Annotated in this window: 34 protein-coding genes; 16 read left to right on the forward strand and 18 right to left on the reverse strand. The window is 42.3% G+C overall.

Annotation, left to right across the window (positions count from 1 at the left end):
- Positions 1 to 197: 197 nt before the first annotated feature.
- Positions 198 to 716 (reverse strand): hypothetical protein, encoded by a 519-nt coding sequence (locus VQ048_RS10260; protein WP_327611598.1) that lies wholly within the window; start codon positions 714 to 716, stop codon positions 198 to 200.
- 11 nt (positions 717 to 727) lie between these two features.
- A complete protein-coding gene (locus VQ048_RS10265; protein ID WP_327611599.1) occupies positions 728 to 4402 on the reverse strand; it encodes an alpha-amylase family glycosyl hydrolase in 3675 nt (1224 codons plus the stop codon).
- A 352-nt stretch (positions 4403 to 4754) separates the two neighbouring features.
- Here VQ048_RS10265 and paR1 point away from each other — a divergent pair, with 352 nt between their 5' ends.
- The 4 genes from paR1 (at position 4755) to msrB (ending at position 12870) form a co-directional block, all read left to right on the forward strand.
- Complete coding sequence (gene paR1 / locus VQ048_RS10270) at positions 4755 to 7877, forward strand: T9SS-dependent surface protein PaR1 (protein WP_442872819.1); 3123 nt, start codon at positions 4755 to 4757, stop codon at positions 7875 to 7877.
- A 134-nt stretch (positions 7878 to 8011) separates the two neighbouring features.
- Positions 8012 to 8716, forward strand: coding sequence for a phage tail-like protein (locus VQ048_RS10275; RefSeq protein ID WP_327611600.1), 705 nt, complete (start codon positions 8012 to 8014; stop codon positions 8714 to 8716).
- A 13-nt stretch (positions 8717 to 8729) separates the two neighbouring features.
- Positions 8730 to 12314 (forward strand): VPS10 domain-containing protein, encoded by a 3585-nt coding sequence (locus VQ048_RS10280; RefSeq protein WP_327611601.1) that lies wholly within the window; start codon positions 8730 to 8732, stop codon positions 12312 to 12314.
- A gap of 40 nt (positions 12315 to 12354) precedes the next feature.
- Complete coding sequence (gene msrB / locus VQ048_RS10285) at positions 12355 to 12870, forward strand: peptide-methionine (R)-S-oxide reductase MsrB (RefSeq protein WP_327611630.1); 516 nt, start codon at positions 12355 to 12357, stop codon at positions 12868 to 12870.
- An 87-nt stretch (positions 12871 to 12957) separates the two neighbouring features.
- On the opposite strand, the gene VQ048_RS10290 is transcribed toward msrB, so the two are convergent.
- Positions 12958 to 13353, reverse strand: coding sequence for a hypothetical protein (locus VQ048_RS10290; protein ID WP_327611602.1), 396 nt, complete (start codon positions 13351 to 13353; stop codon positions 12958 to 12960).
- Positions 13354 to 13476: 123 nt separating this feature from the next.
- Here VQ048_RS10290 and VQ048_RS10295 point away from each other — a divergent pair, with 123 nt between their 5' ends.
- A complete protein-coding gene (locus VQ048_RS10295) occupies positions 13477 to 13845 on the forward strand; it encodes a helix-turn-helix domain-containing protein (RefSeq protein ID WP_327611604.1) in 369 nt (122 codons plus the stop codon).
- Positions 13846 to 13922: 77 nt separating this feature from the next.
- Here the strand turns inward: VQ048_RS10295 and VQ048_RS10300 are convergent, their stop codons facing one another.
- Complete coding sequence (locus VQ048_RS10300; RefSeq protein ID WP_327611605.1) at positions 13923 to 15254, reverse strand: alginate export family protein; 1332 nt, start codon at positions 15252 to 15254, stop codon at positions 13923 to 13925.
- 223 nt (positions 15255 to 15477) lie between these two features.
- Here VQ048_RS10300 and nrfH point away from each other — a divergent pair, with 223 nt between their 5' ends.
- From nrfH to ccsA, 4 genes are all read left to right on the forward strand, one after another.
- Positions 15478 to 16080 (forward strand): cytochrome c nitrite reductase small subunit, encoded by a 603-nt coding sequence (gene nrfH / locus VQ048_RS10305; RefSeq protein WP_327611631.1) that lies wholly within the window; start codon positions 15478 to 15480, stop codon positions 16078 to 16080.
- Positions 16081 to 16102: 22 nt separating this feature from the next.
- Positions 16103 to 17569 carry an ammonia-forming cytochrome c nitrite reductase gene (nrfA, locus tag VQ048_RS10310; RefSeq protein ID WP_327611606.1) on the forward strand — a complete coding sequence of 489 codons (1467 nt, stop codon included), beginning with the start codon at positions 16103 to 16105 and terminating at the stop codon, positions 17567 to 17569.
- Between the two features lie 85 nt (positions 17570 to 17654).
- Complete coding sequence (locus VQ048_RS10315) at positions 17655 to 18881, forward strand: cytochrome c biogenesis ResB family protein (RefSeq protein WP_327611607.1); 1227 nt, start codon at positions 17655 to 17657, stop codon at positions 18879 to 18881.
- Between the two features lie 2 nt (positions 18882 to 18883).
- Positions 18884 to 19678: a cytochrome c biogenesis protein CcsA gene (gene ccsA / locus VQ048_RS10320; protein WP_327611608.1), complete on the forward strand. Its 795-nt coding sequence runs from the start codon at positions 18884 to 18886 to the stop codon at positions 19676 to 19678.
- An 80-nt stretch (positions 19679 to 19758) separates the two neighbouring features.
- Here the strand turns inward: ccsA and prfA are convergent, their stop codons facing one another.
- The 4 genes from prfA to VQ048_RS10340 all read right to left on the reverse strand — a co-directional run bounded on the left by prfA (position 19759) and on the right by VQ048_RS10340 (position 25442).
- Entirely contained in the window at positions 19759 to 20844 is a 1086-nt protein-coding gene (gene prfA, locus VQ048_RS10325) for a peptide chain release factor 1 (RefSeq protein WP_327611609.1), read from the reverse strand.
- Positions 20845 to 21007: 163 nt separating this feature from the next.
- Positions 21008 to 23278, reverse strand: a complete 2271-nt coding sequence (locus VQ048_RS10330; protein WP_327611610.1) for an inorganic phosphate transporter — start codon at positions 23276 to 23278, stop codon at positions 21008 to 21010.
- Between the two features lie 172 nt (positions 23279 to 23450).
- Complete coding sequence (locus tag VQ048_RS10335) at positions 23451 to 23726, reverse strand: hypothetical protein (protein ID WP_327611611.1); 276 nt, start codon at positions 23724 to 23726, stop codon at positions 23451 to 23453.
- Between the two features lie 108 nt (positions 23727 to 23834).
- Positions 23835 to 25442, reverse strand: coding sequence for a fumarate hydratase (locus VQ048_RS10340; RefSeq protein ID WP_327611612.1), 1608 nt, complete (start codon positions 25440 to 25442; stop codon positions 23835 to 23837).
- A gap of 279 nt (positions 25443 to 25721) precedes the next feature.
- Here VQ048_RS10340 and VQ048_RS10345 point away from each other — a divergent pair, with 279 nt between their 5' ends.
- A complete protein-coding gene (locus VQ048_RS10345) occupies positions 25722 to 26813 on the forward strand; it encodes a DUF4407 domain-containing protein (RefSeq protein ID WP_327611613.1) in 1092 nt (363 codons plus the stop codon).
- A gap of 71 nt (positions 26814 to 26884) precedes the next feature.
- Here VQ048_RS10345 and VQ048_RS10350 read toward each other — a convergent pair whose 3' ends face one another.
- From VQ048_RS10350 to VQ048_RS10385, 8 genes are all read right to left on the reverse strand, one after another.
- Positions 26885 to 27316: a DUF6759 domain-containing protein gene (locus VQ048_RS10350; RefSeq protein ID WP_327611614.1), complete on the reverse strand. Its 432-nt coding sequence runs from the start codon at positions 27314 to 27316 to the stop codon at positions 26885 to 26887.
- 101 nt (positions 27317 to 27417) lie between these two features.
- Complete coding sequence (gene guaB, locus VQ048_RS10355) at positions 27418 to 28878, reverse strand: IMP dehydrogenase (RefSeq protein ID WP_327611615.1); 1461 nt, start codon at positions 28876 to 28878, stop codon at positions 27418 to 27420.
- Positions 28879 to 29042: 164 nt separating this feature from the next.
- On the reverse strand, positions 29043 to 29537 hold the full coding sequence (locus tag VQ048_RS10360) for a DUF4252 domain-containing protein (protein WP_327611616.1): 495 nt from the start codon (positions 29535 to 29537) through the stop codon (positions 29043 to 29045).
- 19 nt (positions 29538 to 29556) lie between these two features.
- Positions 29557 to 30807, reverse strand: a complete 1251-nt coding sequence (locus tag VQ048_RS10365; protein WP_327611617.1) for a DUF4252 domain-containing protein — start codon at positions 30805 to 30807, stop codon at positions 29557 to 29559.
- Positions 30808 to 30828: 21 nt separating this feature from the next.
- Positions 30829 to 31464, reverse strand: coding sequence for a hypothetical protein (locus VQ048_RS10370; RefSeq protein WP_327611618.1), 636 nt, complete (start codon positions 31462 to 31464; stop codon positions 30829 to 30831).
- Entirely contained in the window at positions 31439 to 31948 is a 510-nt protein-coding gene (locus VQ048_RS10375) for a GFO_1088 family ECF-type sigma factor (RefSeq protein ID WP_327611619.1), read from the reverse strand. The genes VQ048_RS10370 and VQ048_RS10375 overlap by 26 nt, the downstream gene beginning before the upstream one ends.
- Before the next feature lie 128 nt (positions 31949 to 32076).
- Positions 32077 to 33240, reverse strand: a complete 1164-nt coding sequence (locus VQ048_RS10380) for a GlmU family protein (RefSeq protein ID WP_327611632.1) — start codon at positions 33238 to 33240, stop codon at positions 32077 to 32079.
- A gap of 123 nt (positions 33241 to 33363) precedes the next feature.
- Positions 33364 to 33615: a type B 50S ribosomal protein L31 gene (locus VQ048_RS10385; RefSeq protein WP_327611620.1), complete on the reverse strand. Its 252-nt coding sequence runs from the start codon at positions 33613 to 33615 to the stop codon at positions 33364 to 33366.
- A gap of 182 nt (positions 33616 to 33797) precedes the next feature.
- Here VQ048_RS10385 and VQ048_RS10390 point away from each other — a divergent pair, with 182 nt between their 5' ends.
- Positions 33798 to 35150, forward strand: coding sequence for a hypothetical protein (locus tag VQ048_RS10390; RefSeq protein ID WP_327611621.1), 1353 nt, complete (start codon positions 33798 to 33800; stop codon positions 35148 to 35150).
- 60 nt (positions 35151 to 35210) lie between these two features.
- Here VQ048_RS10390 and VQ048_RS10395 read toward each other — a convergent pair whose 3' ends face one another.
- Together VQ048_RS10395 and VQ048_RS10400 are read right to left on the reverse strand one after the other, a co-directional pair.
- A complete protein-coding gene (locus VQ048_RS10395) occupies positions 35211 to 35795 on the reverse strand; it encodes a Uma2 family endonuclease (RefSeq protein WP_327611622.1) in 585 nt (194 codons plus the stop codon).
- Between the two features lie 144 nt (positions 35796 to 35939).
- Complete coding sequence (locus VQ048_RS10400) at positions 35940 to 36092, reverse strand: hypothetical protein (RefSeq protein ID WP_327611623.1); 153 nt, start codon at positions 36090 to 36092, stop codon at positions 35940 to 35942.
- Positions 36093 to 36184: 92 nt separating this feature from the next.
- Here VQ048_RS10400 and VQ048_RS10405 point away from each other — a divergent pair, with 92 nt between their 5' ends.
- The 5 genes from VQ048_RS10405 to VQ048_RS10425 all read left to right on the forward strand — a co-directional run bounded on the left by VQ048_RS10405 (position 36185) and on the right by VQ048_RS10425 (position 40543).
- Positions 36185 to 36544 carry a helix-turn-helix transcriptional regulator gene (locus tag VQ048_RS10405; protein WP_327611624.1) on the forward strand — a complete coding sequence of 120 codons (360 nt, stop codon included), beginning with the start codon at positions 36185 to 36187 and terminating at the stop codon, positions 36542 to 36544.
- 26 nt (positions 36545 to 36570) lie between these two features.
- Positions 36571 to 36897 (forward strand): nucleotide pyrophosphohydrolase, encoded by a 327-nt coding sequence (locus VQ048_RS10410; RefSeq protein WP_327611625.1) that lies wholly within the window; start codon positions 36571 to 36573, stop codon positions 36895 to 36897.
- Positions 36897 to 38117, forward strand: coding sequence for a 3-phosphoshikimate 1-carboxyvinyltransferase (locus VQ048_RS10415; protein WP_327611626.1), 1221 nt, complete (start codon positions 36897 to 36899; stop codon positions 38115 to 38117). The genes VQ048_RS10410 and VQ048_RS10415 overlap by 1 nt, the downstream gene beginning before the upstream one ends.
- Positions 38118 to 38139: 22 nt before the next feature.
- Positions 38140 to 38934: an SDR family oxidoreductase gene (locus tag VQ048_RS10420; RefSeq protein WP_327611627.1), complete on the forward strand. Its 795-nt coding sequence runs from the start codon at positions 38140 to 38142 to the stop codon at positions 38932 to 38934.
- Between the two features lie 73 nt (positions 38935 to 39007).
- Positions 39008 to 40543 carry a BamA/TamA family outer membrane protein gene (locus VQ048_RS10425; RefSeq protein WP_327611628.1) on the forward strand — a complete coding sequence of 512 codons (1536 nt, stop codon included), beginning with the start codon at positions 39008 to 39010 and terminating at the stop codon, positions 40541 to 40543.
- Positions 40544 to 40786: the final 243 nt, after the last annotated feature.

The following is a 40786-nucleotide window of genomic DNA, read 5'->3' on the forward strand; positions in this document are numbered from 1 at the left end:
TTACTCGAAAGCAAATGTGAGAAAAATTTTCATTTAACCCAAGGGAAGTTTCGACTTCCCTTTTTTATTTGCTCTCTCTAAAAAGTTACCTTTGTGAGTTGAATGTGCCTAATGTTTTTCCCGCCTGCAAAAATAACAATAAAAAAATAGGCCGCCCCACCAAAGAGACGGCACAACAAAATCATAAAAAACACCCCCTAAAGCCCCCAAAAAGTCCACTCCAAACCATTAAATACACACCACAAACGAAGAGCCTTATCATAAACCATTGTCCCCGGCTCCGGCTCACGAATCGAAAGCCAAGGTTTAGACTCTCTAGGCAGCACCAATGCTTTCCCCGGAGCATTGAGAGCCAAAACAGCTTGAGGCACATTAAGAGGCTCTCCAATGATTACGTCGCCACCGTTCATCGGCTCACTTTCTAAAAGTTCAGCCTCCTCCAACTCCCCAACCGTCCCTTCTCTCAGAGAAAGATCCTCCCAAGACTCACCATTGTACCACAACACTTTCTTGTGCTCTAAACTATACCCCAAAGTCCCCGCTGAATGCTCCACCACGTCCAACTTTACCAACCAAGGCAAAATAACTCCCTTGCCTGTGTCTTCAGGAAAATCTACAACAGCCGAACCTTCCACCTCAAGTTTCCCTCCAAACGCAACCTGAGCAGAAAAAAAATCAACAAATAATATTCCTAGTACTATCCAAAATCGATTCATCGCTTTTCTTATTAAAAATTTACCGGTATAGCCTTTTGACGGATGCACCCCCATTGCATCCCATCATACATCTTAATGCATTTCTCATTTTCATCATAAATCAACATCCCTTCAACAGGCTCTTTAATATAGTCCTTGATAGCTTCCCCAAAAGGAACCTTCCCAATATAAACTCCTTTTTCTTTCGACTCCAAAACCAAGATACCATTCTTTTTACGCATCAAACCATCTTTTCTCGTTAAAGAGGAAATAAGGACATCGCTATTCTTTGCTTCCCCAACCGAGCCAGGTTTATGACAATCTCCTCTGTAAAGTGTAAATCGTTGCTCCTGTCTCGTCTGATTTCCAAAGCTATCCGAAGCCTCCCATACAACCGTATTGTCTCCATTATTAGGTTGCCAGCCTTCCAGCGTCTTCAAATCAACCTTCGCCCCATTGAGCTCCACAACTTTCAGAAAAACTACTCCACTATTGTCCGCAACAGATCCTAAATCCGCTCTTCCCTTATCCCATTTCCCAACCAAAACATCATAAGACCCATCGGAAATACGGTATTGACAATAATCCGTCTCAATAGTCTTGTCTTCAATATTAAAAACAGGAGGAACAATATCCGCATTAGAAAGAATATACACCGGATCATGAGTGTATAAATGATACCCGTCCGACCTATCTGCCACAATATATGGAGAACCATCCACCTCCGGATTCCCATTATATTTATACCACATCCCCGTCGAAGAATATCCCGGATAAACACTATGAGAAGAATTCACATCAAAATTTCCTACAGCAATGACATGAACTTTACTCTCTGCATCATACAACGACATCGTCCTATGCCAGTCGTAAGGCACCGAATTATTCCTAAAATCAAAGGCATCATACAACCGATAACGGTTTCTAAACTTAAATACCGTTGAATAGAGTCGATATAACTCCATCCTTTCCGGACTGTTATCATAACCCAACTCCCAAGCTGATGCTTTTTTTCCCGTTCTTCCGTTTTCATTTATGGAAATATCATAGCCCAATTCCCCAAACTGCCACACCATCCTCGGCCCAGGCAAAAATAGATTAAACGCAGCCACAAGCTTAAGCCGATTGGAAAAATACCGCAGCGTTCCATCGTTATTAACCCCATAGTTCTTCACCTTATAACCAATGCGTTCCTCATCATGGCTCTCCATATAACTCATGTAATTGGCATAAGTAAAGCCCCTATACGAAAAATAACTGGAATTAAAACTCCGCGGCAAACTTCCTTCCGCCATATGCACCCAATCGTCCTGAGGCCCCGCACCCGACCACATCAAAATACCGTAATCTCCCAACACCTTATCTTCCTCATCCTGTGCCAAATGCTCAAAAATAGCATAGGTTCCAGGATGTTTGGCCCACATTTCATCCACCATCCTCTTAAGAATATTCACTCGGCACGCATCGTACGAACTCGCCCAAGGATCCATCGGATCTGGCGGGGATTGAGTAAACCCTTTCGTAAAATCAAAACGAAACCCATCAAATTTAAACTCCCTAATCCAATAATCCAGTATATCATCAACCAATGCCTTGGTATGATTGCTCGCATGATTAAAATCAGCCCCCCAATGCCCCGCTCCATCATACACCGCCTTATGTTCCGAGTTAAACCATGGATTATCTATCGCCGGTCGATTATTGACCGCATCCCAATACATCATCGCATGCGGATTAGAATAAAACGCATGATTAAGAACCATATCATTCACCACCGCTATCCCTCTCTTGTGCGCCTCATCGATAAATTTCTTCAAATCATTAGCCGTGCCGTACGCCTTGTCCAAAGCAAAATAATAATTAGGATTATATCCCCAGCTATCATTTCCCTCAAACTCCGAAACCGGCATCACATGAATAGTATTGATCCCCATCGCTTTAAGATAATCCAATTTCTCGGTAGCGGCCCTATAGGTTCCTTCCGGCGTAAAATCCCTAAAATGCAACTCATAAACATTGAGATTATTCCCTGATATTGTCCTTTTGAATTCAGGAATCGCCCATTCGTAAACCTCTTGTTTTAAATCCAAAACCGTGGCACGACCTTGCGTCTTACCCAAAGGATAGGCTATAAGATTAGGATAAACTGATGAATCGATATACCTATCATCCGGATCCGACACCCTACGCCCATAAGGATCTCCAATACGAACCGATCCATCAATAAAATACTGATAAACATATTCATCCCGAATGGGCAGACTAAAATCCCGTGTAGGTTCAAGCGTAATCCACCAATAATCGCCATCCCTTTTCATCTGATATTCGTCCCTTATTTGCCAATCGTTAAAGTCCCCCAACACAAATACCACTTTTTTTTCTTCCGTAGTGGAAGAGTAAAAACCTCCTCCACATCCCGTAAAATCATAGGACGTTGTAGTAGGCGTATGGAGAACCAACGTCACCTGACCTTCATTTGGAAAATTATAGTTAGCCCCATTTTTCGCACCCTTTGGCATGGCCTGAATTACAGAAGCCCCGTAAGGTTTTACTTTAAACATTTTATACTTTTCCTCTCCATTGTAAGATGCACTTAGTTTAAAGTAACGCATAGCCAAACCGGAAATACTATAGGCATACTGATAAACTTCCGAAATCTCTGAAGAATGGACTATTTCGTGTTGATTCCCCAGCGTATCCAGCTCAAAAAGAGTCCAATTTACACGCTCATTCGATACCGCACGAACAGAAAGGGTTTCCTCCATAGGAGCAACATACGGATCCACACTAGGAGATTCCAACAGGAAATAAAACCCCGGATTAACATTCACATGGTAATTGTTTCCATTTTGATCCTCTCGCAGAACGCCATCACTACTCCTGAAAAGAAAATTTATAGCAAAAACATCATCATTACTCGATAGCCCATAATAGCCATCTGTATTAGAAATCACAATCTCCCACTGATCGCCTCCTATTTTTTCCATTTTTCCAACGCCATCCTCCTCCCCCCAGTTTCCCACTACATTGGAAAAACCCTTACTTTCCGGATAGTCCACACCAACGCCAGAATGGAAATAAACCGCATCCAGACCCGACAGCGATGTACCCGAAGCATCCAGCGTAATCGTTATAGGCTCATTCCTTGAAGGATAATTTGGAGAAACAGTCACCCTTCCATTCAGCACCAACCTATCCGTCACTTTAAAAGTTGCCCTATAATAAAGCCCAGAACGATCGTCCTTTTTCAAACCTTCATTAGAATCCGCATCAAAATAAATATCTATAACATAATCCCCCACAGAAAGCCCATCCAAAAGACTAACCGAAACCTGATCATTTTTCCATAATTGATTATTGGGATTCCCATCCACATTATTACTATTCCATTGCAAAGTAATACTTTGAAACCCCGAAGCTTCTTCTCCCTTCCTATAAGTACGGTAGTAAAGATTCGCTCCAAAAACATCCCCAGATCCATCCTTCCAAGTCTTTACTTCTCCTCCTTTGAGCTTTAAAACACTCGCAGATGAAAACTCACCTAAATAAACTTCATTAAAATCCGGATTAGAAGTGGATGCCATGGCATCATAGGTCTGAACCCCACTACCGGATTCCAAAAAAACATAAGTCTGATAAATCCCCGTACCCGCTCGAAACCCTATAAAACAAAAGAAAAATACTACAAAAAATAGAATTCTGTTCATAGCTAAAAAATAAGAACATCAAAAATAATATCCCTTCCCAAATCAGCCAAATTAAACCTCATGAGAATATTCAGATTTGCTTGTTACTTTCAACGTCTTCTCAATAACCTTAACATCAAAAAAAACTACATTAAAAACAAAAAACCAAATTTAAAGTGCCTATTTCCCCCTTTCATCCAAAAAAACAACATGATATTTATCAACAAAAGAGCATCAATCAAAAACAAACCAAAATACTAATTACCAAACAATTACACAAATAATATCCATTTTTAAAAACCTATCCAACTAATTATCAACACCTTTTAAAAACAGAAAAACCGCATCAAATTCCTTAAATTTGCAAAAAATCATGAAAATGCATTATAAAAACTATTTTCTAATAGCAGGCCTTTGCACCGCTATGCTTTTCAAGTCCCAACAAGCTCAACCAGAGCTCTACGACCCTTACACACCAGAATATTTTTTGGTAAGTAAGGAAGATCCTGCATGGTTAAAACTTATTGTGGACAACCCAAGGGGTGTAAACTTCTTTGAGATGGAGAAAAAGTTTGGCGAGTGGTTAGAGAGCGACCCCGATGCCAGAAGAAAAACCCCAGAGAAAAAACCAGCCGTAAACTTCTACCGAAGATGGCAAAAAGCATACAGACCTTTTGTAAATGGCAATGGAGAAATTGTGCTTCCTACCAAAAAAGATTATTTTGCCCGATTAGACCAGCAAAACCAAAGAAGCAACCAGCTAATGGCTAAAAACCAGCAAGGTTTAGCCCTATTGGGAGCTAATTCTACTTCTGCAAATACAAAAAAATGGCGTAATATAGGACCGTTTACAACCTCCAGAAACACACCAAACCCCGATCCAAACGGGAATTATTATGTAGAATCTTATGACTCTCACGCCAATGTATTTAGGATAGATGTCTTTAAAAAAGACGCTAACATATTATACTCGGGAGCAGAAACCGGAGCGGTATTCAAAACCACAGATAAGGGGCAAAATTGGACGGCCTGTGCCCCCGATTACAACTTTGGTGAGAATATAACCGCTATCAGAATAGATCCCAACAACGCTAATACGGTATGGGTAGGCTCTACCTCAGGACTATTTGTAAGTAAAGATGGCGGTAATACTTTTAGCCGAATAACAGAAATTACCACTACCGTAAATAGCATAAGAGTAAGCGATGACAGCAAAATAATTACTGTTGCTACAGGAGAACAACATAAATTTGGAGGAAGTAACATCAACAGACAAAAAGATGGTTTTTACATTTCGGAAAACGGAGGTTCTACTTTCCGTAAAGTAATAAATGGTATCTTCTACGACCACGAACTAAAACCTAAAGACTCTAAAGTAGTCTATCTACTCGGACGAAAAAATTTCAGTTGGTATTCCACCCTCCACATCTCCTACGATGGTGGAAAAACCTTTAAGAAAGAAATAACCGTAATACCTTCCGCCAGAATAGGTCGTTTGGCTGTAAGCGATGCCCCAAACGGGGAAAGCTACCTCTATGCCTTGGTGAATGTGGAAAAATCGGGCTATGCTTACGGGCAACCTCATATTCTACAGAGTAAAGACAGCGGACTCAATTGGACCGACAAAACCACTATAACCAGTAATGTAAATGAACGCCAAAACACCTTTTGCTATGCAATCGACGGCAAAAACGGCGGACAGGGGTATTATGATATGATGATAGGCGTTTCGGGAAATAACCCTGAACACGTGATTTTTGGACTTTGTAGTGCCTACCGTTCATTAGAAGGAGGTTCTGGCGGTTATTGGGATAATACCATAGGAGGTTACTGCAATGGAAACTTTTCTATACACCCCGATATGCAGGACATCGCTATCGCAGGCGACGAAGTTTGGATTGCCAACGATGGAGGTATTAAATATTCTCCTAATTTCTTCAAGAATGAGAATGGAAAAATCACAGGAGAAAACCGTGTTAAAGGCATCTATGCCAGCGATTATTATGGGTTTGGACAAGGCTGGAACGAAGATGTGATGGCGGGCGGAAGATGGCACAACGGCGATGCAGTAATGATGAAAAGCTATGGGGAAGGCAAAGCCGTCTATGTAGGCGGCGTAGAACAAGCTACGGGCTATGTCATGCTAAGCAACCCTAAAAAAGTGTATTTTTCTGATGCCGGAATGTTCATTATGCCTGATAGGATTGATGGTAATGTAACCAGTCCTCCTTTTATTTCTGTTTTTAACAAACAGCCTTACGAAACGCTAAAATCTAATGGTTTCTTCGGAACGGATCCTCGTTATGCTCAAAGAATTTTGTATCACCCAAAAGAAAGATCAGGTGGTCCTACTATGCAAATTTGGGAAACCCCTGACGAAGGGCAGACTTTCAACTTATTATTTGATGCCAAAGATCAAATTTCTAATGTAGAATTTGCCCGTTCCAACCCTAATGTGATTTACGCTTGTGGGTGGTATTTTATCTACAAATCGGTTAATAACGGAAAAACTTGGGAAGAACTTAAAATTCCAGATGAATGGGGTGGCCCTATTCCTATCATTGCCGTAGATCCTAAAGATGAGAATAAAATATGGCTAACTCAACCTTTCAAGTCCGGTGGAGTAATATGCAGCACAGACGGAGGAAAAACTTGGCAGAATGTTTTAGAAAACAATTCTACAATGAAAAATATAGCCTTCCGATGGATAGTATTGGCAGGTGATGAACACAATGGAGTCTATTTAGGTACCGAAAATGGCTCTTATGTTTACTATAAAGATGACACTATGACGGAATGGATTGATTATTCCAATGGTTTACCTCCTGCAGCAAGGCTTACCCGCTTAGTACCTTTCTTTAAAGAAGGAAAACTAAGAGCAGCTACTAATCATGGGATATGGGAAATCCCTCTATACAGGGATAAATTTAAACCTATTGCGCAACCATTAGCCACCAACATCAGTGAAGCAAGATTGCCTAATGCCAATATGACTGTAGAATTTGAATCTTATTCCATTGTGAACCAAAATGGAGCTACTTGGGAATGGTCATTTAATCCTCAACCTCATTATGTGAGTGATAAAAATGCCAGAAACCCTAAAGTGATTTTCAAATATAACGGCGAGTATGATGTTACCCTAAAAGTAACCACTCCTGAAGGCACACACAGCAAAACCATCGAAAAAATGATTGTGGTAAACAATGGAGTTCTTGGGACTAACGAAACGCAAGAAGCAAGCAACCCTAAGAAAATCACAGTGTATCCTACCTTATTGAACCAAGGTGAGGCGCTTCGCGTTAAATTGGGCGAACCGAGAGAGAAAGCCCAATTCAAGATTTACAGTGCCAACGGTGCTTTGGTTAAAACGGTGGAAATAGATGCCAACGCTTCCAAGGAAATCACGGTTCCAACGCAAGGATTACAAAAGGGAGTTTACCTCTTCCAATATTCTACTTACAGCTACGTACAACGTGGGAAGTTTATAGTTAAGTAGAGCTATCTTTCTCCTCTTTCTATATGAAGCTATCCAGACAACGGATAGCTTCATATTTTATAGTTCTCTACAGCGCTCTTACTACGGCAGAAGCAAAATACTTAAATTTGCACCCCTTTTTTAAAAAACAATCTATGAAAAAATATGTATTTTCTTTATTCTTAATTTCAACATCTACAGTTGCGTTTTCTCAGGTAGGAATTAACACTGAAAATCCTAAAGCTACCTTAGATATTGTAACTAAAAATCCTGATGCGCCAGACTCTTCCGCTGGTATTCTAGTACCTAGAGTGTCCCAAAATCCAACTTCTGGAAATGAGAAAGGACAACTGATATTTAATACTCAAGAAAACGCATTCTTTTTTTGGAATGGAGCTTCTTGGGTGTCTATCAGTCAGGGAAATCCTACTGCTCAAAATTATGCCCATTTTAAGGATACCAGAAGTTCTAGTAGTATTTCTGTAACCCAAGGCTCTGTAGAGACTACTATACCTGACACTACTATACAATTTTCTCTAAATGAAAGTAGGCAAGTGCAGTTTAACGGAACTATAAACTTCAAAGGAAGAAGTTCAGCTTTTGCTCCGCTATTTAAGCTAAAACTTACCAACACATCAACTAATACAACAGAAATTATAGACAGAGCATCTAACACATTTTTATCTGATGGTATTACAGACTACTATGGCAATATGCAGCTATTAACCATAAAAGAGCTTCCAGCAGGTAACTACACTACAGAAATTATAGCCACTTATAATGATTGCTGCAATTTCAACTTCACTTATGATGTGGGTGGTAATGATACTCCCGTAAGTCTATTAATTCAATACAAATAAAAGATAAAGAAATATGTTCAGATATTTATTTTCTATCTTTCTATGTTTGGTAGGAATCTTAAAAGCACAAAATGATAAAACTCCTGCATTCTATAAAGAAATGCAGAAAAACAAACCTAATGTGTTCGTCGTAGATTCCTTATATGATATTTATAGAGCAAATACCTCTTTAGATTTTGATGCTGAGACCTTGGAAGAAATCAAAAAAATGAAAGCTTCCAATCCAAATAAAGTACAAAAATCACCTTGGTTATCTAACGCTAGACAAGAGAATAGTCCTATCAAAAAAGAATTTCGTAGTGAATATGAAAAAGAATACCTTGAGTGGCGTAGAGAGATACAACCTTATATAAATGGGAAGGGGTATATAGACTATCCTTCCACACAAGAGCTTAACCAAACTTTTTCCCAAAAACCTAAAGCACCTTTACTAAGAAGAGTTTTAAGGAGTTTAGGTGTAGCAACTAGCAGTACCTCATCTAATATTTATGACAGTTCTGAAATACCTTATCACGCCACTTTTTCAGGGTGGCATTATTATGGTCCCGTTCAGATGCTTTCTAATACGGGGCAGAATAATGTTACTAGCCAAGCTAATGTGAGAGCCTTTGCCCAATCGCCTACTAACCCTAATCATACCGTGTGTGCGGTGGAGAATGGAACCATTTATATCTCACACGATAAAGGCAAGATGTGGCATTTAGCAACAAAAGATTATGATATTAAAAATATTGCCGCACTAAGTTTTTCGGCTTCAGATGAAAATATAATTTATGCTGGAGCAGGGACGGGTCTCTATGTTTCTAGAGATGGTGGCATTACTTGGAAACTTCTCTCTGATTTTAATAATTTAAAAGAATATGCTAAAGTGGGTAATAATATTACCACTATCATAAGTGTTTCTACTGATGGTAGTGCAATGAACGACAATGTCTTAATGGCAACTAACCGAGGTATTGTTAAACTAAGACAAGTTGAAAGTGGTTCGTCTGTAAGCTATCAATATGAAGTTAAACTTTCTCTTTGTGTTACAGACATTGTCCAACGTCCTAATCATAACAATGAGTTTTATGCGGTGGCTTATGATGAAAACACCAAGTTCATGTATTTCTATAAGTCTGTAGACGGTGGCGAAACTTGGGAAAGAAAAGGCGTTAATGGTAAAGGTTGGCATGAGCCTGCGACAAGTATGGAACGCTCTTGGGGAGCGAGGCTTACTGTAACACCGGCTAATGATAAAGTGGTTTATGCTTATATTATTGCCAACGAAACCTCAAGAGATAATGGGCATTGGGGAGTGTATAGAAGCGATGATGCCGGAGAAACATGGCTACTTCCCAACCCTAACGGTCCTGGAGCGGGAGCTAACGGATATAATAGTTCAACTAATATCAATATAGCTACTTTTCCCTTTCAGCCAACGGGAAGCTATACACAAGGGTTTTATAATTGTGCCATCATTGCTTCACCTACTGATGCCAACACTTTCATAGTGGGTGGTCTTAACGCCTATATTTCAAGAGACGGTGGGCAAACTTTTCAATATTTTGGAGGTTATCGTGGTCCCAAGCAAATCCATGTGGATATGCAGACATTCTATCAGCAGACTAATGCCGACGGTAGCGTGGATACGTGGCTCACTACTGATGGAGGTATTAACTACTCTACTGATTTTTTTGATATAGTAAATGAAGTAAGAACTTTCGGACTTGGAGGTGATTATTGGGGCTTTGACCTTGGTGAATATAATACTAATATGGGTGGAGGTATGTATCATAATGGGGACAGCTACCATGTTTCTACCTATGGCACAGGTATTTTTAAACATTTAGGTGGTGGTGAGAGTTCTACAGGCTATATTCTTCCAGGTAGTGATGAAAGACATTTTGTATTCTCAGATTTTCAAGGTGTTATTGTTTCTCCTGACATTAACACTACTTATACTCCTGCATATAAATTAAACCCTATTCCTCTAGAACCCTATGCAGGAAGAGGGATACCTTATTACACCCAAAGGGATCATAACGGAAATATGTACTATTTTACGCAGACCAATGAAGAAAAAGCTTTAGGTAAATTTAATCTACAAGTTTATAATTATAAGGATAACAAAGTTTACTTATTGAAGGAGATGACTACCGTGCCTACCGCAGCTCCACAACAATATACGGTATCTTTCTCTAACCCTTTGTATCAGTATCTAATTGTAAATAACACCCTATATGCTTCCACAGATGGAGGGAAAAATTGGGAAGAAAAAACAACGCCTTTCGTTAATAATATGAATTTAGCGGTTTCGGATAGTGACCCTAAAACCATTTATGTATTAAGAAGCTATACTACAGGAAACGATATTTTAAAAATCAGTAGAGATGGTGGAAATACCTTTCAAAATATTAGTAATCCAAACACTAGCCGAAACTACAGGCATATCCTTAATGTGAGAGGGACTGATGTGATTTTCATTTTTGGAAATAACCAATCCAAAGTGTATTATTATATTGATGGGGCTTGGAAAGAATACAGCGAAGATTTACCATTTAATCTCAATATTCTAGAGCCTAAAATACAATACCGTACAGGCGAATTTTTCATGGCTACTAGCGGAAGTGGGATTTGGACGAGAAGACTTCCTGATGAGGTTTTGGCTAAAATGAATGTAGTTAAAATCAACATTGAAGCTCCTAAGAAAACAACCATTATTAAAGACTTTGTATTTCAACCTACTAATATTTCACTCTATTATGGCAAGAATATTGTGAAGAAGCAATGGGAGTTTCCTGGAGCTACACAAGTAAACAATGCAGATACTGATAAACCTTCTGTAGTGTATAATAAATACGGAAAATTTGGTGTAAAACTAACTCTGACCGATAGTGATGGTAAAACTTACAGCCAAACCTTCCCTAATTTTTTCACGGTGTATCCTTACTGTGCGTGTGATGCTCCGAATATCATGAAAAATTTGATAGGTAATACTTTAGTTTGGGTAGATGCTGGAAAAACAAACGAGCAAAACCAAACCGTAGTTGATAGAGTTACTAACGAATCTTATAGTTTAGTTAACGCTTCTAATAACATAACTTTAGAGCAAAATCCTAGCCTTTATAATGGTAAAAAAGTATTAAGCTTTAAATCTGGTGATAGCTATATAGACTTGGGTAAAACTTATGAAGGTAAAACCTTCTTTGTGGTTTCTAAAGTAAATCCTAATGCTAATAATAACTTTAATTTCTTATTAGGAGATAATAATTATGCTGACTTTCATAGTAATGGTAGATTTGGTAGTATCTTTAGTGCAAGATATATGTCAGATAACAAAAGATTTGATGTTTTACAAAGTGGTAAAACGATGATTAACGGCGTGGATAAAAACTATTTTATAACTAATTTTACAACTGATAACCTAGCCGTTTATGCTCTCCGTGTAGCTAATGACAACACCGTTGCACGAGTGCGTTATATCTCTAAAGACAGGGGGCAAACCAATCGCTCTTGGCGTGGAGAAATAGCAGAAGTTATTGTTTTTGATAAGCTATTAACTGACGAGGAAATGAAAGAAGTCAATACTTACCTCATGCAAAAATTTGGTTTGTAAAAACAGAATATATCATTAAAAAATCTCTACTTTTGTGATGATGAAATCAATAATTATCTCATTAGTAGGGATTTTTTCTTTACTACAATGTTTACCCAAAAACTCTAATATGGAAAAGCCTCAATCTACAGAAAAGAATCCTTATTACTCTCGTACAGATTCTACTCCAGTAAAGTTGTCCAATGAAGAATGGCATAAGGTCCTTCCACCAGAGCTTTATTCTATTGCTAGAGAAGCCGAAACGGAAAGACCTTTCACCGGCATATACAACGACTTTGATAAAAAAGGAAATTACTATTGCGCAGCTTGTGGCAACCATTTGTTTAAATCTGATTATAAGTTTGCTTCCTCTTGTGGTTGGCCAAGTTTTTTTGAAGTGAATAAAGAAGGTGTTATCTACAAGATAGATTCTTCTCACGGTATGGAGCGTACCGAAGTTTTATGCAAAAGATGCGAAGCTCATTTGGGGCATGTGTTTAATGATGGACCTCCACCTACGGGCATACGCTATTGTATGAATTCTATAAGTTTAGATTTTGTTCCTGAGGAGGAATAAAATAAAAATGTCTCTCTGCAATATGAAAAATGTTAGACTGTTTTTATAGTCTAACATTTTTCGTTTTATCAGAAAGTAAATTTAAAATTAGTACAAAATCTCCGAAGATTTAGTTTCTCCCTTTTTAAGAGTTATAGCTGTTTTACCAAGCAATTTTTCATTACCATCAAAAACAGCGAAATAAAAAGTGGTTTGAGTGTCAATGATATTCAAATCAAATGAATCAAGTAGCTCAAAGGTTGCAGTACCTCCTTTGTCAGTTACTACTTGTTTATCTGCGTGAAATGGTGTGAAAAAACTAGAATTTGGTCCTTTGCCTGTTTTAAACATATAAACCGTTGTAGTGGCTTGTAATACTCCGCTTTTCTTAACCGTAATCAAGGCTTTTGTTTCTGTTTTAGTTTCTTTATCGTCATCTCTATTGCACGAAAACAAACACATACTTACAGAACAAACAAGAATGAATAATAAAAATTTTTTCATAGTTTAAATTTTAAGTTAATATTATTTTAGAATTTATTTTCCACAAAGGTCAAAAAATTTATTTTGCTGAAATTTTTAAAATTGTATATTTGTATACGCTTTTTGGATATAAAAATGCATAATATGAATAAAATAGGAGTTAATATAAGAAGATTGAGAGAGAGAAAAGGGTTTTCTCAGGAGTATGTAGCACAAGAACTCAACATAAGTCAAGCGTCTTATGCGAGATTAGAAAATGAAAATACTAAGGTAACTGTAGAAAGATTATCCAAAATAGCAGAGATATTAGAAACAGATATTACAGAGTTCTTCAACGAAAACAGATTGAGTATTCAAACTCAAAATAACTATGAAGGCTCTTATGGTAATGGATATGTTCAAAATTTACATATAGAAAATAAAGAAACTATCCAAAAGTTGATAGAGTCTTACGAGGCTAGAATAAAAGAAAAAGATGATATAATAGCCCTTTTAGAAGAGCTTGTACACTAATTTCTACCGATTTGTTGCATTTTTTGGGCGACAAAATGCAAAATAAACCGCCCTCGGAGGGCGGTTTAAACAAAAAACTAAAATTTAGCCTTAAAAATCTGAGGATTAACATTCAAACTTAGCCAAGCCCAATCCTGATAAGTTCCCGCCGTAGTTTTATTCTTCAACGCCCGAAGCGTATCGGTCGTCAAAAAGAACGAGTAACCGCCTACCAACTGAGCGTAAGGCCCTATTTTATACCCAAAGGTAAAATCCCACTCGTTCCCCAAATAAGACGATCTTTTTCTATCGCCGTCATAAACCCCTGCTCCCGCATTGAACACATGAGCATGAGCCCCCAAATCCAAAGAAGAATTAACCTTGGCCGAAAGCTTTAGGTGGGTATCCAAAAGCCCCACGTTTTTATGAGCGTTTCCAACATAGAAATAATCCATAAACCCATAAAACTTATGATGCGTACCATAAAGCGGATCAAACACCCTCGACACTCCTCCCGAAGCATTCGTCCGATCCCCGGAAAGATAATCCACCCCGAAAGTCAAGTTAACGGGAGAGACAATCTTATACCCCAAAGATCCCGAAACCAAATAAGCCGACTTATCTACTCCCGACGCATTTTTACCCGTCTGGTAGTACGCAGACAAATGCCCATTCCACAAGCCCTGCTTCCCAAAATAGTTAACTCCGAACGTTTGCAGGTTCTGTGTTTTAGCCTCAGGCTGAAGCGCATCGTTCCTAAATCCTAAATTATTAACCAAAACCGAAACATAAGACTCCCGAGCCACAGCATACTTAAAGTGAATCATCTGCATATGCTGATAAGGCTGCGCATCCGAAGGTGAAAAAAACTGCCCCGACGGATTATTGACATTCGACGGTCCCTGAGTCGTTTTATAATTCTGATTAAAAGCCGCGTAAACATTCACAAGAGATTTATCCTGCTTCCATTCCAAACCAAGAGCATCATGACTACGCCCCGCAGGATGCCAATCCAACGCCCCGAAAATCCGTTCGTCATCCAAAGAAATCACCTGACGCCCCACTTTGGTTCGCAATCCCTCGGAAAGTTTCAAATCCGCATACGCTTCATAAACCGAAAGCCCGCCACTAGGATCCACCACCTGAACCTGATTCGCCTGCCCCCAAACATTCACGTTTTGCACCGAAAGCCGAACTTTAAGCATATCCTTATGCGCATAGTTCATTCCCAATCTCGTTCTGTTATGCGTCAAAAAAGCATTTTGTTCGCCTGTTTCCAAAGGCGTATAGGCCCCATTGCGATATTCCGTCCTAGGCCGAATCTGCAAAGACATATCAAACGTATTTTCCGCAACGTCCGATTCCTGAGCCCAAAGCAAGGACGAAGAAAATAAACAAGCTCCTAGTAAAGGCAAATAATAAGTTTTCATAGCATCACAATTGCATTATTGACAAACAAAATTAGTTATCATATTCATTCTTTTTCACCTCAAAAAACATGATATATATCAACACAACACCCTATTTACACTGAAAACCAAATACTTACGAGCCTTATTTTTGATAATATGATAATTATTAGGTGCTTCATTAGCATCATAATTCATAATTCTAACTAATTTTGATTGGTAATTAAAAAAACAAACCCTTATGATGGAGAAAGGCAATCATGCAGACAAACCTAAAGCGAGAGGTTCAAAAGCGAGATGGCTGTTTCCTGTTTTCTCAGGAGTCGCTTTGGGGTTATTTGCTTACGTGTTTTATATTTCCAAGGCTCATTCTTATCTTTCGGATGATCCCAAAGCGTGTGTCAATTGCCACATCATGGCTCCGGAGTATTCCACTTGGTTCCATTCGTCTCATGGTAGGGTGACCAATTGCAACGACTGCCACGTTCCACACGACAATGTCTTTAGAAAATACTATTTCAAAGCCATGGACGGAATGCGCCACGCCAGTATGTACTCCCTCCGCTTGGAGCCTCAGGTTATCAAAATAAGAAAACCCGGCGAAACCGTCGTTCAAGAAAATTGCATCCGCTGTCATAACGATTTAAACAGCATTGTAGGAACCGCCAAAGTTACGGCCTCTATGGCTCACGACAACGAAGGCAAACTTTGTTGGGAATGCCATAGGGATGTCCCACATGGCAACGTAAGAGGGCTAAATTCCGCACCGAACGCCCGAGTGCCTTTGGCCGAAACCCCGGTGCCCGAATGGTTGAACAAAATGACTGAAAACACTACCAACAAATAAAAAAATAATAATACATAAAGTTATGAAACGTAAGAATTGGTTAATCGTAGGACTTTTGGGAGCGGTGATTTTTGGCTTGGGGATGCTTGCTAATTCTATCATGCAAAGGAAAGCCGAGTCTATGCACCTTTCCAAAGCGAATAATAACATTAAGGATTTCGAGTCCAGAAACGAAATTTGGGGCGAAGCTTACCCCCGCGAATACGAATCTTGGGCTAAAACTGCCGATACGACTTTTCGTTCCAAACACATGAGCAGCAATGCAGACGATATGTTGGAAGAAAGACCCGAAATGGTCATTCTTTGGGCAGGATATGCTTTTTCCAAAGACTATAAGGCTCCAAGAGGACACTTCTATGCCGTAAAAGATGTGGTGAGCACTTTAAGAACCGGCTCGCCCGATGCCGACCATCCCGATGTGCAGCCCGGTACCTGCTGGACCTGTAAAAGCCCCGATGTTCCCAGAATGATGAACCAAGTGGGCGTAGAGAATTTCTACAAATCCAAATGGTCCCAATTTGGTAGCGACGTGGTAAACCCTATCGGTTGTGCCGATTGCCACGACCCCAAAACCATGAACCTTACCATTACCCGTCCGGCTCTGGTGGAAGCCTACCAAAGAATGGGAAAAGACATCAAAAAAGCATCCCATCAGGAAATGCGTTCTTTGGTTTGCGCTCAGTGTCACGTGGAATACTACTTCAAAGGTGACAACAAGTACCTTACTTTCCCTTGGGACAAAGGAATGTCTTTGGAAAACATGGAAGAATACTACGATAACGTAAAACACGTCGATTTTGTTCATAAACTCAGTAAAGCGCCTATCTTAAAGGCTCAACACCCGGATTTTGAAGTCTACAACTTGGGAATCCACGCTCAAAGAGGCGTTTCTTGTTCCGACTGTCATATGCCTTACAAATCCGAAGGCGGCGTGAAATACACCGATCACCATATTTCCAGCCCACTGGCCAACATCAACAATACCTGCCAGGTATGCCACCGGGAATCTGAAAGCACGCTTGCCCAAAACGTTTACGAACGGCAAGACATGGTATTCCAGTTAAGAAACCGATTGGAAAAGCAACTAACCAAAGCCCACCTAATGGCAAAATTCCTTTGGGACAACAACGCCTCCGAGCAAGAAATGAAACCCGTTCTGGAGTTGATAAGAAAATCTCAGTGGCGGTGGGACTTCATTACCGCTTCCCACGGAGCCGCTTTCCACGCGCCGCTGGAATCCCAAAGAATTTTAGGCGATGGTCTTTATCTAGCCGTTCAAGCCGAATCTAAGATGAATGACATTGCCAACAAAAAGAACCTGAGCGGAAAATTCGTTATGCCTGACGTAAGCACCAAGGATAAAGCCCAGAAATTCATCGGTCTGGACATCCGCCAAGAAGAAGCCAATAAGGCCCGATTTATGAAAACCGTTGTTCCCGAATGGCTTAAAAAAGCAAAAGACAAAGGGGTGCTAGTCTCCAAACAATAGGATGATTCTTTTTTTAGCTCCCACCATCTAAAGTAAGATTGTGGGAGTTTTTATATTTTTATACCTCCGTAAAAACAAAAACCGTATGAAGTTTGAAAATACCTTAAGCAGCAGAACCCAGTTCAGGGACGCCCTGATAATTAATTTGGCTCTGCTTGTACTGGGCTTTCCTCTCCAGTATTTCTTTGGAAACATCCCTAAAGAGTATGTTTCTTTCCCCTACAACATCGGAGCGGGCGTCGCTTTCGTGCTGTTATGGACCATGCTTTTTTACTTTTTTAAACAGAAAAAAATAATTGGTCTGCTGGACAGCTCGCCTTTTGCAATTGTTACAACGATTGTCATGGGGATTCTCAGCATCGGTCTGGGGGTTTTCAATATTAGTCCCGACTCCCCCAACTACACTCTTCTCACCCGATTAGGCATCAACCAAATCACCACCACTTGGTATTTCGCCCTGATTTTCTTTGCCCTTTTGGTGAATCTTTGGCTGAGCATCCTCAAACGGGCCTTGGTTTTCCAAACTAAAAACATCACGTTTCTCCTAAACCATTTTGGGCTTTGGCTGGCGTTGTTTGCCGGAGTCTTAGGGCAAGGCGACCTGACCAAACTCAAAATGACCCTTCAGGAAGGACAACCGGAATGGCGGGCAACCGACGAACACGGCCACGTCGTAGAACTGCCGTTGGCCCTCGAATTGAAAAAATTCCGGATGGACATCTATCCCAACAAACTATTCTTAATCGACGAAAAAGGCGAAACCGTACCCAAGGCCAAACCCGACGGTTTCATGTTGGAAAAAGCCGGCGCCAAACATTCGTTCGAAGACTGGGAAGTAACCCTTATCGAATACATCGAAAATGCTGTTATCGTAGAGGAAAACCGATACGGCAAAAACCCGATGTGGGGCGCCACCAACGCCGCTAAAGTCCTCATAAAAAATAAAAAAACCAAAGAACAAAAAGAAGAATGGATCTCCTGTGGCAACTTCATGTTTCCGCCCAAAGTTGTCAAATTGAGCGAGAAACGAACCCTCGTGATGGCACCGCCCGAAGCCAAAAAATACCAATCCGACGTTTTGGTTTACCAAAAAGACAACGATAAAATAGAAGAAGGAGAAATTTTAGTAAACCAGCCGCTGAAAATCAACGGATGGAAAATTTATCAAGTAAGCTACAACGAAAATTTGGGACGGTGGTCCGACATCAGCGTTTTGGAGCTGGTATTGGATCCTTGGTTGCCTTTGGTCTACATCGGCATCTTCATCCTCATGTTAGGAACCGTTAGTTTTTTATTTCAAAATCGTAAGTAATCATGTGGAGTATTTTTAGTTCTATCGTATTTGTTTTATTAGCCCTATGGCTAAGTTCTGCCGCCCTTTTATTTTCAAAGAAAAAGGCACTCGTGCGGCTCTCAGTCGGGCTTCACGGCTTAGGAAGTCTTTTGATGGGAGGCTTCATTGTCGGCTTATGGATCACTTTGGAGCGTCCACCGCTGCGGACTTTGGCCGAAACAAGGTTGTGGTATGCCTTTTTTATTTCGGTTATCGGCGGAGTGCTCTACCTCCTCTATAAACAAAAATGGATTCTGCATTATGCCATCGTGATGGCTGCCGTATTCACCCTAATCACCTACTTTAACCCCGACACCATTAACAAAACCTTAATGCCCGCCCTCCACAGCGTTTGGTTCGTGCCTCATGTCGTGGTCTATATTTTCGCGTACGCCATGTTTGGTATGGCCACCTTGGTCGCCCTAGCCGGCGTTTACCGCCACCACCGGAAACAATCCACCGACAAAACCATCCAGCTAATGAATCAGCTCGTTAACGTAGGTTACAGCTTCCTCACGTTGGGCCTATTATTCGGTGCCTTGTGGGCCAAAGAAGCCTGGGGCCATTATTGGACCTGGGACCCCAAAGAAACCTGGGCCTTCATCAGTTGGCTGGGGTATTTGGTCTACATCCATTACCGCTTCAAATTCAAAAATGAAGAAACCGCCACGCCATTCTACATCATCATCATCGCCTTCCTTCTCTTGCTAGTATGCTGGTTCGGGGTAAATTATCTGCCCACCGCTCAAAACAGCGTCCATACCTATACGGGATAAGACCTCCCGTGACTTATAAACTCACACGGGCGGCTCGGAAATTCCGAGCCGCCCGTGTGTTATTTCTCTCAAAAAAATGTTTAATAATTTTCTTCTTCCCCTTTCATCTTTTCTGCGTTTTCCGCCATAATCACCGCATCAATCATTTCTTGAATGTCGCCGTTCATATACCCGTCAAGATTATAAATCGATTTGTTGATTCGGTGGTCCGTCACCCTGCCTTGAGGGTAATTGTACGTCTTAATCTTAGCCGAACGGTCTCCCGTAGACACCATGGTTTTCCTCTGTGCAGCAATATCTCCCACTACTTCCTGCAATTTGATGTCGTAAAGCTTCGCCCGAAGCATTTCCATTGCCAACTCCCTATTGGCCAGCTGCGAACGCGCCTGCTGACAAACCACCACAATCCCCGACGGTTTATGCGTCAACTGAACCTTCGTCTCGACCTTATTAACGTTCTGCCCTCCGGCTCCTCCCGAACGGGACGTTTGCATCTCAATATCCGCCGGATTAATCTCAACATCCACTTCCTCCGCCTCTGGAAGAACCGCCACCGTAATCGCCGAGGTATGGACCCTGCCTTGAGACTCCGTCTCCGGAACACGCTGAACACGATGCACTCCAGATTCAAATTTCATAATCCCGTAGACTCCTTCCCCTTCAACTTTCATCACCAATTCTTTATACCCTTTCGATGCCTCATTGGAATCCGTCACCTCATGACGCCACCCTTTGCTCTTAAAATACATCGCATACATCCGATAAACGTCCTCCACGAAAATCGCCGCCTCATCACCACCGGTGCCCGCACGAAGTTCCACAATCACGTTCTTATCGTCCGCAGGATCCTTCGGAATAAGCAACACTTTCAATTCCTCCTCGTACCCCGGAAGTTTCTCCTGAGCCTCCAGCTTTTCCATCTTTGCCAAATCCACCAAATCCCGATCCGACCCATCCGCAATGATTTCCTCGGACTCCGCAATGGTATCCAATGCCGCCTTGTATTCGTCGTAAACCCGAACGATCTTGCCCAAATCGCTATACTCCTTATTAAGCTGGGAGTAACGTTTTTGATCCGAAATCACATCGGGTTGTATGATAAGATCCGCTACCTCATTGTAACGCTGTTTAATTGCTTCTAATTTTGGAATCAGAGACTTTGCCATTTCTTTAATTTCGATTTCGTCCCGCCATAGCGGGATTTGGTTTTTAACGGATGCAAAGATAGGGAAAAGATAACAGATGCTCTTCGTAAAAACAGCAAACTCCACCCTCTTTCATAAAAAACGGCTTTCCCAAAAGAAAGACCGTTTCCGTAAAAAATCCCGTTTATTCCGTTTCGGTTCCGCCACCCACCGACGGTATCTTTTTATCGTACAAACGCAAAAACATTTTTGAAATACGCATTAACACCGCCTGAATATCCCGACTCTGCAAAAAAACATTCGTCTGCAAAATCCCCTCCTTCGTGCTCGGTTTGGCTTCGTTGATGTTAAGAATTTGCGCATCCAGCTTGTCATTGATAAATGCCCTCACATCATTCCTCGTTTTGCGTACCGTTTCCAAATCCTCATGCTCCGTCTGCTCCAAAGAAACCAATACCAAATTAAAAAAATGATACATTTTTCGATCCAAGGTCTTAAGATCTTCCAAAAACGCCTCGTCGGTAATTTCATGAAGATTTTTGACATAAAACATCGCCTCATCACTCAAAAACTTAGTCGACTGCGACAAATCCTGAATAAAATCGCTACTGAGAACAATCACCTGAGAGGTCAGTTTATCATTAGCCTCCAACGATTTTAAGTATTTTATACTCTTGGTACGAACATGATACCCGTGCTGCTCCAAATCCACCAACGTCTTGTTCGCTTGTTCCAACTTGGCAATATTCCCAGTAATCAAACCATCCAAAACCGTATTATAACTGGCCGCAATTTCCGAAATCGTCGCACTAACCAAAGATTGATATTTCTGCACCGTATCCAAATCCTTCTGATCCAAAACTTTAAGGCGGTCCTTGGTTTTCTTCGATTTCTTCTCCTTCTGACTGAACTGAATCTGAGAAACCACAATATAAAGCAAAACCAGCCCCATCAAAACAAAAGCCCCAATCTGCCCGCCCTTATACAACACCAAGGCAAATAAAGCCGACACACTAAACGCAATAAGCGCCGTAATAAACCACCCGCCGATAACCGACAAAACGCCCGCCACCCGGTACACCGCGCTATCCCGCCCCCAAGCCTTATCCGCCAAAGAACTTCCCATAGCCACCATAAACGAAACATACGTTGTAGACAAAGGAAGTTTATTAGAGGTCGCCCAAGCAATAATAATGGAAGCCATGACCAAATTAACCGATGCCCTTATCAAATCAAAAGCCGGTTGGTCTGTCGTTACCGCCTCCTGAAGCTTCTTCTTCTCAAAACTCGTATTATAGCGTTTCGTTACAGAAGAAGGAATAATCACCCCGAAAATTTTACTAAAGGTAATGGACGAGTTCACAATACTTCGCGAAACTGCATTGGGACGGAATTTTTCTTCCCCCTCATCCTGACGCCCCAGCGAAACTTCCGTTTCGGTTACTTTTTTAGCCTTGGCACTAAACCAAATCGTAAGCCCCATAACCACCCCGGCCATCAACAGCATATAATTAGGCACAATGACATCGCTTCCCGCCAGATACCCCATATAGTATTCCGAAGAAGGTAAACCGGATTCCATCCAATTCTGATAAGCCAGCAATCCCGTGATCGGAACCCCAATAAAATTCACCAAATCATTTCCCGCAAAAGCCATGGCCAAAGAAAAAGTCCCCGCCAAAACCACTATTTTCAAAGGGTTAATCCCCCAAAGCCTCTGCATCGCAAACAAAAGCAAAGTGGATATCGTAAAAATAAAAATGATAATCGGAAGCGTATTATCCCGGATAAAACCCGATATTTCTCCGGAAAGCAGCGTCGTTCCTTTTAGTCCCTTAATAAGAAGAAAATAAACGATCGCCGTAATCCCAATGCCCGAAAACAAAGCGCCAAGCTGTTTAATTTTAGCCTCGTACTGAAATGTAAAAAGCAACCTGCAAAAATATTGCACCAACACCCCTGCCGTAAAGGCAATCAGAATGGAAAGAAAAATCCCAGAGACAATTGTCCCTGTACTTTCAAAATTAATGTACTTCCAAATCTCTCCAATACTATCGTTCTTGCTCATGGAAAACAAAATCCCCGCCATCAAAGATGCTCCCAAAAGCTCAAAGACAATGGAAACCGTCGTGGAAGTAGGAAGCCCCAAACTATTGAATATATCTAACAGTACAATATCCGTCAGCATGACGGCCAAAAAAACCACCAATAAAACATCAAAGGTAAAATGCTGAGGGTAGAAAATCCCCTTCCTCGCAATCTCCATAATACCACTGGAAAACACCGAGCCAATAATAATCCCCGCAATGGCAATCATAATTACCGTACGGTAAGAGGCCACCTTAGACCCTATGGCCGAATTGAGAAAATTAACCGCATCGTTGCTCACCCCCACAATAAGATCCAATACCGCCAGCAACATTAACACACCGATAATAAAGATATAAAAATCCATCTGTCAAATGCTTAAACTAATGCAAATTTACATGATGCCGCCTGCATCCCCCTTATATGTTAACAAAACTTAATAAAAAAAGCCGCTATCAAACGATAGCGACTCGATATATATTGTTTTGCTTTGAGTATCCCTTCTCCCGAAAATAAGGCGGGGAAGCGATATCACCAAATTAATGATGATCGTGATGATGGATAAACGGCCCGTCTCCTTTCGGATTGCTGTAAATGACTTCTGCTCCTTGCTCGGGAAGAGTCTTACGACGAATCTGTTCTGGATCAAACGGCTTGGTTTTACCAAAATACTCCGCCAGTCCCTCCGTAAGCCACATTGGGATAACCACGCCAAAGAACATGAAAATACACCAAAAGCCTACCAAGAACATGATAACGAAAAACAGAAACCACAAAAATTGGTAAAAGGGCCACAATTCTAATATTACTAGCATCTTCTTAAGATTTTCAGCAAAATTAATTTTTTTTCCTGTATTTAGAAAATTTTAACAGGACAAATTTCACTTCTGATTAAAAAAAATACGAACTTCCAAAACCTATGCTTAGTGGGCAATCGAAGCAAAGAAATCATTTCCTTTGTCATCCGTGATAATAAAAGCCGGGAAGTCCTCGACCTCAATCTTCCTTACAGCCTCCATTCCAAGCTCTTCAAAATCAACCACTTCCACAGACTTTATATTCTCTTTCGCCAATACCGCCGCAGGACCGCCGATAGAACCCAAATAGAATCCGCCGTGTTTTGCACAAGCTTCCGTCACTTCTTTGCTCCGATTTCCTTTCGCCAGCATAATCATGCTACCGCCATGCGCCTGAAATTCGTCCACATAAACATCCATCCGCCCCGCCGTCGTCGGACCGAAGCTTCCCGAAGGCATCCCCTCCGGCGTTTTGGCTGGCCCTGCATAATAAACCGGATGGTTTTTAAAGTATTCCGGCATCGGCTTACCGCTATCAATCAATTCTTTAATCTTCGCATGGGCAATATCCCTGGCCACGATAAGGGTTCCGTTGAGCTTCAAGCGAGTCTTGATTGGATACTTGGACAACTCCGCCAAAACCTCAGCCATAGGACGGTTCAAATCAATCGAAACCGGCTCCTCCAAATGCGGAGGCGTCTCAGGTAAAAACCTCGCCGGATTTTCTTCCAACTGCTCTAAGAAAAGACCTTCCTTGGTGATTTTTGCCTTAATGTTTCGGTCTGCCGAACAAGACACCCCCATCCCAACCGGACAACTCGCCGCATGCCTCGGCAATCGAATGACCCGAACATCATGCGTAAGGTATTTCCCGCCAAATTGAGCACCAATTGCCGACTCCTGACAGATTTGCTGGATTTTTTTCTCCCATTCCAAATCCCGAAACGCACGCCCCGTCTCATCCCCCGTCGTAGGAAGATTATCGTAATATTTAGCCGACGCTTTTTTAACCGCTGCCATGGTAGCCTCCGCAGAAGTCCCCCCTATAACCAACGCCAAATGGTAAGGCGGACAAGCTGCCGTTCCCAAGTCCATAATGGCCGTTTTAATCCATTCGGTAAGCGTTTTTTCGTTCAACAACGATTTGGTTTTCTGATACAAAAAAGTTTTATTCGCCGATCCCCCGCCTTTGGTAAGGAAAAGAAACTCGTAACTATCGCCTTTTTTGGCATAAATATCAATCTGAGCCGGAAGATTCGAGCCCGAATTTTTTTCTTCAAACATCGTTAAAGGCACCACTTGGGAATACCTCAGGTTTTTATTTTGAAACGTGTTGTAAATCCCACGGCTCAAGTGCTCTGCATCATCAACTCCCGTGTAAACATTTTCCCCTTTTTTGGCCACACAAATCGCCGTCCCCGTATCCTGACAAGAAGGCAAAGCCCCCTCAACCGCCACTGCCGCATTCTGCAACAGGTTGTAAGCCACGAACCGATCATTATCGGTCGCTTCCGGATCATCAATAATATTCCGAAGACTCTGCAAATGTGCCGAACGCAACTTGAAAGAAACATCCTCCATCGCCTTCTCCGCAAGAAACTCCAAGCCCTTAGGATCCACCGCAAGAATCTCCCGATCGCCCAGCTTTTCCACTTTCACGAAATCGGAGGTCAACTTACGGTACGCTGTATCGTCTTTTGTAATGGGAAATGGTTCCCCGTATTTGAATGCCATTTGGTTTGTATTTTTATTGTCGTAAAGTTACGCAAAACTTAAATAGCTCCCCTAACCGCGAAACTTATTTAGAACAATTACAAAAAAATCCCCCTCCAATTTCGTTTCCCTCCTACGCTTTTTCCCATTCCTTGGTCTTTTTCCGCCCGCCTCACCGCGACGCCAATTTCGATTTCACACTAAAAAAAGCCCCCAAAAACTTTTCGGCACTTATTTCGCATAAGATCCTTCGTGTAACACCATTCAGCCGTTTTAGACTTATTTCAAAAATCAAAGAAAATGAATCAATCTCTGAATAAAAATAATCCCCTCCGAATCAACCCCCTGCAAAAGTTCCTATTACTCTGCAGCGGAAGTAACCTCCACATTTTAAAAAAATCGCCCAGCGAATGGAACAAATTTTCGGGCATTGGCGGAGTCATTTTTTTCACCGCCCTTTTTGCATCCCTCTCCGCAGGCTACGCCCTCTACACGGTATTTGATAACCTCTGGGCCGCCGTTGGCTTCGGATTGATTTGGGGGCTTATGATTTTCAATCTCGACCGTTACATCGTAGCTTCCATCAAAAAAACAGGCTCTTGGTGGAGCCAGCTGCTAATGGCCATCCCTCGATTGGTTTTGGCCGCCTTCCTTGGCATTATCATTTCCAAACCACTCGAACTGAAAATCTTTGAAAAAGAAGTCAACAAACAACTCAATACCATCATCCAAAGAAACAAAACCCAACTGCAAGCCGAAATAAACAACCGTATCCTAAAACAAAGCGGCCCTTTTGAAACCGAAAAAAAACAAATCGCCGAAACCCTCGCCCGATACCAAGCCGCATACGATTCGGCCGCCATTGAACTGGAAAAAGAAATCCTGGGCACCAAAACCGGATTAACCTCAGGAAAAGAAGGTTTCGGCCCCAACGCAAAGAGAAAACAACAACTAAAAGAACAACGCAAAGCCGATTTGGAAAATTACCAAGCCCAAATCGCCCCCCGACTGAATTACCTCGATAAAGAGATCTCCAAAGTGTACTCCAATATCGAAACCGAACGAAAAAACACCGAGGTTATCGAAGACCGCTTTACCGGCTTTGCCGCAAGACTGCAAGCCTTAGACGAACTCGGACAAAAATCCCCCATCATGGCTCTCGCCTCCATGTTCATCATGGGACTCTTTGTGTGTTTGGAAATCGCCCCCGTACTGGTAAAACTCATCTCTTCCGTAGGCCCCTACGACCATCTGATGGAACGCACCGAAAACCAATACCGCCTCTACGCCAAAGAAGACATCGAGAAAAGCAATACCATCAGTGCACACCGCCTCAAACAATTAAAAGAAAAACTAAACAATCCCCCAAAAGAATCCCCCGAAAAGCCTTAAAGCTAAAAAAACAACCGTTTCGAAACGGTTGTTTTTTTTTAGGAAAATTTCATTCGTGTCTTTCTTTTCCACTACTGTTCGCTAAGCGTCATGGTTACGCTGTCCGTAAACGTTTTGGATACCGTATACCTCGCACGGCATAAATTCGCTCCCAAAACATAATCTCCTTTCTCAATGACAATAAAATTTTTGCTTCTTTTTGCTATCGGCAAACTATAAAACCGATCCCCCGAAAATCTGACAATAATATTACAATCCGTATGATTATTAATCATCACCGAAATACGCCGACCCGAAACCTCATCATTAAGCAACAAATCCAAAGACTCCGCCACCACCCGGTCTTTGTTTAGCGAGTCCTGTTTCATCAGTTCGGCAAACTCCGCAGCCTCCATAGCCTCGGCCGTCCTCTGCTTAGGCGTCGCAACCGAAGGTAAAGAAGAAACGCATCCCGTCATTAAAATCAATCCTATACCCGCCAATAGGCCCATTATTTTTTTCATAAAAAAACTTTGTCTCCGTTAAACGAAGACAAAGTTCCTAATTTTTTTTTTTGATCCCCCGATTTTTCCAATCAAAATAAAAAACCGAAGATTAGCCCCACCTACAAGGAGTAGTTTGGCGCCTCCTGAGTGATAATCACATCGTGAGGATGCGATTCTTTAAGCCCGCTTCCGGTAATCATCACCATCTTGCTGTCATTCTGAAGCGTTACAATATCCCCTGCACCGCAGTACCCCATACCAGCTCGAAGCCCTCCGGTAAGCTGAAAAATAACATCTTCCAATTTACCCTTATGCGGCACGCGACCCTCAATGCCTTCCGGAACAAATTTTTTGGCTTCGCTCTGGAAATAGCGTTCTTTTCCTCCTCTTTTCATGGCCGATAAACTGCCCATCCCCTGATAGGACTTAAATTTACGCCCCTGAAAGATAATTTCTTCTCCCGGAGCCTCGTCCGTACCCGCCAGTAAAGACCCCAGCATCACCGCTCCCGCTCCGCTTGCAATCGCCTTGACAATATCCCCCGAAAGTTTAATCCCTCCGTCGGCAATTACCGTTACATTTCTGGTTTTAGCGTATTCGTAAACGTTATAAATCGCCGAAAGCTGAGGCACTCCTACTCCCGCAACCACCCGAGTCGTACAAATAGACCCCGGGCCCACACCAACCTTCACCACATTGGCCCCGGCATCAATAAGATCCTTCGCCGCCTGCGCCGTTACAATATTCCCCCCCACAATATCCAACTCCGGAAAAGCACGACGGATTTCTCTCACTTTCTCCAAAACCCCTTTGGAATGGCCATGCGCCGAGTCAATGGCAATAATATCCACCCCGGCATCCACCAAAGCCGAAACCCGCTCCATCGTATCCTCGCCAACCCCAACACCAGCTCCCACAATCAAACGACCGTTTCTATCCTTATTGGCATTAGGATACTCCAACTGATTATCAATATCTTTAATCGTAATAAGCCCCACAAGCCTAAAATCGTCATCCACAATAGGAAGCTTCTCCACCCGATTGGCCAAAAGAATATTTTTAGCGTCTTCCAATGTCGTGGATTTCCCCGAAGTAACAAGATTCTCCGTGGTCATTAGCGCTTCCACCCTGGCACTTTGGTCTTCTTGATATTTCACATCCCGATTGGTAATAATCCCTATCAGTTTGTTATCCGCATCCACCACCGGAAGTCCCGAAATTTTAAATTTCGCCATCAACGCTTTGGCCTCGCCCAACGTGTGATCCTTAGAAAGCGTGACCGGATCGGCTATCATCCCGTTTTCGGAACGTTTCACCTTGTTCACCTGAGCCGCCTGCTCCTGAATCGTCATGTTTTTGTGAATAAAGCCCAATCCGCCAACCCTGGCCAGCGCAATTGCCATATCCGCCTCCGTTACGGTATCCATCGCCGCCGAAACAATCGGTACGTTAAGCGTAATTTTATCGGAAAGTCTGGACTTTAAAGAAACCTGATTAGGCAACACCTCCGAATAAGAGGGAATAAGAAGTACGTCATCGAAAGTAATGGCTTTCTCTACGATTTTGTTGTGAATAGACATCTTGACTTTCTTTGCAAAATTATAGTTTTTTTTCCAAACTTCATTCCTATTCGCTTTATTTAATAAAAATTTAACCCGCACAAAAAAAGACCGCCCCATAAAGAAGCGATCTTTCCTAATGAATATGAAAATTGAATGAGTTTCAAAAAAAAGAAGCCTTCCCCCTAAAAAGAAGCCTTCTCCGCCTCTCGGATAATAAGCGAAAGATCCTCCGGCCTCAACTTCCCCAAAACATCCACACAAACCAACTGGCGATCCGAGCGTACCGAAATAAAAAACCGCCGAATCACATCGCCCTCCTGCTTAACGTGAAACCCAATCACGCCCGTCTGATGCTTAACCGTCATCCATTCCTCATAACCCTGATGACTCAGCGAACCAACGATGGCATTCGCCCGAGAAGCCTCAACATTCTGTATCGTAATCATCCTTACCTTATTGATTTTCTTAACCAAAGGCAGCATCGCCCTGGCTTCCTCGTCTTTCTTCATGGCTTGCTTCAAAAAAGGTTTAATCAACCACGTGGGAACATTAACCCCTACCACCTCCTTCTTTTCCGCATCGGTTAAATCCGAAAAAGGAGAATCGGAAAATTTCGAAGACGCACAAGACTGCAAAACCGCCAAACAAAGCCCGAAAACAAAAATTAATCGTCGCATACAAACTACAATTTAAAAACTACAAAGGACGCAATATCCCATTTTGATTCATTTCCCTTTTAGTCTCAACCGTCCTTGGTTTACCGCCATAATATACAGCTCCGTTCGAAGAAACTTCCGCCCAAAGCTTTTCGGTCACGTAAGTTTTGAGTTTCCCCACGGAAGATACCCGAGCCTCAGCCTCACGCGCCAACAAAGACAAGGCCTCCACCGACGACGCACTAGAAACTTGAAAATCCGCCCGATCCACCTGCCCTTCGAGAGTTATTTGGCTGGCACTTCTTGAATGTATTCTCAGTTGCTCCGCCGTAATCCTGCCCTTTACGACAGCTCCGGAACTCGCGTCAACCTCAACCGTTCGCTTCACGCTCAACGCGGCATCAAATTGAGCCGCCGAACTGACCGCAACGCGAAAACGCTCCGCCGAAAGGGGACCATCAGCCCAAAACTTAGCCCCGGAAGACAACTCCACCGATTCCAAATCCGGAGCTTCCACCTCCACATCCAAACTCCCAACCACAGACCTTACCCCCGGCACTGCTTGAAACCGAATCCTAAGCACCCCATTTTCTACCTGCGTTGACACATTTTCCAGCCACTGAGGGTTTCCGGCTTTCAACACCACCCGATGAGCATTCCCTTGCTTAAAACGAACCCTAATGCCTGCCGAAGTCTCAACCCCTTTAAAAGCCCCTACCTTACGCTCTTCCATCCTCGAAAAAGGAACACGCCCTTTATTCTGATCGTTCTTCCCTTGTTCTTCGTTGACCAAACGATTGACGTCCTCCATGGAAATTTTGCCCTCCAATAGCATAAACACACTCCCCTGAGGCGAATGGATATTGAGCAAAAGGTTATCCAAAACCCCGTCCAATACATTCCCCGCCAAAAAACGGATTTTTCCCTCCTTACGATTAACCGTCATCAACTCATCATAATTTAGGTTTTCCAACAGCGAAGCCACCTCCGTTTGAAGCCTTTTGCTCTCCTGAAGTTTATTCTCGTCCTTAAGCCCCAACGTATCCGAAGGTTTTTGAAAAACCAAAATCCGTAGCCCCTTAATCTTATTCAAAACAGGCTTAATAGCCTCAAAATCCGTATCGCCCAAATCCATCTTTCCCAACATCCCAAACATCGGTTTGGCAATCGTAATTGAAGTGACGCCTTCTGCCCCCTCATGCTTTTCAAAAAAATCACTAAGCGACTGATTCTGAGCCTGAATCAGCCCCAATCCACCCCAAAACATAAACCACAAAATAATCTTTCTCATGACCTTTTAATATTTTATCTGTTAAAAATCTTCCCCGTACCCCCCTGACACATTCGCCGCAGCCACCGTCTGCGAAACCTTATCGCTAAACAAATGCAAAGAGTATTTAACCACCTCAACCGCCTCCTTCTCGTCCTTTATCTCGTACCCGTTAACCATCACAAATTCGCCTTCGTATCCTTTATTCTTCTCTTTCCGAGGTTCCCGGGATGCATAATGTTGTTTTTTAGTCTTCTTTAGCCGATGACGTTTGGGAAGGATTTTGTTCATCACCGCTTCAGCCTCCTGGTCGCTACTGATGGATCGAACCAAAGAATCCTGAACCGAAAGCAACGAATCCTGAACCTTTGCCATTTCTCCCCCGACAATCCCGGACGCCCCGTGCTCCAGAACCCGCTTTTGAACCAGTCGAGTATCCATCCCCGGTTGCCCCGCCTCCGAGAGCATCAACATCACTCCCAGCCCTACCGCCAAAACCAACCCCGCAGCCACCCCATACCACCAACGTAGCGAGCGTTTCCGAAACGGCTTCTCACCAACCTCAGATTGAAGATTTTCCGCCTCCCTCAAAAAAGCATCAAAATCCCAATCCATTTTCTCGCCTTTCAAATCACGAAAAACGTCATCGTATTTATCCTGTAATTGTTCTTTGTTCATATTGCATCAATTGTGTAATCTTTTCTCTTATCTTCTGCCTTGCCCTCATCAGGTTAACCCGAACCGCATTTTCTTCCATCTGCAAAACCTCCGCTATCTCTCCCACCTCGTATTCTTCCACATCCTTAAGGTGAATCACCATTTTTTGCTTCTGCGGAAGTGCCTCGATATACCGAAGAATTTCGTCTTTAAGATTATTGACAGCCGGACGATACTGCTCATTATGGTGCAGCTGCAACTGGACAAACCCCATCTTGACCTCTTCATGCTTCAATCGGTTTAAGCATTCATTTTTCACGCACTTCATGGCAAACGATTTCAAATTCGCATAAGACGCCAATTGCTCCTTCATCTGCCAAAATTTAAGCATCAACTCCTGAACCACGTCCTCCGCCTCGTCCCCGCTTCCCACCAAACGCTTCGCAAAACGATACATCTCGTCCCGAAGACAGAATACCGTATCTCTGAATGTTTCGTGAGTCATAGTTTTTTAGTTTCCATTCATAAGACAATCCAAAAACCAATTCCGTTACATCCCTTATACTCTTTTTTTAAAAAAAATAAAAAAAACGCCGAAGTCCCAAACTCCGGCGCATCAAATCATGCTCTTAATCAGTATGTTTCGTAAATGTATTTCAAAATCGCCTTATCGGCTTCACCCAAAACAACCTTACGCCTCGCCATCGCTTTCTCCGCCACTTCATAAGCCTTCTCCAGTCGGAACTTTTCGTCCCCTTTCATCCCGCCCCAGCTAAAACCCTCCACAAGATTCGGCGGAAAACCACTCTTAAAAATATTCGCTGCTACGCCCACCACCGTGCCCGTATTCAGCTGGGTATTAATTGCCGTTTTCGCATGATCCCCCATAACCAGCCCCACAAATTGAAGCCCCGTATCCACAAAACGTTTTTTCTTGTAATTCCAAAGTTTAACGTTAGCATAATTGTTTTTAAGGTTAGACGAATTGGTATCCGCCCCCAGATTACACCACTCCCCAATCACCGAATTCCCTACAAAACCATCATGCCCCTTATTGGAGTACCCAAAAACCACAATATTATTGACCTCACCGCCAATTTTCGAATGCGGCCCTATCGTCGTAGCCCCATAAACTTTAGCGCCCAAGTTAAACTTAGCGCCCTCGCACAAGGCAATCGGCCCTCGCAAATGGCACCCCTCCATCACTTCCGCATCTTTCCCTATATAGATTTTTCCCGTTTTAGTATTCAGTGTTGAGAACTCCACCTGCGCCCCTTCTTCAATAAAAAGATCGGCGGCATCCCCCAAAAGACCATTGGTCTTCGAAAGCGGAGCCGAAGTCCGTCCCTTCGTAAGCAAAGCAAAATCAAAGTCAATCGCCCGATCGTTATAACGGAATAAGTCCACCGGCTGCCTGAAAAACAGTAGTTCTTCCTCCACTTCCGTCATTTTTTCGATTTGACTCAGGCTAAAGTTCGCCATATCCACCTTGGCCGCCAAAAGTTCATCCTCATACACCAAAGCCTCCCCCATCGCTAACGATCGAATCTGAGATAAAACGGCTTCAGAAGGAAGAAAATTAGGTACAACAAAAAGACTCTCCCCACGCTCCGGAGCCGGGTACTTTTCCTGCAAGAAATCCTCTGTAAGAAAAGCCACCCGATCGGTTTGCAAAAGCCTCTGCCAACGCTCGGAAAACGTCAGTATCCCACACCGCATCTCCGATACCGGACGAGTGAACGTTAAAGGAAGAAAATCCTCCCAATATTGCGCATCTGAAAAAACAAGTTGAAGCATCATCTGTAAAGAATAAAAAATTAAAGAAAAAAGTAAGAAGCCCTAAGGGCCCTAATCGCAAAATTACAACAAAAATGCCTTTCAAAAATTGAAAGGCATCCTTTATCGTCAAAATCCGAAAAATTACTTCGCAAATTTTTTGTACTTGTTCATGAATTTGTCTACCCTACCCGCTGTATCAACCAATTTCACTTTACCAGTATAGAAAGGGTGAGAGGTAGAAGAGATCTCCATTTTAATCAAAGGATAAGTTTCTCCTTCGTATTCAATCGTGTCTTTGGTTTCCGCAGTAGATTTGCACAAAAACATCTCGTCGTTACTCATATCCTTGAAAACAACAAGCCTATAGTTTTCCGGGTGAATTCCTTTTTTCATAATTTTTTTAATTTCTAAAAATTTATTTTTTTGAGTGTTTTGACGAAATGGTAATGGACATTTCATCGGGTAAATTTCAGACCGCAAAATTAAAAATATTTTTTTATTTATCAAAACTCTCGTCGTAATATTTTTTAGATGAATAGATTTACCTAAAAATATCTAAATTTGACCTTTGAACTTTGATTGATAAACCAACCTTCCAAACTATCATGCCGAATAAACCTCTCCTTTTGGCGCTCTTGCTCATCCTTACCGTCGTGCTGGGATGCCGCAAAGACGATTTTCATTTTGAAGAACCCTCCAAAGCACTGCGGTTTTCCCACGATACCCTAACCTTGGACACCGTCTACAGCCAAGTTCGCTCCGAAACTTACGCCCTAAAAATCTATAACGACGAAGACAAAGACCTGCGGATTCCCCGTATCCGTCTGGAAGGTGGCAATCAATCCCCCTATCGCATCAATATCGATGGAAAATCCGGTACGGAGTTTAGCAACATCCCTTTAAGGAAAAAAGACAGTCTCTACATTTTTGTAGAAATTGCTCCCATTGCCACCGCTACCGAAGCCATTGCAGAAGACAGAATCTTGTTTAGCACCCAGCAACACATCACCCTACTTTCAGTAGTGCAAGATGCAGAGTTTTTCGTTCAGACTTCAGACCACCCTAATATCCTTACTCAAAATACCACTTGGGACAATAGGAAAGCGAAAATCATCTATGGCGATCTAACTGTGGCGGAAGGAAAATCATTAACGATAGAAAAAGGGACTAAAGTCTATTTCGCAAAAAATTCTGGACTGAAAATTTCCAAAAACAGCACCCTGAATATCTCTGGAAGTCTGGGAGAAGAGGTCATCCTAAGAGGCGAAAGAAACGACCCTCGCTATGATACCATCCCTGCCAACTGGAATAGCATTCGCATAGAAGATGGTGCCGTTGCCAATATCCAACACGCTAAAATCTTCGGTGGAACCAATGGTCTGGAGTTGCACAATGCCACGGCTACGGTGAAAAACACCCTTATCCACACCTTCCAAAATTTTGGCATCAAAGCCGTTGCCTCCGCTATAGAGGCTCAAAATATGGTAATGAACAACTGTGGCGAAGCAGACCTAAGCATCTTTAAAGGGGGGAATATCCAACTCAATAAATGTACCTTAGCCAACTACTGGCAGATGAATGGTGCTTTACCTGCCTTAGCCCTCTCGGCATCCAACGAATGGACCAACCCTAATGGCGATAAAGAATATGGTGCCCTAACGCTGAATGTTCAAAACTCCATCCTCTATACGGGTAGAAGCAATGCCATACAGCTCGCTCCTACCACAGGACAAAGCTTTCAGTACACTTTTGCTAATCTCTTATTCAATATGGATAGCACGGCAGGTTTTGAGTTTGAGGGCAATGCCAACATTTCCAACGCCATCAAAAACGAAGACCCACTATTCATCAGCTATTATATCACCAAGATGAATCTTAGACTGAAAGAGGATTCCCCTATCAAGGATAAAGGCATCGGGGCTTATTAAATGACTAAAAGACGCTTTCGGGCGTCTTTTTTTATTCATTCTAAATGTCTTTTTTCTCTCTTATTCAAAGATTTCAGCGGTGTTGATTTTCAGGTCTGGGAATTTTTTAGAAACCAAAAATTCTCCTTCCACAAAAGGCTTATGGGTAACATATCTGCCATTTTCCAGAACATAAATCCAAACAACTTTCTCAGTAGGATGTACAATCCAATACTCTAAAACTCCCGCTTCTTCGTAAAGTGTAAACTTAACATCCATTTCCTTTTTAGAATTTCCTGGCGAAAGGATTTCTATAACCAAATCCGGAGCACCAATGCACCCTCTTTCATCTAATTTCTCAGGGTCGCAAATCACGCTTAAATCTGGCTGAACCACCGTGAATATCTTATCATCTTCCTTGTCCTGCTTAGGGATTCTTACATCAAATGGAGCAGTGTACAACTCGCATTTTTTTCCTTTAAAAATAGGAAAAAGAATCCCGTGTATATTACCTACTATCTTTTGATGATAACGAGCAGGTGCAGGACTCATTGCTAGAATTTTCCCTTTGAAAAGTTCTATTTTTTCCTTTACCTGCCATAGTAAATAATCTGCGTAAGAATAAGTTTTATTAAGGTCTAATTGATTAATATCCGTAATTGCCATAACCTCCATTTTTTACAAATATAGGAATTTTGTAAAAAAGTACTCCAAACCCAAAATCTGTTTTAGCTCCCCGTAAGAATACAGCATACAAGATAAGAAGTAAAACGAAAGAAGCCGTCTTATAACTATTGTGAGATATCATTTTCATTTTTCTGCCTTATCACTCTCTCCTACCATAAAAGCTAAAATAGCTAAACAAATAAAAAATATTATAAAAAATTCAATTATTCCTATCCCAAGATAAAGGCAAAGTAGTTTAACCACTATAAATAAAATCGCCCTTGGTATCCATTTCATATTTTTTTCCCACGAATTTAAATAGAAAACCACCCTAAAATAATTACCTTTAAGAATAAATTATTACCTTTGTCAATAAATATATTCTTATTATGAATGATATTATCAGTAAAAACATTAGAAAGTTTAGAGAACTGAAAGGCTATAGCCAAGAATATATGGCACACGAATTAGACATCACGCAGGCTTCCTATGCCAAGCTGGAAAACAATTCTACTAAAATCAATGTGGAAAGGCTTTTCACCATCGCTAAAGTGCTGGAAATGGATGTAGCCGATATCCTAGAACTGAATAAACAAACGATTTTTAATCAAAACAACAATATAAATGCTTTTGGAAATATAGACCAATTCCATCAAGAAAGTAAAGAAATCTACGAAAAACTTATCCAAGCAAAAGACGAACAAATAGTACTGCTAAAATCCCTTTTGAAGAATTATATTAATGATTAATTAATCTTTTAATCTTTTTAATTTTTATGCCCATAACCCAACTTCAAAGCCAAGTAGATGAATGGATTAAGACCATTGGTGTCCGCTATTTTGATGAACTGACCAATATGGCCATCCTTACCGAAGAAGTAGGCGAAGTCGCCCGCATCATCGCTCGCAGATACGGAGAACAATCCGAAAAAGCATCGGATAAAACCAAGGACTTAGGCGAAGAACTGGCAGATGTTCTTTTCGTTACCCTTTGCCTTGCCAACCAAACGGGAGTAGACTTGCAGAAAGCTTTTGATAACAAAATGAAAATCAAAACCGAACGCGATAAAGAACGCCACCAAAAGAATGAAAAACTAAAATAATGCTTCTTCCAAAATCCAAACTTACCCCCAATCAAACCATCACCCTTTCAGGATCTAAAAGCGAATCCAACCGCCTTCTGATATTGCAAAAACTTTGGGGAAATTTCGCAATAGACAACCTTTCTAACGCTCAAGACACCGCACTGCTGCAAAAAGCATTGGCGTCAGACCAAGCGGTAATCGACATTCACCATGCAGGAACGGCCATGCGTTTTCTCACCTCTTATTTTGCTGTTCAAGAAGGCCGCACTGTTACCCTCACCGGTTCGCAAAGGATGAAAGAACGCCCTATCCATCATCTGGTAACAGCTCTTAGAGATTTAGGCGCAACGATAGACTATTTGGAAAACGAAGGCCTCCCGCCTCTGAAAATTCAGGGTAAAAAACTCACAAAAAACTGCGTAGAGATTCCCGCCCATATTTCCAGTCAGTTTATCACTTCTCTGCTGCTGGTGGCCACTACTTTGGAAAACGGTTTGGAAATTCATCTTACGGGGACAATCACTTCCCGCCCTTACTTGGAAATGACCGTAAAGCTGATTGCCGCTATTATTGGAGAAAATATAACGTTTGAAAACAACATCATCCGCATTTCACCCACTCGGAAAGCCCTGCCCATCCGAAACTTTATTGTGGAGAGCGATTGGTCTTCGGCGTCGTATTTCTATTCTTTGGCCGCCCTTGGAAGAGAGCCCATTCAGCTAAACCATTTCAAGAAAAACTCTCTGCAAGGCGATTCTGCTTTGGCAAACCTCTACGAAAACTTTTTCGGGATCATCACTGAATTTTCCGATGAAAGCACAATATCCCTTTCCCCATTGGAGCATTTCCCCTTTCCGGAACGCATCGCTTTGGATATGAATGATTGCCCAGACATTGCCCAGACGCTTTGCGTAACGGCGAGCGGTCTGAAAATCCCTTTTGAAATCACCGGATTGGGAACCCTGAAAGTCAAAGAAACCGACCGTCTCGTCGCTCTTAAAAACGAACTCCTAAAAATCGGAACCCGTACAGAAATAACCGAAAACAGCATCCGTTCGGTGAAGTTTGAGGAGGCGCATTCCTGCCCTTCAATCGCTACCTACAACGACCACCGCATGGCCATGAGCTTCGCTCCATTCTGTCTGATTGCTCCCTTGGAAATCGAACATCCCGAAGTGGTGGAAAAATCGTATCCGAATTTTTGGGAAGATCTCGGGAAAGTTACCCGCCCTATTTAATCATTAACCAAAAAAAAGAATTTTGAAAAAAATAATCGTCATCACAGGAACCTCCACCGGTATAGGCTTTGCCTTAGCCGAGTATTTTGGGAAAAAGGGACATCACGTTTATGGCCTTAGCCGAAAAACAGCGGACAGCCCTCACTTTACGAGTTTAGCCACGGATATCACGGACGAAAGCCAAGTCCGCAATGCCATCGCTCAAATTCTGAATCGAGAAGACCGCATCGACTTGCTCGTCAATAATGCGGGAATGGGCATGGTCGGTGCCGTGGAAGACGCTAAAAAAGACGAAATACTACGCCTTTTCAACCTTAATCTGGTAGGAGCCGTGCAGACCATGAATGCCGTTCTGCCCCAAATGCGGAAGCAATCGGCGGGAAAAATCATCAATATTTCCAGTATTGGTTCGGAAATGGGACTGCCTTTCAGAGGTTTTTATTCGGCCTCAAAATCGGCTTTGGACAAGGTTACCGAAGCCATCCGTTACGAGGTTTACCCTTGGAATATCGAGGTTTGTGCCCTCCATTTGGGCGACATCAAAACCAATATTGCCGACCATCGTGTACGTTCGGAGGTATCGGCACCTTACCAAAAAGTTTTTGAAAAAGTCTACGCCCTGATGAACGCCCACGTCAATGAAGGCTCCTCCCCCGAGGAAGTCGCTCGATACATGGAGAAGTTGCTTTCCAAAACCTCATGGAAAGCCCACTACTACTTCGGTAAACCCGGGCAAAAAATAGGAGTCCCTCTAAAATGGATTCTTCCGCAACGCTTTTACGAAAGCCTGATGAAAAAATACAACCAAATGGATTAGTCGCTTGAAACTGTTTTGGAGCATAATTCTTAGCTTTTGTTGCGCATTTATTGGTGCCCAGCAAAGGACTTATATGCTTATTGACATCGGCAATCAGGCGCATTACCCGAAAAAAGATTCAGCCTCGGCCATTCGCTTTCTGGATTCCTTGGCTCAGAACCATTATTTTTTCACAGAACTCAAAGAGGTTCGTACCAACGGCCAACACGTTGAAATCTTTTTTGACAAAGGCCCCAACTACAACAAAGCCCATGTTACCCTTTCGGAAGAGCTCGCTCGGTTTTCCGGGTTGCCCGCTTCATTATTTACCCGTAATTTGGATTCGTTGAAAAAAACACTGCACGAGCAATACGTAGCGAAAGGGTATTCGTTCAGCCGGATTAAAACCCTCTATCAGGGACTGAATCAGGGCTTACCCAAAGTTAAACTCTCCGTCATTGCCGGAAGTCAAAGGCGCATTGACGGCTTTGCCCTTCGTGGTTATAATCAAGTCCCCCGCCGTTTCCTGAAAAACCTCGAAAAAGAATACCTCGGAAAACCCTACGAATCCCGAAATCTTTCGGCCCTTCAGAAAACCCTTCAAGCGCATCCGTTCCTCTCTTTGGAACGCCCTGTTCAAACGCTGTTTACCAAAGATTCGACTACGGTTTACCTTTTCCTCCAGAAAAGAAAAGCCAGCACCTTCGACGGGGTTGTAGGCTTTGGAAACGATCAAAACGAAAAATTCAGTTTTAACGGAACCCTGCACCTCCAGTTTCGCAATATTTTTAATGGCTTTGAGCATATCGGACTGTATTGGCAACGCAACCCTGAGCGTGGTCAAACTTTCGATTTGCAAACCGATTTTCCCTACCTTCTGAAATCCAATATCGGCATGCAGACCAGCCTGACCATTTTCCGGCAAGATTCGGCTTTCGCCAACGTAAAGTTTTTTCCCTCGCTGTATTACCATCTCGACACCCGTCAAAAAATAGGCTTCCGGGGAACGCTCGAACTCTCCACCGTTGCACTTCCCACCTCCCTTCTCACCAAAGATTACAGCAAAAAAGGGTTCGGACTGTGGTACGACTATGCGTTGCCAAGTGCCGTGGAACTGTTCGTGCATGACACGAAAATTAACCTCCAAACCCACCTGCTCCATGTTCGTTACGGCAATGAACCCGCTCCCCACCCCCAGTATAGTTTTGCCGTTTCGGGTGAAAAAAACTGGCCTCTAAAGGGGAACCATTGGCTCAATTTGAAAGGCGAGGCCACTCTCATGTCGGCTAAAACCGCACCAGCCTACAACGAACTTTTCCGTCTCGGAGGATGGAACTCGCTGCGTGGCTTCAATGAACGCACGCTACTGGGAGACGCCTATTATTATGCCGGTGCAGAGTACCGTTACCTTATCTGGCAACAAGCTTTTTTCGATGTATTCTTCCAATACGGACGGCTCCGCCATTCTTCTTTAGACCTCCGCCCCCAACTTTACAGTATGGGCTTCGGATTTAATTTTTTCCTGCCCGTTGGGTTAATAAGCTTTCAGATTGCCAATGGCAGCGAGTTTGGACGTGCCGTAGGTTTTCGGGATACCAAAATTCACTGGGGCATCGTCAGCCGCTTTTAACCGCTTTTTATTACGACAAACCCAATGAAATCTAAGGTTTTTTGTGATTTTTAGGGTTTTTGAAACTGAAAATTGAAATAAATCAGGGTAAAAAACTTGTGCATGTCCTCATAGTTTTCTACATTTGGCTCTGTTATGCTTTTGGGACCCAATCACATCCGAAAAAACGAAAAAAAACAACCGAAAAATTTGGTGGTTTCGGATAATCGTGTAAACACACACACACACACACACACACACACA

It is taken from the genome of Bergeyella anatis, from assembly GCF_036016955.1.
GTDB lineage: Bacteria > Bacteroidota > Bacteroidia > Flavobacteriales > Weeksellaceae > JAYWXI01.

Bases quoted from the DNA above. Each gene is read 5' to 3' on its own strand.
- VQ048_RS10265 (WP_327611599.1), bottom strand. From the start codon at position 4,402: ATGAACAGAATTCTATTTTTTGTAGTATTTTTCTTTTGTTTTATAGGG.
- VQ048_RS10345 (WP_327611613.1), top strand. From the start codon at position 25,722: ATGAATCAATCTCTGAATAAAAATAATCCCCTCCGAATCAACCCCCTG.
- prfA (WP_327611609.1), bottom strand. From the start codon at position 20,844: ATGGCAAAGTCTCTGATTCCAAAATTAGAAGCAATTAAACAGCGTTAC.
- guaB (WP_327611615.1), bottom strand. From the start codon at position 28,878: ATGTCTATTCACAACAAAATCGTAGAGAAAGCCATTACTTTCGATGAC.
- VQ048_RS10335 (WP_327611611.1), bottom strand. From the start codon at position 23,726: ATGCTAGTAATATTAGAATTGTGGCCCTTTTACCAATTTTTGTGGTTT.
- VQ048_RS10385 (WP_327611620.1), bottom strand. From the start codon at position 33,615: ATGAAAAAAGGAATTCACCCGGAAAACTATAGGCTTGTTGTTTTCAAG.
- VQ048_RS10405 (WP_327611624.1), top strand. From the start codon at position 36,185: ATGAATGATATTATCAGTAAAAACATTAGAAAGTTTAGAGAACTGAAA.
- VQ048_RS10290 (WP_327611602.1), bottom strand. From the start codon at position 13,353: ATGAAAAAATTTTTATTATTCATTCTTGTTTGTTCTGTAAGTATGTGT.
- VQ048_RS10415 (WP_327611626.1), top strand. From the start codon at position 36,897: ATGCTTCTTCCAAAATCCAAACTTACCCCCAATCAAACCATCACCCTT.
- VQ048_RS10300 (WP_327611605.1), bottom strand. From the start codon at position 15,254: ATGAAAACTTATTATTTGCCTTTACTAGGAGCTTGTTTATTTTCTTCG.
- VQ048_RS10425 (WP_327611628.1), top strand. From the start codon at position 39,008: ATGCTTATTGACATCGGCAATCAGGCGCATTACCCGAAAAAAGATTCA.
- VQ048_RS10395 (WP_327611622.1), bottom strand. From the start codon at position 35,795: ATGGCAATTACGGATATTAATCAATTAGACCTTAATAAAACTTATTCT.
- nrfH (WP_327611631.1), top strand. From the start codon at position 15,478: ATGGAGAAAGGCAATCATGCAGACAAACCTAAAGCGAGAGGTTCAAAA.
- VQ048_RS10375 (WP_327611619.1), bottom strand. From the start codon at position 31,948: ATGACTCACGAAACATTCAGAGATACGGTATTCTGTCTTCGGGACGAG.
- VQ048_RS10360 (WP_327611616.1), bottom strand. From the start codon at position 29,537: ATGCGACGATTAATTTTTGTTTTCGGGCTTTGTTTGGCGGTTTTGCAG.
- VQ048_RS10410 (WP_327611625.1), top strand. From the start codon at position 36,571: ATGCCCATAACCCAACTTCAAAGCCAAGTAGATGAATGGATTAAGACC.
- nrfA (WP_327611606.1), top strand. From the start codon at position 16,103: ATGAAACGTAAGAATTGGTTAATCGTAGGACTTTTGGGAGCGGTGATT.
- VQ048_RS10365 (WP_327611617.1), bottom strand. From the start codon at position 30,807: ATGAGAAAGATTATTTTGTGGTTTATGTTTTGGGGTGGATTGGGGCTG.
- VQ048_RS10275 (WP_327611600.1), top strand. From the start codon at position 8,012: ATGAAAAAATATGTATTTTCTTTATTCTTAATTTCAACATCTACAGTT.
- VQ048_RS10340 (WP_327611612.1), bottom strand. From the start codon at position 25,442: ATGGCATTCAAATACGGGGAACCATTTCCCATTACAAAAGACGATACA.
- VQ048_RS10315 (WP_327611607.1), top strand. From the start codon at position 17,655: ATGAAGTTTGAAAATACCTTAAGCAGCAGAACCCAGTTCAGGGACGCC.
- VQ048_RS10400 (WP_327611623.1), bottom strand. From the start codon at position 36,092: ATGAAATGGATACCAAGGGCGATTTTATTTATAGTGGTTAAACTACTT.
- VQ048_RS10260 (WP_327611598.1), bottom strand. From the start codon at position 716: ATGAATCGATTTTGGATAGTACTAGGAATATTATTTGTTGATTTTTTT.
- ccsA (WP_327611608.1), top strand. From the start codon at position 18,884: ATGTGGAGTATTTTTAGTTCTATCGTATTTGTTTTATTAGCCCTATGG.
- VQ048_RS10370 (WP_327611618.1), bottom strand. From the start codon at position 31,464: ATGAACAAAGAACAATTACAGGATAAATACGATGACGTTTTTCGTGAT.
- VQ048_RS10295 (WP_327611604.1), top strand. From the start codon at position 13,477: ATGAATAAAATAGGAGTTAATATAAGAAGATTGAGAGAGAGAAAAGGG.
- VQ048_RS10380 (WP_327611632.1), bottom strand. From the start codon at position 33,240: ATGCTTCAACTTGTTTTTTCAGATGCGCAATATTGGGAGGATTTTCTT.
- paR1 (WP_442872819.1), top strand. From the start codon at position 4,755: ATGAAAATGCATTATAAAAACTATTTTCTAATAGCAGGCCTTTGCACC.
- msrB (WP_327611630.1), top strand. From the start codon at position 12,355: ATGAAATCAATAATTATCTCATTAGTAGGGATTTTTTCTTTACTACAA.
- VQ048_RS10330 (WP_327611610.1), bottom strand. From the start codon at position 23,278: ATGGATTTTTATATCTTTATTATCGGTGTGTTAATGTTGCTGGCGGTA.
- VQ048_RS10350 (WP_327611614.1), bottom strand. From the start codon at position 27,316: ATGAAAAAAATAATGGGCCTATTGGCGGGTATAGGATTGATTTTAATG.
- VQ048_RS10280 (WP_327611601.1), top strand. From the start codon at position 8,730: ATGTTCAGATATTTATTTTCTATCTTTCTATGTTTGGTAGGAATCTTA.